At 64.9% G+C, this 57,671-nt stretch carries 45 protein-coding genes and 1 pseudogene; 20 read left to right on the top strand and 26 right to left on the bottom strand.

Annotated features, from left to right (window positions below):
• Window positions 1-64 precede the first annotated feature (64 nt).
• On the top strand, window positions 65-1,117 hold the full coding sequence (locus B5Y19_RS21945) for an IS110 family RNA-guided transposase (protein WP_079590925.1): 1,053 nt from the start codon (window positions 65-67) through the stop codon (window positions 1,115-1,117).
• A gap of 249 nt (window positions 1,118-1,366) precedes the next feature.
• On the opposite strand, the pseudogene B5Y19_RS21950 reads toward B5Y19_RS21945, so the two are convergent.
• The 7 genes and pseudogenes from B5Y19_RS21950 to B5Y19_RS21975 all read right to left on the bottom strand — a co-directional run.
• Window positions 1,367-1,617 (bottom strand): annotated as a pseudogene (locus B5Y19_RS21950) (transposase); the annotation flags it as partial.
• 93 nt (window positions 1,618-1,710) lie between these two features.
• Window positions 1,711-2,793, bottom strand: a complete 1,083-nt coding sequence (locus B5Y19_RS26225) for an acyltransferase (RefSeq protein WP_079592092.1) — start codon at window positions 2,791-2,793, stop codon at window positions 1,711-1,713.
• A 10-nt stretch (window positions 2,794-2,803) separates the two neighbouring features.
• A complete protein-coding gene (locus B5Y19_RS21960; protein ID WP_079592093.1) occupies window positions 2,804-4,774 on the bottom strand; it encodes a hypothetical protein in 1,971 nt (656 codons plus the stop codon).
• A 150-nt stretch (window positions 4,775-4,924) separates the two neighbouring features.
• Window positions 4,925-6,235 (bottom strand): oligosaccharide flippase family protein, encoded by a 1,311-nt coding sequence (locus tag B5Y19_RS21965; RefSeq protein ID WP_079592094.1) that lies wholly within the window; start codon window positions 6,233-6,235, stop codon window positions 4,925-4,927.
• Window positions 6,235-6,885 carry an ElyC/SanA/YdcF family protein gene (locus B5Y19_RS21970; protein WP_176168695.1) on the bottom strand — a complete coding sequence of 217 codons (651 nt, stop codon included), beginning with the start codon at window positions 6,883-6,885 and terminating at the stop codon, window positions 6,235-6,237. The genes B5Y19_RS21965 and B5Y19_RS21970 overlap by 1 nt, the downstream gene beginning before the upstream one ends.
• An 8-nt stretch (window positions 6,886-6,893) precedes the next feature.
• Entirely contained in the window at window positions 6,894-10,247 is a 3,354-nt protein-coding gene (locus B5Y19_RS26230; protein ID WP_176168696.1) for an ArnT family glycosyltransferase, read from the bottom strand.
• 70 nt (window positions 10,248-10,317) lie between these two features.
• Window positions 10,318-11,541: a hypothetical protein gene (locus B5Y19_RS21975; protein WP_139384515.1), complete on the bottom strand. Its 1,224-nt coding sequence runs from the start codon at window positions 11,539-11,541 to the stop codon at window positions 10,318-10,320.
• Window positions 11,542-11,880: 339 nt separating this feature from the next.
• Between B5Y19_RS21975 and B5Y19_RS21980 the strand changes: the two genes are divergently transcribed.
• On the top strand, window positions 11,881-14,010 hold the full coding sequence (locus B5Y19_RS21980) for an ArnT family glycosyltransferase (RefSeq protein WP_139384516.1): 2,130 nt from the start codon (window positions 11,881-11,883) through the stop codon (window positions 14,008-14,010).
• A gap of 9 nt (window positions 14,011-14,019) precedes the next feature.
• Here the strand turns inward: B5Y19_RS21980 and B5Y19_RS21985 are convergent, their stop codons facing one another.
• From B5Y19_RS21985 to B5Y19_RS22015, 7 genes are all read right to left on the bottom strand, one after another.
• Window positions 14,020-14,967 (bottom strand): glycosyltransferase family 2 protein, encoded by a 948-nt coding sequence (locus B5Y19_RS21985; protein ID WP_079592098.1) that lies wholly within the window; start codon window positions 14,965-14,967, stop codon window positions 14,020-14,022.
• Between the two features lie 234 nt (window positions 14,968-15,201).
• Window positions 15,202-16,395, bottom strand: a complete 1,194-nt coding sequence (locus B5Y19_RS21990; protein ID WP_079592099.1) for a glycosyltransferase — start codon at window positions 16,393-16,395, stop codon at window positions 15,202-15,204.
• 141 nt (window positions 16,396-16,536) lie between these two features.
• The gene (locus B5Y19_RS21995; protein WP_079592100.1) at window positions 16,537-17,637 is read right to left on the bottom strand and encodes a glycosyltransferase family 4 protein; all 1,101 of its coding nucleotides are present in this window, start codon (window positions 17,635-17,637) and stop codon (window positions 16,537-16,539) included.
• Window positions 17,634-18,791 (bottom strand): DegT/DnrJ/EryC1/StrS family aminotransferase, encoded by a 1,158-nt coding sequence (locus tag B5Y19_RS22000; protein WP_079592101.1) that lies wholly within the window; start codon window positions 18,789-18,791, stop codon window positions 17,634-17,636. The genes B5Y19_RS21995 and B5Y19_RS22000 overlap by 4 nt, the downstream gene beginning before the upstream one ends.
• The gene (locus tag B5Y19_RS22005; protein ID WP_280174393.1) at window positions 18,791-19,393 is read right to left on the bottom strand and encodes an acyltransferase; all 603 of its coding nucleotides are present in this window, start codon (window positions 19,391-19,393) and stop codon (window positions 18,791-18,793) included. The genes B5Y19_RS22000 and B5Y19_RS22005 overlap by 1 nt, the downstream gene beginning before the upstream one ends.
• 3 nt (window positions 19,394-19,396) lie before the next feature.
• Complete coding sequence (locus B5Y19_RS22010) at window positions 19,397-20,335, bottom strand: Gfo/Idh/MocA family oxidoreductase (protein ID WP_079592102.1); 939 nt, start codon at window positions 20,333-20,335, stop codon at window positions 19,397-19,399.
• Window positions 20,336-20,372: 37 nt separating this feature from the next.
• Window positions 20,373-21,719 carry a nucleotide sugar dehydrogenase gene (locus B5Y19_RS22015; protein WP_079592103.1) on the bottom strand — a complete coding sequence of 449 codons (1,347 nt, stop codon included), beginning with the start codon at window positions 21,717-21,719 and terminating at the stop codon, window positions 20,373-20,375.
• 333 nt (window positions 21,720-22,052) lie between these two features.
• On the opposite strand from B5Y19_RS22015, the gene B5Y19_RS22020 reads away from it, so the two are divergent.
• From B5Y19_RS22020 to B5Y19_RS22035, 4 genes are all read left to right on the top strand, one after another.
• Complete coding sequence (locus B5Y19_RS22020) at window positions 22,053-23,063, top strand: NAD-dependent epimerase/dehydratase family protein (RefSeq protein WP_079592104.1); 1,011 nt, start codon at window positions 22,053-22,055, stop codon at window positions 23,061-23,063.
• Between the two features lie 142 nt (window positions 23,064-23,205).
• On the top strand, window positions 23,206-25,245 hold the full coding sequence (locus tag B5Y19_RS22025) for an NAD(+) synthase (RefSeq protein WP_079592105.1): 2,040 nt from the start codon (window positions 23,206-23,208) through the stop codon (window positions 25,243-25,245).
• Window positions 25,246-25,397: 152 nt separating this feature from the next.
• Window positions 25,398-26,951: a TerC family protein gene (locus B5Y19_RS22030; protein WP_079592106.1), complete on the top strand. Its 1,554-nt coding sequence runs from the start codon at window positions 25,398-25,400 to the stop codon at window positions 26,949-26,951.
• Window positions 26,952-27,108: 157 nt separating this feature from the next.
• Window positions 27,109-27,804, top strand: a complete 696-nt coding sequence (locus tag B5Y19_RS22035) for a L,D-transpeptidase family protein (RefSeq protein ID WP_079592107.1) — start codon at window positions 27,109-27,111, stop codon at window positions 27,802-27,804.
• A 148-nt stretch (window positions 27,805-27,952) separates the two neighbouring features.
• Here B5Y19_RS22035 and B5Y19_RS22040 read toward each other — a convergent pair whose 3' ends face one another.
• The 5 genes from B5Y19_RS22040 to B5Y19_RS22060 all read right to left on the bottom strand — a co-directional run bounded on the left by B5Y19_RS22040 (window position 27,953) and on the right by B5Y19_RS22060 (window position 34,979).
• Window positions 27,953-29,038 (bottom strand): YeiH family protein, encoded by a 1,086-nt coding sequence (locus tag B5Y19_RS22040; RefSeq protein WP_079592139.1) that lies wholly within the window; start codon window positions 29,036-29,038, stop codon window positions 27,953-27,955.
• Window positions 29,039-29,307: 269 nt separating this feature from the next.
• Complete coding sequence (locus B5Y19_RS22045) at window positions 29,308-31,158, bottom strand: ABC transporter ATP-binding protein (protein ID WP_139384517.1); 1,851 nt, start codon at window positions 31,156-31,158, stop codon at window positions 29,308-29,310.
• 17 nt (window positions 31,159-31,175) lie between these two features.
• Window positions 31,176-32,117, bottom strand: a complete 942-nt coding sequence (locus B5Y19_RS22050; protein WP_055730390.1) for an ABC transporter permease — start codon at window positions 32,115-32,117, stop codon at window positions 31,176-31,178.
• Window positions 32,083-33,042 (bottom strand): ABC transporter permease, encoded by a 960-nt coding sequence (locus tag B5Y19_RS22055; protein WP_055730389.1) that lies wholly within the window; start codon window positions 33,040-33,042, stop codon window positions 32,083-32,085. The genes B5Y19_RS22050 and B5Y19_RS22055 overlap by 35 nt, the downstream gene beginning before the upstream one ends.
• A 149-nt stretch (window positions 33,043-33,191) precedes the next feature.
• Window positions 33,192-34,979 (bottom strand): peptide ABC transporter substrate-binding protein, encoded by a 1,788-nt coding sequence (locus B5Y19_RS22060; RefSeq protein ID WP_079592108.1) that lies wholly within the window; start codon window positions 34,977-34,979, stop codon window positions 33,192-33,194.
• Between the two features lie 474 nt (window positions 34,980-35,453).
• Here B5Y19_RS22060 and B5Y19_RS22065 point away from each other — a divergent pair, with 474 nt between their 5' ends.
• From B5Y19_RS22065 to B5Y19_RS22095, 7 genes are all read left to right on the top strand, one after another.
• Window positions 35,454-36,254, top strand: a complete 801-nt coding sequence (locus B5Y19_RS22065) for an SDR family oxidoreductase (protein ID WP_055730387.1) — start codon at window positions 35,454-35,456, stop codon at window positions 36,252-36,254.
• A 61-nt stretch (window positions 36,255-36,315) separates the two neighbouring features.
• Window positions 36,316-37,314: an inositol 2-dehydrogenase gene (iolG, locus tag B5Y19_RS22070; protein ID WP_079592110.1), complete on the top strand. Its 999-nt coding sequence runs from the start codon at window positions 36,316-36,318 to the stop codon at window positions 37,312-37,314.
• The gene (locus B5Y19_RS22075) at window positions 37,314-38,096 is read left to right on the top strand and encodes an inositol monophosphatase family protein (RefSeq protein ID WP_055730385.1); all 783 of its coding nucleotides are present in this window, start codon (window positions 37,314-37,316) and stop codon (window positions 38,094-38,096) included. The genes iolG and B5Y19_RS22075 overlap by 1 nt, the downstream gene beginning before the upstream one ends.
• A gap of 103 nt (window positions 38,097-38,199) precedes the next feature.
• On the top strand, window positions 38,200-39,237 hold the full coding sequence (locus B5Y19_RS22080) for an ABC transporter substrate-binding protein (RefSeq protein ID WP_055730384.1): 1,038 nt from the start codon (window positions 38,200-38,202) through the stop codon (window positions 39,235-39,237).
• 266 nt (window positions 39,238-39,503) lie between these two features.
• Window positions 39,504-41,723 carry an ABC transporter permease gene (locus B5Y19_RS22085; RefSeq protein ID WP_055730383.1) on the top strand — a complete coding sequence of 740 codons (2,220 nt, stop codon included), beginning with the start codon at window positions 39,504-39,506 and terminating at the stop codon, window positions 41,721-41,723.
• Window positions 41,717-42,784 carry an ABC transporter ATP-binding protein gene (locus tag B5Y19_RS22090; RefSeq protein ID WP_210190125.1) on the top strand — a complete coding sequence of 356 codons (1,068 nt, stop codon included), beginning with the start codon at window positions 41,717-41,719 and terminating at the stop codon, window positions 42,782-42,784. The genes B5Y19_RS22085 and B5Y19_RS22090 overlap by 7 nt, the downstream gene beginning before the upstream one ends.
• A gap of 208 nt (window positions 42,785-42,992) precedes the next feature.
• A complete protein-coding gene (locus B5Y19_RS22095; protein WP_055730382.1) occupies window positions 42,993-44,717 on the top strand; it encodes a Na/Pi cotransporter family protein in 1,725 nt (574 codons plus the stop codon).
• 157 nt (window positions 44,718-44,874) lie between these two features.
• On the opposite strand, the gene B5Y19_RS22100 is transcribed toward B5Y19_RS22095, so the two are convergent.
• Window positions 44,875-45,195, bottom strand: coding sequence for a YnfA family protein (locus B5Y19_RS22100; RefSeq protein WP_079592111.1), 321 nt, complete (start codon window positions 45,193-45,195; stop codon window positions 44,875-44,877).
• A 164-nt stretch (window positions 45,196-45,359) separates the two neighbouring features.
• On the opposite strand from B5Y19_RS22100, the gene B5Y19_RS22105 reads away from it, so the two are divergent.
• From B5Y19_RS22105 to B5Y19_RS22125, 5 genes are all read left to right on the top strand, one after another.
• On the top strand, window positions 45,360-46,577 hold the full coding sequence (locus tag B5Y19_RS22105) for a TIGR03862 family flavoprotein (RefSeq protein ID WP_079592112.1): 1,218 nt from the start codon (window positions 45,360-45,362) through the stop codon (window positions 46,575-46,577).
• Between the two features lie 112 nt (window positions 46,578-46,689).
• Window positions 46,690-47,088, top strand: a complete 399-nt coding sequence (locus tag B5Y19_RS22110; protein WP_079592113.1) for a hypothetical protein — start codon at window positions 46,690-46,692, stop codon at window positions 47,086-47,088.
• A gap of 263 nt (window positions 47,089-47,351) precedes the next feature.
• Window positions 47,352-50,054 carry an excinuclease ABC subunit UvrB gene (gene uvrB / locus B5Y19_RS22115; RefSeq protein ID WP_079592114.1) on the top strand — a complete coding sequence of 901 codons (2,703 nt, stop codon included), beginning with the start codon at window positions 47,352-47,354 and terminating at the stop codon, window positions 50,052-50,054.
• Between the two features lie 40 nt (window positions 50,055-50,094).
• On the top strand, window positions 50,095-51,006 hold the full coding sequence (locus tag B5Y19_RS22120; RefSeq protein ID WP_079592115.1) for a DUF2971 domain-containing protein: 912 nt from the start codon (window positions 50,095-50,097) through the stop codon (window positions 51,004-51,006).
• 311 nt (window positions 51,007-51,317) lie between these two features.
• Window positions 51,318-51,740: a DUF2267 domain-containing protein gene (locus B5Y19_RS22125; protein ID WP_055730420.1), complete on the top strand. Its 423-nt coding sequence runs from the start codon at window positions 51,318-51,320 to the stop codon at window positions 51,738-51,740.
• A 208-nt stretch (window positions 51,741-51,948) separates the two neighbouring features.
• Here B5Y19_RS22125 and B5Y19_RS22130 read toward each other — a convergent pair whose 3' ends face one another.
• A complete protein-coding gene (locus tag B5Y19_RS22130) occupies window positions 51,949-52,446 on the bottom strand; it encodes a GNAT family N-acetyltransferase (protein ID WP_055730419.1) in 498 nt (165 codons plus the stop codon).
• Window positions 52,447-52,531: 85 nt separating this feature from the next.
• A complete protein-coding gene (locus B5Y19_RS22135) occupies window positions 52,532-53,338 on the bottom strand; it encodes a class I SAM-dependent methyltransferase (protein WP_055730418.1) in 807 nt (268 codons plus the stop codon).
• A 156-nt stretch (window positions 53,339-53,494) separates the two neighbouring features.
• Between B5Y19_RS22135 and B5Y19_RS22140 the strand changes: the two genes are divergently transcribed.
• Window positions 53,495-53,881 carry a DUF6152 family protein gene (locus B5Y19_RS22140; protein WP_079592116.1) on the top strand — a complete coding sequence of 129 codons (387 nt, stop codon included), beginning with the start codon at window positions 53,495-53,497 and terminating at the stop codon, window positions 53,879-53,881.
• A gap of 22 nt (window positions 53,882-53,903) precedes the next feature.
• Window positions 53,904-54,377: a DUF2214 domain-containing protein gene (locus tag B5Y19_RS22145; protein WP_079592117.1), complete on the top strand. Its 474-nt coding sequence runs from the start codon at window positions 53,904-53,906 to the stop codon at window positions 54,375-54,377.
• 13 nt (window positions 54,378-54,390) lie between these two features.
• Here the strand turns inward: B5Y19_RS22145 and B5Y19_RS22150 are convergent, their stop codons facing one another.
• The 4 genes from B5Y19_RS22150 to B5Y19_RS22165 form a co-directional block, all read right to left on the bottom strand.
• Window positions 54,391-54,840: an NUDIX hydrolase gene (locus B5Y19_RS22150; protein ID WP_055730415.1), complete on the bottom strand. Its 450-nt coding sequence runs from the start codon at window positions 54,838-54,840 to the stop codon at window positions 54,391-54,393.
• 127 nt (window positions 54,841-54,967) lie between these two features.
• Window positions 54,968-56,164, bottom strand: a complete 1,197-nt coding sequence (nhaA, locus tag B5Y19_RS22155) for a Na+/H+ antiporter NhaA (RefSeq protein WP_079592118.1) — start codon at window positions 56,162-56,164, stop codon at window positions 54,968-54,970.
• Window positions 56,165-56,244: 80 nt separating this feature from the next.
• Window positions 56,245-56,631, bottom strand: a complete 387-nt coding sequence (locus tag B5Y19_RS22160; protein WP_411914165.1) for a c-type cytochrome — start codon at window positions 56,629-56,631, stop codon at window positions 56,245-56,247.
• An 89-nt stretch (window positions 56,632-56,720) separates the two neighbouring features.
• Window positions 56,721-57,536: an alpha/beta fold hydrolase gene (locus B5Y19_RS22165; RefSeq protein ID WP_079592119.1), complete on the bottom strand. Its 816-nt coding sequence runs from the start codon at window positions 57,534-57,536 to the stop codon at window positions 56,721-56,723.
• Window positions 57,537-57,671 lie beyond the last annotated feature (135 nt).

Consider the following 57,671-nt stretch of genomic DNA (forward strand, 5'->3'; position numbering starts at 1 on the left):
GCTAATGGGATGGTCCGCTCCGTCTCCCACCGTCATGCTGTGACGATCCAGGAGGAGAAGAGTCATGAGCCAGCATCAGTCTTGTGATGCCGCCGTCTACGGTGTGGATCTCGGCAAGAACATCTTCCACGTCGTCGGCGTGGATCAGAGCGGTCAGCTCCTGCGGCGGATGAAGTTCCGGCGCGAGACCTTGCTGGCGTTCTTCGATCGCGCGGCGCCGGCTCTCGTCGGCATGGAGGCCTGCCCTGGCTCGCAGTGGCTCGCGCGCAAGCTCCAAGGTCTCGGCCATCGCGTGCGCATCATGCCTGCGCAATTCGTGAAGCCATATCTGAAGTCGAACAAGTCGGACACGCTGGATGCCGAAGCGATTGCGGAGGCGGTGACGCGCCCATCCATGCGGTTCGTCGAGGTCAAGGCAATCGAGCAGATCGACGTCCAGTCTTTGCATCGCGTGCGGGACCAGATGGTGATGCAGCGCACGCGCCTGATCACCCAGATGCGTGGCTTCTGTCTCGAATATGGTGTCGCCATCAGGCAAGGCGCCGGTGTTTTCAAGCTGGATCTGCCGCGAGTCGTGGCCGATGAGGAGAATGATCTATCGCCGGCGATACGCCGATTGGTGACAGGCTTGTTCGAAGACCTGGAGCGCCTCGAAGGTCGGATCGCCCAGATCACACGTGAGATCGAAGCGCTGGTTCAGCGCGATGACGTCGCCCGGCGGTTGATGACGGTTCCCGGCATCGGCCCCCTCGGCGCCTCCGCGCTCCTGGCGGCCGTCGGCCGCGGCGTCCAGTTCAGGAGGGCGCGCGACCTCGCAGCCTGGCTCGGACTCGTGCCGCGGGAACACTCAACCGGCGGCAAGCAGACCCTGTTGGGGATCAGCAAGCGCGGCAACGGCTATGTCCGACGCCTGCTGATCCACGGCGCACGATCCTGTCTGATGCATCTGGATCGGACACGCCACGCCCTCGGGGCCTGGCTCGATGCGCTGGAGCAGCGCATGCACATCAACAAGGTGACTGTCGCCTTGGCCAACAAGATCGCTCGCATTGCGTGGGTGATCATCCAGAAGCCGGGGGCGCTCTACGAACGACGCGATCCTGCGTTCATGCCGTAGAAGCGCCCGGGAAGCAGATTGCGAGGCTCGGGAGAATGATGACGAGACAGTCGATCGGCATGCCGTAAGCCCTTCGGTCGAAAGCGGGCTCCGCGCCCGAACCAGCTTAGTGGGAACGGCATGCGCGCATCTCATCATGGCCTGGCTGCAACAGCAGCCCACTCGCGAGAGGCCGGATACATTTACGCAAACTGTCAATCGTCAGCAGCCCTCCAAATCGCCTTGCAATGACGGAGCGGACCATACATTTCGGCGGATGACGTCCTGCAGCATCTCACGGTCCAGCGCGAGGTCGGCGACGAGCTTGCGCAGCTTCGCATTCTCGTCCTCGAGCTGCTTCAGCCGCCGCATCTCGGCCGGCAACAGCCCCTCGTACTTCTTCTGAAATAGGTCGCCTGGCTGATTCCAGTCCGCCGGCAGATCTCCGCCACTGGAACCCCGTCGGCGCCCTGCTTCAGGATGAACGCCTTCTGCGCGTCCGAGAACTTCGAATCCTTCATCGTCTTCCGCTCCTCCCAGCCCAAGGGAAACGACGCGGAAAACTCTAACCCAAAGCGATCCAGTTTTAAGGGCTCAGATCAGTCGGGCCGCTCTCAAGCTTCGAAAAGGCGATGTTCGTACTTCAACAGACGCAGGCCGGATCGGCGTAAGAACTCCTCGACTTCGTCAGATAACTCGTTTGCTGTCCGGGAACGCTCCTTGCTCGCAATATCAAGCCAAGCAGCTCCAGCCGTCTCGATACGTTGGCGCTCGGAGCGGCCTATTGCGGGCAGAGCAATCACAACATCGCCTGCCGTTGCAAGACTCGCCGCCCGTGTGATCTCAATTTCGTCGAGGGCAACACAGATTGCTCCCATCTTTACATTATTCTTGCCCCATCTGCAGCGTATCAAAATTTCATCAGTGCGATGCGCTGTGCCGCCCATAAAAGCAACCCAATCGATGAATTCCTGCAGAAGTTTGTCGAGCCTTGCACGGTTCTGCTCGACATCGACCGGAGCGATATAGCTGCCGTTCTCGCGCAGCACTTTGGCTGGAACGCCGGCAGCAAGCGAGAGTGGCGGAATACTCTTGGTGACGCACGCATCTGAACTCAGTATTGCGCGCGCTCCAATGGTGACGCCCGGCAAGACGGTGACCCGCCACGCCAGCCACGCCTCGTCCTCGATAGTGATCGAACCGAAATTAACGGGAAACCCTTCAAATCCATTCGGCCATAGCCCGTGCGAAAAAAAGAGACAATGACCGCCGATGCCGACGTCGTTGCCGACCACTACAGGCAGTGTCGTGTTGATGAACGACCACTCCATCAGGATGCAATTGCGTCCCAGGGTCAAAGACGACGACGGCGTGGCCAAGCCGCCGACCACAACTTGATTGCCTATTCGCGTCCCCTCGCCTACGCGGAGCTCAAAGGTATCGAGCACGCTCATATTGCCGATGCGAACGCGTGGGCCGATCTTAAGCGTTCTGGCTTTGACAATCACCAGAATGCCGAGCGAAGCCTCAGGACCGATCTCGACGTCGTCGCCAATTACGACTGAGCCCCAGCCCAAGCGTGCGCTTGGATCGATCCGGTATCCACGGCGCCGATAGTACCACTTCTTAAGCGCGGAGGGCATCCAGCCGACCAGGATCAACTCAAGGAAAGGGAGGCCTACGCGCTGTTTGAACATCGATCGCCCTTTATTTTTCTTGCATGTAGAGTTTCGGAATTCGATCGATCGTACGAACAGCTTCGTCGAAATCGATGTTGATCAGATTTGTATACTCGCGAATCGCATCCCAGCGCGGCGCATTGACCGCGTCAAGTCCAGCTATTGCGTCTTCACGTGTGATCATCCCCTCGCGAATCTGGTTCGAGCGGAAGGTGTCGAATTCTGTGAAGCCGGCAACCGACCAATATATGAAGTTGTAGAACGGCGCGGTGCCATCGCCAATGCGCCAAGTCGAGGGAGTATCAGGCGCGATTTCCCAGTCGTATTCACTGATAAGAGTATTATTGATATCTGCTTCGTCCCATTTTAGATAATCGAACATGAATAGATGATCTTGTTCGATGCCGTAGTACGACACGGCTGCCATAGCAGTATCGAGCAGCGATCTGTTAAGATACCGTGGATTAGAGAGGAATCGGTAGCCGTATGTTGAGAAGAGTTGCGCCTTGGCGCTTAGAGAAGTGGTCGTTGGGCTATTGCGCATCTCTGCGTCAACGGGTCTCAATCCAAGGAAGCCCGTCTTGAAATCAGTTTTTTCTAACCGATTGGTGAAAAATGTCGACAATTTGATGCCGGTTCCTCGGATCATATCGCGAGCATACCAGAAGAACTGCTTGTCTCCCGCCATGAAGAGAGGAACCATCCCGAGGTCCGGCTTCTTCAACCATGCGCTGACATTGGCGCGGATGTTGGCTCGCTTTTGCTTGATGTCGGCAGATATCCAGATGTGCTCGATGCCGAGCTGGCCACACATGCGCGCCTGGTTGCGGCGAGCAAGGTCGGTCACCATGCCCCAGTCATAGCTGAAGCAGAGCGGCGTCATGCCATATTTCTGCTTGAGCAGGTGCAGGCCATAACTGGAATCGCGCCCGCCGGAAAAAGCGACGATACAGTCAGGCGAGCCGTCGCGGGAACGGTGCTTCTCCAAATACTCGGCGATCTCGCTTTCCGGACGCTTCGTCCAGGGCTTGTAATTGTGGCAGTAATTGCAGACACCGTCGCCATCGTAGGCGATGAAAGGCATCGTCTCCGGCAGCAGGCATCTGGAGCAGCGGCGCATCGCCTTCATCGCGTCGCGATAGCGCTCCGCCTTGTCCTCGATCTTGCGCTGTATCTGCAACATCGGGCTGACCGAGGGGGCCGCGAGCGGCTCGTCAGCCAACGGGAAGGTCTCGATCTCGTGCGTGTCGAGCCGCAGCACCGCGCCCATGCCGGCGCGCAGCTGGACGACCGTGGCGTCCGCGAAACCCGGAATCGCCTTGTCGCCGTTGCAGAGGCGCTTGGTGATGAGGTGTTCCGAGGCGAAGAAGAAGCCCGAGCCGGTCTTGCTGATCGCATAGTGCAGCGAACCGGTATTGGTTCCAAGCAGCATGACGTTGTGCTGTTTTAGCAGCACCGCGATCGAGGTCTCGCCGAAGATCTTCGCATAGGCATCGCGCAGCGCCTGCGAGAGCGAAGTCCCCGCCGAGATCGAACGCTGCAGCATTGCAGCGATGACCTCGGTGTCGACATCGGCGCGCGGCTCGATACCTTCGGGCTTCAGCTCAGCCCAGATCTCGTCAACATTGACGACGATGCCGTTGTGGATGATCACGATGTCGTCGCGCCGAACCGGCTGGTTGTTGGCGTCGATGCCTTGCAGCCCGTTCGTGACCAGGCGGGCATGGGCGATCGCCGCGATCGTCGAGGTGGCGGCCGTGTCAAAGAAGCCCCGGCGGGCCCGCTCCATGATCAGGCGGTAGTCGTCCGTCTTGAGCATCTGCCCCGCGGACACCGAATCCTTGTGGACGACCAGCATATCCGTGGTCGCCACAGCGATACCGGCGGCTTCCTTGCCCCGGCTTTCCGACAACAGGAAGAGGTCGCGTAGGGCGATCTCCCAGTGTGGGAAGTTCAGCGCGTGCTCGCGCTTGATGGAAATACCGAAAATTCCACACATGCCCGCAGATCTTTGTCGATAGGTAGATCGGCGCGAGTGTTCGGCCGCGAACCTGATTTCAGTGTAGCAGCTATCTGATTGTGGTCAGGATATCAAGAACCTGCCTGGGACATACCAGGCGCTCCCTGCGATGTTTGGCCGGGCTATCCTTCAGATGAACAGGCGCACTCGCAGGGCAAGACGGGAGATGACTACGATCATGATGCCCATCGCGATCGCAGAAAGGCCCATGGCGAATGCGGCACCTTCCATCCCGAAACGCGGGATCAATAAAGCGTTGCCGAGGAAGTTGACCGCGAGGCTCAATGTCATGGCGAGGCTCTGCAGCGCCGGTCGGTTCGCCTGCGACAGGATCAGGCTGTAGCATAGCGGAGCTGCCGCGAACGGCAAGGCGAGCATCAGCCAGAACAGGGGCTGGTGTGCCGCCGCGAAGTCCTGATCGCCGAACAGCAGGCCGGCGACATGAGGATAGAGCAGGTATGCGCCGAGCGCGCCGAATGCCATTACCAGCGTGACGCCAAGGCCCAGTTTCCGGCTGAACTTAAGGATGCCGGCTCGGTCGCTTGCGGCCATGCTGCGGGCGAGTTGCGGAGAGATGTTGTTTCGGACTACAACAACGGCCTGCAGTGCGGCCTCGAAAATGAGGGCTGCGATCGAGTACACGCCCGCGGCGCGGTCGTTGAGCAAGGCGCCGAGCATTAGCACATCGACCCGCGTGTTAAGCTCGCCGACCATGCCGGCGGGCAGGATTCTGATGCCAAAGCGAAGATGGCGCCTGCTTTCGTGAAGAGCCTCGCGCCATTCGCCACGCATGGGTACGATGCGAGCGACATAGCTTGCCAGAGCGCACAGGAGGATGAATTCGCCCACGGCCAAGACGCCCGCGAGCGAGTACCCGGGTGCACCGAGCGCGGTGAGGATGCCGAGGCTGGCAAGGATGAAGACGTAGCGCCCGGCTTGAAGCACGGCGAAGGCGCGCATATGCTGCAGCCCGTTGACGACGCCAAGCAGTAGCTTGTTGAGTGCAAATGGGATTAGGCCGGGCGCTGCGAGCACCCAGGCGGCGGCGAAGTCCGGCACGGCTGGGAAGAGGCGCGCCAAAAGCGGCGTGCCGAGGAATGCGCACAAGGTGACGAGCGATGCGATTGCGAGGCAAGCAAGCAAGCCACCTTGAATGATCCGGCGCAGCTTCACTGCATCGTCGACTCCAGCGGTCGATACAGCCTGCAGGGCAGAGAACTGGAGGCCAAATGCCGCGAGCTGGGACAGGAAGATGTAAATTGCGAAGACGACATTGAAGGTGCCAAGCGCTGCGGGGCTGTACCAGCGGCCGATCGCAATATTGAGGAGAATGCCGGCGAGAGCGAGGAACGCGAGCGAGACGAGGTTCCAAGCGAGGCCGGTGGCGAGATCGGTCCGTCCAGCAGCGCTCTTTGACACGGCTAAGGCTTCCGGTTGCATCAGGAGGCTTCCATTGCATGCGGGGAGGCAGGCCCGGCCATGCGTAGGCGGGTAATCGCTGCGCTGGCGACCTCCTTTGGCAACAGCAGCGAGAGATAGGCCAGGGCTTCGTAATTCAAGCGCTTCAGTCGCGCCAGCGCGCCGAGATCGTCGGGCGTTGCCTGGAAGCGGAGTGGCGCGGTTAGGCCGGCATCCCGGGCCAACAGCGCGAGCCGGAGCAGATGGTAGCGGTCGCTGACGAGGATGATTGCTGCGGGCTGGCCGATCGCCTGCCGAATCGTCACATTAGCAGCGGCGAGGTTCGAGACGGAGTCGTTCGAGCCGCGGTCATGAGCGACCTGTGCTGGCTGAATGCCATTGGCAAGCGCGTCGTCGCGCATGTCGCGGGCGCCGAGATACCCGCGGCCCGGACGCCAGCCCCCCACTGTGACCAGGAAATCCGCCTCTCGCGTCTGCAGCAGTCTGACCCCGGTCATGGTCCGCAGCCGCCGGAACTCGGGACGGTCATCATAGAAGGCGACGGCGACGACCGGCCCTGCTTCAGCGCGCGCCGCCACCTTTGGCTGAGCGGCAAACGCCCAGGAGCTGAACTCAATCCAAGCTAATCCGCCGCCATAACCAAGGAGCGCTATTGTGATGAGGGCGAGCAAGACTCGCCTCATCGCGTCGGAACCCCTGTCTCGGCAAAGGGGATCAGCGGCAATGCTAATCCCGAACGCGCCGCATCCGAGGTCAGCGATGCTTCGATCCGGTGGATGTCGACATAGCCGTATTGCTGTTTGCCGATATCCGCAACCGACTGCTCGATGGCGAGAAAAAGCTGCCGCTCGTTTTGGAAAACAACACGCAGGCTGCGCGGAATACATGGTGGGGTTAGGACCCAGGATATGTTTTCGGTCTTGTCGGCCCAGAGCTGGATTGAGGGCAGGTCGAGTGTCTGGACCTCATCCTTCTGCTTGATCGGGATCACAGTTAGCAAACTGAAGTTGCGGATCGGCTCGAGCCTACACTTAATCAGTAGCGCGGGGGTGATTCTACCATAGCCGAAGAGCGAGGCCTTGAGGTTAATCCGGAGATCGCCGGCCTTGAACAGTTTCTCGACCCTATCGTCGCGGGTGCCCGTATCGACGTCTGAAGGTGGGCGGAAAGGCGGCGGCGACACCAAAGACGCGGCACCGCTGAGGCGCTGAAGTCCTAGGGGCGGAAAGGGCCAGCGCTCATCGACCGCGCCTGATGACGCTTGGGTACGCAACTGCAGGCCGAGGCGAGGGTTCAGCGATGTTGCGCTGAAAACCCACCCCTTATTGACAGCGTCCGTCGAAACGCGATCGGACTCCGCTTGAGGGCCTGCGGAAAAGACGACTGAATGTGCCGTCCAATCGTGGACCCGCAATATATTGCCGTCGCGTAGGCGGAAGACCACACGGACCCCGCGCTTGGTCCGCTGGTCGCTGGTGCCGATGCGCGAGAGTGCGGGCACGAGCCAACCACCAACGCGTTTGGGGGCATCAGTGAGGAGGCCGGACCAGATCGTCTCTCGGATGAGACGTGGCGAACCGATTAGGTCGTCGTTGATCTGCAAATCCCCTAATCTTCTAGCGATCGGGGGATAACTGACATATTCGACGATCATGTCGGCAAGGCCTGAGCCGGACAGCGTCGCCTCCAGCAGAATTCGGCCTTCATCGGTTAGCTCGAAATCGGACGCGTTGATGACGTTCGGGTCATGCTGCGTCCTGATCGGCTTGGAAAGGATCGCATCCCAGCGCCGCAACTGCTTGACCAGCCCGCGAACGCGTGTCAACTCGGCAACACCGCGTTGCGGATCGAGCGTGAGCTTCGTGCGCTCGCCGTCGACGAAGCCGGGGCCCTGGTCCGTCGTCGCATAAAGCTGCGTCCCTTCGCGAACCATCGGAACCGCCTTGGCGATCTCGGTCTGCTCGACTGGCGCGTCCGTCTCGCGCACACGATAGAGGCCCCAGCCATTGCTGCGGGCAATCGGCCGGATCAATCGCGGATCGCGCAAGAGCGCTGCAAAGGCGCTGTTGTTGATCTCGGGGAGGGAATAGCCGGGCGTGTAGATCCACTTAAGGCCCCGCTTCACCAGCGCGTCTCGTAGCGCAAGCGGGTCCTTGATCACGAACATATCGGTCAGTGAGGTGTCGACGTGAAAGCGGAAGCGGGGCGAGCTGTAGAAGCCGAAGCTTGCTTGCCTGAAGGACAGCGCCATGTCGTCGGGCGCCATCTGCTTGCGGGCGATGCCCTCGATGGCCGCTTCGTCGAGCACACTGCCGTCGCGCTTGGCATGCTCGGTTTCCAGAAGGCGCCTCGAGATCATATCCTCGTTACTGAAGTAGACGCGCATGTTCGCGTAGCTCAGGCGGAACACGTCGTAGAGCTGAAACGCGATCAGTATCGCGACGAGCAGGCAGCTGGCGAATACGGGCAGCGTCAGGACGAAGTCCTTCGGGGCCGCCACGTCGCGTTGGCGAGAGCTGGGAGCGAAGCGTCCAAGCCGTGAGGTAAGCGTGTAATACCCTTTGGCGATAGCTTTGTCCGGAACGAGCCGCCCGAGTCCGATCATCACCAAGGCAATGGTCATCGGAATGACCGTGAGCATATAACGGGCGTTTTTGACGGCGAGGTCGGTGCCAGCCAGCACCGACAGGAAAATCACGCTGAGATAGCCCAGTAGCGAGATGAGCAGGGGAATCGCAGCGTCGCTGCTACGCGCCTTGAAGGTCGCTATGGCAATGGCGCGGCGATCGGGCCGGGCGAGATTGCGCAGGAGTATGAGCGCCGCGATTATCGTGCCGGCGCTAGGCAAAAAGCCAAACAGGTCGGTTCGGGTGAACGGCATCATCACGCCGAGTACGAGACGGTCGGCAAAGGTTTCCAGACCGCGTTCGCCGCGAAGGAATTCGGAAACGCCGAGATTGGGAAGATCCCAGACCGGGACGGAGTCCTGGATCGGGCTGCCGAAGATCGCAACATTGCGCAGATAATGGGGGAGTGTCACCACTGCGACCGTGAGCGCGATGATCACGATGCCTTCGACCAACCTTCGGATCGAACCGCGCCAGCAGATCACGAGCATCGGCAATGCGATGGCTATTGCTAGTATTCCAATCGAGTGCGTCATCGCCGCGCCGCTGATCGCATATGCTGCGAGCAGGAACGCGCTGCGGGTGCCGTTTGTTACGGCGTGGATTGTCAAGCAGATCGCAGCGACGAAGGTGGCAATGCGGATTGCGTCGATATGAGCGGTCAGCGCGATCTCGAAATAGACCGGCACCGAGATTGCGAGGAATGGAGTCAGCCAGAGGCGCCAGCTCGGGCGACGATCCGAAGCGAAGACCAATGCAGTAGCCAGTGCGGCGCTGGCGATGGCGAACCAGAACGAGATCAGCTTGGCCGCGCCCGCGATTGCGGAGGTTCCCTGCAGCATGAAGGCCAGGGCGATCAGCGAACCGTAGGTCGGTGGATGGGTCCAAGGGGCGATGAAGCCGCTCGAGGGCAGCGCGGTCTTGAGCGGGTAAATATGGGCGGCACGCTGCTCATACAACAGCCGGCCGAGTTGCATATATTCGAGCGGATCGTTGCCGTGCAGCGGCAGGACGAGCAGCTCGAATGCCAAGCAGAGCGCGGGCATTGCGAACAGCAGCACACCCCATAACGCGATGGAGGCGAATGATCGCTCCTTCCAGCTTTGGTGGAGGCGACGCACGTCGCTCGCTAACAGGCGGAAACGGAGCAGGCCGATCAGCAATGGTGCCGCGGCGAGGATGGCGACGTAGAGCCTCGGGCTGCGCCCTGGAACAAGCCAGAAAAGAAGCGTCAGCAACAGGCCCAGGGTGACCGGTCCGAGAATAGCAGCGCTGGCTATGAAGGCTGGAAGCCAATGGGAATGTGAAAGAGTCGACCTAGCAAGGACCCAGCAGGCGACGGCATACAATAGAAAAAGGATATATAGCTGAGCCACCGCAACAATCTGCACCTCGTAGCCGATCATTGTGGGCTCTCCTCGGGAAGTCGACTTGTATCCCCCCTGAAGGGCCGAATGCCCGCCGGCGAGGTTCGCGTCAAGCTTCGTTATGATCCCGCTTGTCGGGGAGGGCCCTGAACAAGCGTGGCAGAACAAGCCACAGGACTAGGCTGCGCAGCCCCGCTATGGCAGCAAAGGAAAGCAGAGCTGGGACCGGAGCGGTAGCCCAGTGGAATACCGCCAGCCCCGCGATCAGCGCGGTAACATGGATCGAGAAGGCTTGGCCCTCCGCGCCGGCATAAGTCACGAGTTCGGCGTGCGGCCCGCCGAGCACGATAGCCGCGGGTAGGAGGAAAACCACCGGGATATAGGCGATGGTCGCTGCGATGCGGCCTTCGATGATGACCAGACTTAGGCCCCAGGCCCCACCCACTAGAAGGAAGCCAAAAAGCATGACGCTCGCGAAATAAACTAGCACAAGTTGGAGGGGCGAGGTCAACGAGGTCCTGCCGCGCCAGAGGCCCGCTGCCACGGCGAAGGAGGTCGCGGCGGAGCCAAGTAGCGCCATGGGTGCTTCGGCAATACGCAGCGCCAGGGCGATATGGCCGATTGTGGCGTGATCAGCCAGACGGCCAACTGTGATCAGCGGCAACGCGACCAGCGTTTGAGAAGCGAGCGCCGCCGGCAGATTGAACAGGATCAACCTGCGCCAGCGGGAGAGTATGCCTGCTGTCCAGCGCGGGGGTATCAATCGCGCGAGCAAAGCGCGATGGCCGGCCGCAGCGATCGCCGCTGCGAGAAGAGCCCCCATGATCTCGCCTGCGACCAGCATGGCGAGTGGTGGCAAGTCGGTTGTTAGAAGCAGGGCCTGTGACGCGAACTGCGCAACAGCCTGCGACAGTACGAGGTAGCTGAGCCGCATTTGGTTGCCCGAACGCAACAGCCAAGCGTTGATCAGCAGCAACAGGCCCCGCGCCAGGAAGGCGATAAACAGTAACGCCGTGAAGATGTAGCGGGGAGGCTGATCCGCGAGATCAGGAGCAAGAGCAAAGGCTGCCAGAACTGCCACCGTTGATGTCGCCGGCAAAAGCAGCAAGGCACAGCGCGTTACGCGCACCGCCTCCGTCGTTGATGCGGAGGATACTATTGCTCTCTCGAGCCGCAGCACTGCAAAGACCGCGAAAACAAGTCCGATGGCTTGTAGGCGGCCGTAAAAGCCGAAGACGGCTGGCGCTACGATGACCGCCATCCCGAGTGCAAGCAGTGCCGACACGATGCGCGCGCCGAAGGCGAGGGCCATTAGACTGCGGGTTCGGGTCATGCCGCTATAGTGATCCACGGAGGTGGCATGGCCATCGCGAACGGCCGGGCGGGTTATTGCTGGCTTTGGCCGGAAGGTAAAGTGCCTTATTGTGCAATGCTGACTTGATCCTTGCCGCCTCGACCTGCGAGAATAACGACATCCGCCCGGCAGTTTGTCGCGGCTTCGCTTTCGGTCGTCATGCTTCTTGCTTCCAGTCTTGCCGTCCTCGGGACGTTCGGTATGCTTGCCGTCGCCATGGCAGCGCTGCTGTGTAGAAGGGGCGGTTGGGGTCGGGCGGACTCGTCCCTTAGCCTTGCGGTCGGTATTGCCTGCGCACCGGCTCTAACGGGAGCCTCCTTGCTGCCGTTCTTTATGGCTGGGTGGCAGTCGGGGGGGCTGCGCGTCCTACCTTTTTTGCTCGCACTGCTTATGTTCCTGCTCGCCGGCTGCCGCTTGCCGAAAGGCGATCCGGAAGGCGGCGCTCGCGTCTGGACGAGGCCGGCGACGCTGGTTGCGCTGATCTTTGCGTTTGGCCTCATGTTAGTGCTCGTTGCGCTGCCCTTGATCGAGAACGATGCGCTCGAATACGCGGCGGTTGCCCGTTTCCTGGCGAAGGAAGGTAATTTGCAACGCTATCCCATGGTCGTGGCCGACCCGGATAGCGGGCTGTACGCGCCTTCAATCCATCCGCCCCTATTCCATCTGGCGTTGGTCTGGGGCCATGCCTGGTTTGGGGAGAATGTCTACCTGGGGCAGCGTCTGATCGCCCTCTGGTCGGCGGTCGGGGCTACCTACGTCGTTGGTGCGGTCGCGGCGCGCGAGGGCCGGCAAGCCAGTGTCTACGCCATGTTACTGCTAACGGTAACTCCGTTCTGGCTGAGCAGCGTGGCCGGTTACGGCATCGACGCGATGCGTATCGCGTTGTTCACCGCGGCCGTGGCGAGCATCGTCGTCGTGATCGATGCGCCCACGCCACGGCGCGGCGCGAGCGTCGGCCTAGTGAACGGACTTGCCATGTGGACACATGGCATCGGAATTCTGGCGCCGGCCTTCGCTGGCACGGCGCTGCTGGCGCTCATGCCCGTGGCGCGGAAATGGCGCGTTATGGTAGCGTTCGGCCTGACCGCATCGCTCAGTGGCGGTGGCTGGCTACTGCGCAATCTCTGGATGTTTGGCTCAGCGATCGGCGACGACTGGCCTGCTGCAAATTGGCCGGCCTTGGCTTTCGAGCTGGATCTCGCCGTGCGGCGTGGTCTGTTCACCCTGCCGGGCCAGATCATTCAGGGAGCTTTGCGTCCGTGGACCGATGTTGGCCTCTTCGGCCCTGTGTTCTGGATCGCCCTCTTGGCGCCGCTACTTGCGCTGCGACAGCCGCGCGCTGCACTGGCCGTAGCCGTCATCGTGGTTTTCGGCTTCACGACGCTCGCTCTGTTCAGCGTCGCCACAGGCTCGTTGCTCGTCGTGAAAAACCCGCGATACGTACTGACCGTGGCGCCCTTCGCCGCGGTCGCCGCCGGCATCGTCTGTGCGCGGCTCGTGCGCACGGGAGCTGCGCCCCGTCGTGGGGTCCAAGGCTTGCTGGCGTTGGCGCTGCTTTGGGCGGCTGTCAATCTTGGCATCAGATCGTACGGGTTGGCCGACCTTCGCCTAGCCCTTTCAGGCCAGGAGCGCGGCTTCCTGCAGAAACCGCGCTTTACCGGCGGACCGCTGCTGGCGCAATTGCACGCCCTGAATAATGGTCGGGTACTCAGTTTCCGGCCGCCAGAGGTCGCGATTTATAGTGGGCATCCATGGATCGACCATTTCGACCCACGGCTGAAAGCTCTCCACAGCAGCGATGTGACGACCGCTGCGACGTGGCTGGGGCGCCAGGGTGTCCGCTTCGCGCTGCTACCAGACTATAGTCCTGTAACCCACGGCCGTTCGATTTTGGGTTTTCTGCTCGCTGATCCCCGTTGGGCCGAGCCGCTCGCGATGCATCGCGGCGCACGGCTGTTTCGGTTGCGTGATTCGCCCGCAGCGATCGAATGTGCGCCACAGGCTCTCGGCGTTACAGTCGCGACATATGTTCGCCGAGGGCTTGGCGATGTCCTTGCGGGTGTATTGGGCATTCCGCATCTGCGCCGCCTGCTGCCTGGCCACGAACCCCACGCTGTACCGGCGACCGCGTTCGACTGGTCCAGTGCCAACATGGGCGAGCTGGAGGTCGTGCTCAAGCAGCCGTTTGAGGGGCGCTTCGTTGCCACGCTCCAATTGGCGGGATCGGGCGTCTTTGCAGTAGATGCGATTATCGGGGGGGATGATGGCAAGACCTCGGAGATCAGGCTGATTGATTCGCTTGCGGATCCGAACTCCCGTGCTGTTTTGGGCCAATGGCAGACTAGCTTCGGTCGGAAATTGAGCGCCCTGCGCATTAAGCCGCTGGCGCCGGCCAGCGGGAGAATTGAATTGCACGACGTGAGTGTCTGCCGCGTCGCTGAGCGCTGACGACTTTCGTCAGCGTAGGTGCTTATTGGAGTCCATGTCGAACCACATAGCGAAGAAGATCGACTGCATGGCCGTCGAGAACGCGAACAGCATCGCCATGGATGACATCGGCGGGGCGGATCCTTCGACAGCCCAAAGCCCGATTACGCGCAGGAACATGAAGGCGCTGAGGAGAAGCATCAATACGCCAAGTGTGTAGAAGAATATTAGTGGATGAAAGTCGCGGACGATATATTTCTCCCACAATCTGTTAAGAAATCCGCGAACAAGAACGTTCGAAATTGTAAAGATTACTCGGCGGATTTTAATGCCGCTGACTTCGCCGACGCCATAAACTGGGCGAATGGGGACGTCGCGGACACGGAAATTATCGATGTTAAGTTTGATTAATACGTCGTTCGGCTGTCCGTAACGTTTGTACATATTATCCCAGTCGAGTGTCTGAAGCACTGCCTTGTTAGCGACAGTATAACCTGTCTGCGAGTCGGCTACGTGCCAATAACCAGAGGCGATCTTGGTCAACAGCGAGAGGACCGAGTTGCCGAAGAAGCGGCGCTTCGGAATCAGTCGGTAGGAGCCGCGCCAGATCAGTCGGTTCCCTTTGGAGTAGTCGATGCCTTCATCAAAAACTGGATCGAGCAAGTTTGGCAGATCGGCCGGGTCCATCTGCGCGTCGCCAGCCATGACGACCGCCGCATCCAGATCGTTATCGCGGGCCCACTTGTAGCCAGAGGCAATGGCGCCGCCGACGCCCTGGTTTTCCTCGTGCTGGATCAGAACGATCTTCGGATTTGTGGCGGCGAGCTCCTCTACGATAGCAACAGTGCGATCCTTGCTCTTGTCGTCGACGATAACGATCTTGTCCACCAAATCCGGCATTGTCGAAACAACTTTACCAATCTGCGTCTCTTCATTGTGGCACGGCACAACGACACAAACAGTCTTATTTTTGTACATTGGAAGATTACTTTTCTCGAAGGGGCGGGCGGCGTAGGCAAAGGCGCGCTTTGATTGCACAGAAATTGGGGGGGTTCAAGATTAGCGCCGACATTCACGTGTTCTTGCAACAAACTCGAACGAAGCTCGCAAGCGAGAGCCGATGGCGTTATCGACCCCGGACGGGCGACACTTCTGATAGGATCAAACCGGCTTGCTGTAAGGCAACGGGCTACAGCGTCGCATTCGACCCAACTAGTGCAATCGATCCGGCTCCGCGAGCCAATCATAGAGAGCAAGCAGCTTGGTCCGCTCCTGTTCCCAGCAGAGTTGGCGCGCTGCGATGAGCGCATTGGCGCGCATAATCGCCAGTTTATCTGGATCGAGCGCTGCGAGGGCGGCGGCGATAGCCTCTGGTGTCGCATCGGTAGTAACCAGCCCGCACTGGTATTGAGTAACCAGCTTGGCGAGATCGGTATCGGCGGCGACGAGCACTGCCAACCCCGCCATAAGATACTCGTAGATCTTGTTCGGCATAGCGTAGCGACCTTGCCCTGTATCGCGCGGGGCACAGAAGACGCCTACATGAGCGTTCGCAGCGGCCCGAATGACGGCGTCGTACGGTACGCTCGGCTCAAAGACAATGCGGTCACCGGCACCGGAGGCGGCAGCGAGCTGCTGGAGCTGTTGAAGATAGCGCGAAGCACCGCCTCCCCGCAGCGTTAGTTGATATTGGGGGAGGAGCGGCATGACCTTAATCAAGGGTTCGATCCCGCGAGCTCGCTTCATGATTCCGTGGAAGAGCAGGCGTATCGGCATGCCAGGCGGAGCAGGTGTCACGGATTGGTAGGCCGGAGCGTTGCCGATCACGACCGGGCGGGCGGGCAGGCCATAAAGCTGCTTAAGAGTGTGGGCGATGCCATCGCTCACGGTGACCACGGCATCGGCAACCCGAATGTACCGCGCCTCGATCGCGCGCGTGTGCTTCTGGGCTACCAGCCGCCAGAGCTTGTTGTCGGCGTGTTCCTCGCTCGCCATTTCGTGGCTGTCATAGACGATGCGCGTGCCGGCTGCGCGTTTCACGGCATTGGCTGCGACCAAGGCCTGCCAGTCGTTGGCGTGGACGATGTCGGGACGCAGAGAGAGCAGGGCGGCGCGAGCGGCGCGGTGCTGCGGCACCAACATGTGCAGCAGCGGAGCTGAGGCGGGCATCAGGTTGGCCGGGAACTGGGTTGCAGCGACTGTGAGCCTTTGGATGGTGCGCCCCGGCGGGTCGGGAAGACGAATCATCGCGACAGGCAAGGCGGGGGCCTCGCCGAAGCCGATTGCGGTTACGTCATGGCCCAGCGCTGATAGTGTCTCCAGCGTACGAACAACTCGATAGTCGCGCGCAATTGCGGTGTAGGATAGCACCGCAATACGCAGCGCCCGCACGTTATGGTTATTCACAGAGAGGGCGGCTCCAGAGGTTTGACGGTAGTCTTCATATCACTTCTTCCGAATAGAGATTGCTTATCGGCCGGGGTTTAGGCCAGGATGTACAAAATTCGATCGTGCGGATTTCGCGGCAGCGTTTAGTATGGAGGCGATTCAGTCGGCTGGTAGCGTCGCTAGTAGAATACGATCGATCTGGGCACCACGCTGCTGCCAGCTGGCCTCACGATCAACAAAGCCTGCACCGTTACTGCCCAATTCGCTAGCCTTGTCCGTAGCCGCGCTGAGCGTTCGAACTGCTGCGGCAATTGCGCGGGGATTGCCAGGCGGTACGATCGTCCCGGCAGCAGCCTCACGGACGAGATCGGCCTGGAAGGGCAGGTCGCTGGCGATGACAGGGATGCCGCAGGCCATGGCCTCGAAGAGTTTCAGCGGCGCCACGCCGGAGGAGGAGCGGCCGTCCTGGTTCTCGATCACACACAGGGCCGCTAGGGCGCCCCGAAGGATGGCGGGAACGGCGTCATAGGGCTGCCGGCCGAGCCAGACGAGCCGCGGGTCGGAGAGGGCGTTTTCAACCTTGTCGCGCTCGATGCCGTCGCCAACGATGACCAGCCGCAGGTCGGCGGGCCAGTCCGGTTCCTTCAGGGCGGCGAGCATGGTGCCGATGCCGTGCCAGGCGACGAGCCCGCCGACGAAGACGACATAGCGTCCCTCGACGGGGCCGGTCGGTCCCTCCGGCTTGAACAGTGCGGTATTGGCGCCGTTGGAAACAAGGCTGACGCGGCCATGGCCCGCGAAAACCTTGGCCCAGTCGGCGAGCCCGGGCGTGACGGCCAGGAGATGCGCGGCCCGCCGATACTGCGCCCGGTAGAGCCAGGAGAAGAGCGCCGAGAACGGCTTCAGAGCCGGATAAGTGACGCCGATATCGGCCGGCTTTCCGTTGATCTCCTGGACGATCGGCAGCTTGCGCCAATGCGCCGCGAGAGCGAGGGGCAGCGCCATAAAATGCGAGCGGACGAAGATCGCGTCGAACTCGTGCAGCCGGCACAGCAGAGAGAACTGCACCCGGCCATAGTCGAGCAGCCTTTGCAGGAAGGAGCTGCGCGCGCTCGCTCCGCCACGCGTGGTGGCGAAAAGCTCGATCTGCCAGCCGCAATCCCTGAGGCTGGCGATGATCTCGTCGATATGCGTCTGCGAGGCCTGACCAGGCCTCGGCGTCTCGAGAGAGAGATAAGCCAGCCGCAGCGGCCGGTTCATGCCACGGCGGCCGCCGGCTCCGCCAGAGCCTCCAGGACCTGCGCGATGATGTAGTCCTGCGTCTCTTCGTCGAGATAGGGATGCATCGGCAGCGCGACGACCTCCTGTGCCACGCGCTCGGAGATCGGCAGGCCGTTTCCGGCGACGGGGAAGTGCTTGTAGGCGGTCTGCTGGTGCAGCGGCTTGGGATAATAGACGCTCGTCGGCACGCTCTTGGCCTTCAGCGCCGCCTGGAAGGCGTCGCGGCGATCGGCATCGACGCGGATCGTGTACTGGGCCCAAGTCGAGACGCAATCCGGCATGACATGGGGCGTGACGACGAGGTCCTTGAGCGCCGCGGTGTAGCGGCGGGCCACGACCTGGCGCTTCTCGATCTCCTCGGCATAGACCTTGAGCTTCTCGATCAGCACGGCGGCCTGGATGGTATCGAGCCGCGAATTCACGCCGACGCGGATGTTGTCGTATTTGTACGAGCCCTTGCCGTGGAAGCGCAGCGACATCAGCAGTGCCGCGTGCTCGTCGCTGTCGGTGAGGATCGCGCCGCCGTCGCCATAGCAGCCGAGCGGTTTGGCCGGAAAGAAGCTGGTCGTGGCGAAATCGCCGATCGCGCCGGCGACGCGGCCCTTGTAGCGGGCGCCATAGCCCTGCGCCGAGTCGGAGATCAGGACGAGGCCGTTCTGCTTGCAGAAAGCCTCGATCGGCTCGTAGTCGCAGGCCTGGCCGAAGAGATCGACGGTGATCAGGGCACGGGGCGTGAGCTTGTGCTGCTTCGTCGTCTCCAGGGCTGCGGCGAGCCCCTTCGGGTCGATATTGTAGGTCGCCTCGTCGATCTCGGCGAAGACGGGCGTTGCGCCCATCCAGGCGACGACTTCCGCAGTGGCGGCGAAGGTGAAGCTCGGGCAGATCACCGCGTCGCCGGGGCCGATGCCGAGCGCTTCCAGCACGAGGATCAGCGCGTCCGTGCCGTTGGCGACGCCGATCGCATGCTTCGCCCCGCAGAAGGCGGCGAGCTCGGTCTCGAATTGCTGGACCTGCTGGCCGAGGATGTAGTTGCCGTCATGGACGACCTTGAGGATGGCCTCGTCCATGGCCTTGCCGATGTGCTGGCGCTGGGCCTTGAGGTCGATGAACTCGATCGCGGGACGCTCGCTCATCAGGCAATCTCCTCCAAATGCTCCGAACCGGTTTCCCGATAGCGCGTGCCGGTCAGCGGGCAGGTCAGGTCCGGGCCTAGACGCTCGCCCGCCTTGCTCATCCAGCCGATCCGGCGCGCCGGCACGCCGGCCATCAGAGCATAGTCCGGCACGTCCCTGGTCACCACCGCGCCGGCCGCAATGAAGCAATACGCGCCGAGCGTGTGGCCGCAGACGATGGTCGCATTGGCGCCGATACTCGCGCCCTGTTTGACCAGGGTGCGGCGGAACTCGGCCTTGCGGTTCATGAAGGCGCGCGGGTTGTTGACGTTGGTGAAGACGCAGGACGGCCCGCAGAACACGTCGGCCTCGAGCTCGACACCGTCATAGAGCGCGACATTGTTCTGGATCTTGCAGCCGTCGCCGATCGTCACGCGCGGCCCGGCCATCACGTTCTGGCCGAGCACGCAGTCCTTGCCGATCGTGGTCTGGCCGAGCACATGCACGAAATGCCAGACCTTGGTGCCCGCACCGAGCGTCGCGCCCTCGTCGACATAGGCGCTCTCATGGATCAGCGCGCCGGGAAAGCGCGGGTCTTCCCGCATCTGCGACGCACCGGCCATGGTTCAGCCCTTGAGGTATTTGGCGACGAAGGGGTGCGTCTCGCCGGCGCTCACGACTGGCGCGTGCCGGAACTGCGAGACGACCTCGATCGAAAAGCGAACATCCTCGAGCCCATAGCCCTTGCCGGCGAGGATCTCCTCGTAGCTGCGGGTATGCAGGTCGGTGAAGCCGTCCGAGAACTCGACCTCCTCGCCGTCCATCGTGATCGAGCGATAGGTCGTCTTCTGGCCCTTGACGCTGTCGGGCAGGTCATTGGCGTCGACCGAGAGGAACCAGCGCACATCGGCCTTTTCGTAGGAGAGCAGGCCGCCGGCGCGCTTGCCTTCGCGCAGGTTCGCCGTCTGCGACTGCAGCGGGCCGAAGACATAGGCGAGCATGTCGAAGAAATGGACGCCGATATTGGTGGCGACGCCGCCGGACTTGGCATCGTCGCCCTTCCAGGAGGCGTGGTACCAGCGGCCGCGCGAGGTGATGTAGGTCAGGTCGACCGCATGGCGCACGTTCGAGGTGGCGACGCGCTCCTTGAGCGCCTGAATCGCCGGGTGCAGGCGCAGCTGCAGGATCGTGTTGACCTTGCGGCCCGAGTCGCGCTCGATCTCGATTAGCCCGTCGATGTTCCACGGGTTGAGGACGAGCGGCTTCTCGCAGATGACGTCGCTGCCGGCGCGCAGACCGAAGCGGATATGGGCGTCGTGCAGGTAGTTCGGCGAGCAGATGCTGACATAGTCGATGCGATCGCCACGGCGGCGCAGCTTGTCGACATGCCGGTCGAAGCGCTCGAATTCGGTGAAGAAATGCGCCTGCGGGAAGTGGCTGTCGATGATCCCCACGGAATCATTGGGGTCGAAGGCGACCTTGAGGTCTCCGTCGACGGCCTTGATCGCCTTCATGTGGCGAGGCGCGATATAGCCGGCAGCACCGATCAGCGCGAATGACGTCATGATGTGTTCTCTGGCGTTTCCCGGGGAGCGTCCTGGCTCAGGCCTTGACGATGTTCTCGGCCGTCAGTCCGGCCTTGGCGCAGGCATTGCGGGTGTCGACGACGAGGCGCGCGGCAGCGACCAGCGCCTTGTAGTCGACCGCGTCGTGATCGGTCGCGATCAGCACGGCGTCGTAGCCCTTCACTGTCTCCGGCGTCAGCGCGGCGGAGGCGCGGCCGGTCAGGTTCGCGTGCTCGCGGGTCGGCGGGATCACCGGTACATGCGGGTCGTGATAGTCGGCCGTGGCGCCGCGCTCCTCGAGCAGCTCGATCAGGCGCAGCGAGGGGCTCTCGCGCATGTCGTCGATGTTCTTCTTGTAGGCGATGCCCATCACCAGGATCTTCGCCTTGTTGAGCCCGCGGCCCTGCTGGCGGTCGAGCGCCTCGGCGATCCGGTCCACCACCCAATGCGGCATGGCGGTGTTGATCTGGCCGGCGAGCTCGATGAAGCGGGTGGTGACGTCGAACTCGCGCGCCTTCCAGGTCAGGTAGAACGGGTCGATCGGGATGCAGTGTCCGCCGAGGCCAGGGCCCGGATAGAACGGCATGAAGCCGAAGGGCTTGGTCTTGGCGGCATCGATCACCTCCCAGACGTCGATGCCCATCTTGCCGTAGATCACCTTGAGCTCGTTCACGAGCGCGATGTTGACGGCGCGGAAGATGTTCTCGGTGAGCTTGACGGCTTCGGCCGTGGCCGAGGAGGAGACCGGCACGGTCTTGACCACCAGCGCGCTGTAAACGGCGTTCGCCAGCTCGAGCGCCGCGGCGCCGTCGCCGCCGACGACCTTCGGGATGGTCGAGGTGCCGAAGTCGGGATTGCCGGGGTCCTCGCGCTCGGGCGAGAAGGCGAGGTAGAAATCGGAGCCGCTCTTCAGGCCCGTGGCTTCGAAGATCGGGCGCATCACCTCGTCGGTCGTGCCCGGCCAGGTCGTCGATTCGAGCACGACGAGATGGCCCTTGCGCAGGCGCGGCGCGATCGCCCGGGCCGTCGCCTCGACATAGCTGAGGTCCGGTTCGCGATGCTTGGTCAGCGGCGTCGGCACGGCGATGATGATGGCGTCGACGTCGCGCAGCTCATCGAAGTCGGTGGTTGCGCGGAAACGCTGTTCCTTGATGGCGGAAGCGATGGCCTCGGTCGGGATGTGCTTGATGAAGCTTTCGCCGCGATTGATCTGGTCGACGCGCCGGGCGTCGATGTCGAAGCCCACGACCGGGAAGCCGGCCTTGCAGGCCGTCAGTGCCAGCGGGATGCCGACATAGCCGAGGCCGATGATGCCGATCCGGAAACTGCGGTCACGCACACGCTGAACGAGCGCGCTCATCGTCTGGTCGTCGATCTCACTCATGAAACGCCTGTTGGGAATGATGAGACTGGCTCTAAAGAGGTTGCATGGGTCACACAGCTTTAGATGCGACCTGTCAAGGTGATTTGCGGATATGCGCGGCCCAATTTCTGCCTGAATCGCTTGCGGGGAACAGTCGCGCTGGCATTTTTCTGGCAGTAGCGCAGGATGCGGCCCGCGTCCAGATTCCGGTCTGCGCCCGCGTCTCGTTGTTGTCCGGTCGGCGCGCAGCACGGTTGTTTCCCTGCCTGGTCTCTTGCCACCGCCCCCGGCGAGTTGCGATGAGAACAGTCGCGACGTTTTTTCGTGGGTGCTTCGTTGAACCAGAGTCTACCGTTGAACCGTGTCGTCGTGACGGGAGCTGCCGGCTTCATCGGTCTTCACGTTGCCGAGGCGCTGCTGGATCGCGGCGTCGAAGTCATGGGCGTCGATGCGCTCGTTCCCTATTATGATCCAGCGCTGAAGCAGGCGCGCCTCGCCAAGCTCGTCGGCCGCAACGGCTTTTCCTTCGAGCAGATCGACATCGCCGATCACGATGCCTTCGATGCTGCGATCGGCGCGTTCCGTCCGGACGCGATCATCCATCTGGCGGCACAGGCGGGGGTTCGCTACTCGCTCGAGAATCCGCGCGCCTATGCCAGCGCCAATCTCGACGGCTTTCTCTCTGTGCTGGAAGCCAGCCGCCGGCACCAGGTCGGCCACCTCGTCTATGCCTCGTCCAGTTCGGTCTACGGCGCCAATGCGAAGGTGCCGTTCAGCGAGCACGATGGGGCCGACCACCCGATCTCCCTTTATGCGGCGACCAAGCGGGCGAACGAGCTGATGGCGCATTCCTATGCCCATCTCTACGGCATACCGACGACGGGCCTGCGATTCTTCACGGTCTATGGGCCCTGGGGCCGGCCGGATATGGCCTATTTCAAATTCACCAAGGCAATCCTCGCGGGCGAGCCGATCGACGTCTATGCCGAAGCGCAGATGAGCCGCGACTTCACCTATGTGGACGATATCTGCGAGGCGATCGTGCGCCTCGCCGCGCAACCCGCTGCCGCTGACCCTGCCTTCGATCACAAACGTCCCGATCCGGCGACGTCCGCAGCGCCCTGGCGCATCTACAACATCGGCAATCACACCCCGGTGGCGCTCTCGCACTTCATCGACGTGGTCGAAGCGGCCTGCGGCCGCAAGGCGATCAGGCGTCACCTGCCGGCGCAGCCAGGCGATGTGCCGACGACCTATGCCGATGTCGCGGATCTCGCAGCAGCGGTCGAATTCCGGCCGGATACGCCGATCGAGGTCGGGATTCCGCGCTTCGTCGCCTGGTTCCGCGAGTTCTATCGCGTCTGAGCTGCGGAACTGGCCGGGGCCCGGGCCTGCAGGAGCCAGCATGGCATTCTCCCGCCAGCCCCGACGAACCTTGCCCCTGGGGCGCCGCCTGCGCGATAAGCGACGCACCGCCTCTTCGGCGCCCGAGCCCGATGGAGCCTCGATGAGTTTCCGCAACATCCACGCGCATGGCCTCGTCCGGATTGCCTGCGCCGCGCCGCGGCTCAAGGTGGCCGATCCGGCCTTCAACGTGGCGGAGACCGGCGCGATGCTGCGGCGGGCGGCCGAGGGCGGCGCATCGCTTTGCCTGTTCCCGGAGCTTGGCCTCAGCGCCTATGCGATCGACGACCTGCTGCAGCAGAACGCGCTGCTCGATGGCGTGCGTGCCGCGCTGGCGACGCTGGTCGAGGAGAGCCGCAGCCTCGGCTGTGTCGCCGTGGTCGGCGCGCCCCTGCGCGTCGAGGGGCGGCTGTTCAACTGCGCCGTCGCGATCCATCGCGGGCGCATCCTCGCCGCAGTGCCCAAGACATATCTGCCGAATTACCGCGAATTCTACGAGCGCCGCCAGTTTGCCTCGGGCGAGCGGGCAGGGGCCCTCTATGTCGATCTCTGCGGCCAGGAGGTGCCTTTCGGCACCGATATCCTGCTCGCGGCGTCCGATATGCCCGAGCTCGTCGTCCATATGGAGATCTGCGAGGATGTCTGGACGCCGATCCCGCCGAGCTCCTTCGCGGCGCTTGCCGGCGCAACGGTGCTCCTCAATCTCTCGGCTTCGAACGTCACCATCGGCAAGTCGGATTGGCGCCATGCGCTCTGCAAGGCCCATTCCGGGCGCTGCATCGCGGCCTATGCCTATTCCGCTGCCGGCGCCGGCGAATCCACCACCGACCTCGCCTGGGACGGCCAGGCGATGATCTACGAGAACGGCGCGCTGCTGGCCGAGGCCGAGCGCTTCGCCGAAGAGCCGCAGCTGATCTTCGCCGATATCGATCTCGAGCGGCTGGCGATGGACCGCATCCGCCAGAACACCTTCGGCGACAGCGCCGATGCGAACCGCGACCGGCTCGGCTTCCGCCGCGTCGCCTTCGCGCTGGAGCCCGACCGTCAGACGGATATCGGCCTGGCGCGGGCGGTCGAGCGCTTCCCCTTCGTGCCGAGCGACGATGCGCGTCTGAACGAGCTTTGCTTCGAGGCCTACAACATCCAGTCGCACGGCCTGCGCAAGCGGCTGGAGAGCACGCGGCTCGACAAGGTGGTGATCGGCGTCTCCGGCGGCCTCGATTCGACGCAGGCGCTGATCGTCGCTGCCCATACCTTCGACGCCCTCGGGCTGCCGCGCGAGAACATCCTCGCCTATACGCTGCCGGCCTTCGCCACCAGCAAGGGCACCAAGGACAATGCCTGGCGGCTGATGCGGGCGCTCGGCGTCAGCGCCGAGGAGATCGACATGACGCCGGCCTGCCGGCAGATGCTGATCGATATCGGCCATCCCTTCGCGCAGGGGCAGCCGCTCTACGACGTGACCTTCGAGAACGTCCAGGCCGGCGCGCGCACCTCGGTGCTGTTCCGCCTCGCCAACCGGCACAATGCGCTGGTCATGGGCACCGGCGATCTGTCGGAGCTGGCGCTCGGCTGGTGCACCTATGGCGTCGGCGATCACATGTCGCATTACAACGTCAACGGCTCGGTGCCGAAGACGCTGATCCAGCACCTGATCCGTTGGGTGGCGCAGTCCGGCCGCTTCGGACCGGAAGCCGCGGCGGTGATGCTCGACATCCTCGCGACCGAGATCTCGCCCGAGCTGGTGCCCGGCGAGGGCGACAAGCCGGCGCAGAAGACGGAGGATTTCGTCGGCCCCTACGCGCTGCAGGACTTCAACCTGTATTACACCACGCGCTACGGCTTCCGGCCGAGCAAGATCGCCTTCCTCGCCGAGCATGCCTGGCGCGATGCCGCTGCCGGCACCTGGCCGCCCAATATGGAGCCGGACAAGCGCATCGCCTATGACCTGCCGGTGATCAAGCGCTGGCTCGGCGTCTTCATCCGCCGCTTCTTCGAGACCAGCCAGTTCAAGCGCTCGGCCCTGCCGAACGGGCCGAAGGTCTCTTCCGGCGGCTCGCTCTCGCCGCGTGGCGACTGGCGCGCGCCGAGCGATGCTTCCGCCGCGCCCTGGCTCAAGGATTGGGAGCGGATTCCCGACTGAGCGGAGAGGTTTGGCGCGCGGAGACGACTTCCACCCTCCGGCTACGGGGCGCCGCCACGCTGGATTTTATCAGCGGCGCCCGCTATCCGTCGGGCGCTTGCGACCTGCAAGCTTGATGACGAGGAGGCGGGGCCTCAGGCCCGTGATCGCTGATGATCTTCGAATGGATGGCTGATCCCGCGGCTTGGGCGGGGCTGCTCACCCTGATCGTTCTTGAGATCGTCCTCGGCATCGACAATCTCGTCTTCATTGCGATCCTCGCCGACAAGCTTCCGGAGCATCAACGGGAGAAGGCCCGCCTGGCTGGCCTGTCGCTGGCGCTTGTCATGCGCCTTGCGTTGCTGGCCTCGGTCGCCTGGATCGTCACGCTCACGCAGCCGCTCTTCACCGCGCTCGGCACCGAAATTTCATGGCGTGACGTCATTCTGATCGTCGGAGGCGTGTTCCTCATCTTCAAGGGAACGATGGAGCTGCACGAGCGCCTCGAAGGGCGGCATGGCCACGAGCAGAGCGGCGCTGCAAACGCTGTTTTCTGGCACGTCATCGCGCAGATCGTGGTTCTGGACGCGGTCTTCTCTCTCGACAGCGTCATAACGGCGGTGGGGATGGTGCGTGAGCTGTCGATCATGGCGGTGGCCGTGATTGCCGCGGTTGGCGTCATGATGCTGGCGAGCAAGCCTCTCATGGCCTTCGTCTCCCGCCATCCGACCGTCGTCATCCTGTGCCTCGGCTTCCTTCTGATGATCGGGTTCAGCCTGGTTGTTGAAGGGCTCGGTTTCCACATTCCCAAAGGCTATCTCTATGCGGCGATCGGGTTCTCGATCCTGATCGAGGCTGCGAACCAAATCGGCCGCCGCAACGTCGTGCGCCGCGTGTCGACGATGGATCTACGCAGCCGCACGGCCGGGGCCGTGCTCCGCCTGCTGCGCGGCGGCCACCAGGACGGCCGGAGCCCGGAGGAAATGGCCGCCCTGGTCTCGACCGAAGGTGACCAGCCCGCCTTCACGGCGCAGGAGAGCTCGATGATCGAGCGGATCCTGACACTGGCGGACCGCCCTGTCCGGTCCATCATGATTCCGCGTGTTGACGTGGTGCAGCTTCACATCGAGGATTCGATCGACGAAATCTTGCGCACGGTCCGGGACAGCGGCCGGTCGCGGTTTCCGCTGTTTCGCGGCGCCGACGAGATCGTCGGCGTGTTGCATGCCAAGGATCTGCTCGATGTCGGAGGGCTGCCCTTGGAGCTTGCCAAGCTGGCTCGGCAGCCGATCTACGTGATCGAGACCGCCCCCATACCGTCGCTGCTGGAGCAGTTCCAGGCGTCATCGGTCCATATGGCGATCGTCATCGACGAGCACGGTTCCTTCGAAGGCGTGGTCACGCCCACCGACATTCTCGTGGCGATTGCCGGTGATCTGCCTGAGCTGGCGGGCGAGGAAGTGCCTTATGTCAGTGCTGGCACGGATGGAAGCTGGCTTGTCGACGGGCGCACCCCGATTGATGAGCTCAAGCAGGCGTTCCAGAGCGATTTCCCGCAGCAGGCCGACGTGAGCACCGCAGCGGGCCTCGTGTTGACCAATCTCGGCCATCTGCCGGAACGCGGCGAAAGCGTTCGGATCGGAGCCTGGGACGTAGAGGTCGTCGACGTCGCAAACCGCCGGATCGTCGCCCTGCGCTTCAGGGCGCTGGTTGATCAGATTGGCTGAAACGGCCAAAACAGTGACGCATGACGGACTTCGCGCTGCGGAAGCCTTGCGCTTGCCAGCCGGGCCATGTGACGGCAATCTGGTTTCCTTAAGGATGTTCAGCGAGTGTTGGCCGGGCGCCCCCTCGTCGGGCAATAGGACATAGGAACTGCCAATCATGAACATGGACGGTAGCATTGCCGATGCCGGCGCGGATGCGCTTCGGCTTCGGTCAGGGCTGATCAGTCGCCGGTCGTTTCTGGCCGGTTCGGCCGTCGGCGTTGGTGCGCTGGGGCTGGCCGGCTGCGCCGGTGACGGTATGAGCCTTGCCGAGGCGCAGAAGCTCTACGGGCCGATGCCCAATGAGAAATTCCCGATCCCGGCGATCGACGTCAGCAAGGTCGACCCGAAATATTACCGCCGCACGGTCGCCTATGACAGCAAGGAAGCGCCCGGCACGATCATCGTCGATCCGGCGAACTACTATGTCTACCGCATCGAGGGCGACGGAACCGCGACCCGCTACGGCGCGAATGTCGGCCGCGACGGCTTCCGCTGGAAGGGCGACGCCTATGTCGGGCGCAAGTCCGAATGGGCGACCTGGACCCCGCCGAAGGAGATGATCAAGCGCCAGCCCGAGGCAGCCAAATATGCCCGCGGCATGCCTGGCGGCCTCGACAACCCGCTCGGCGCCCGTACGCTGCATCTCTACCAGAACGGCGCCTACACGCTCTACACGATCTATGCGTCCCTCGACGCGGAATCGATCGGTAACGGCATCACCAGCGGCTGCATCGGCCTGCTCACGCCGGACATGATCCACCTGTACGACCAGACGCCGGTCAAGACCAAGGTGGTCGTGCTGGCGGCCTGACCCCCGCCCGCTCTCGATTCGTCTGGATATCCGACGCCCATGAAAAAGCCCGCGGCTCGCGCCGCGGGCTGATCGTTTCGAGCCTCGGACGGGCAGAGGCGGGCGAGGCAGCAAAAGCCTCCGACGGCTTGCGGTCCGGCCGCCGCGCTCAGCTGATGCCCAGCAGGAGGATGAGGCCGAGGCTGACGGCCGTCAGGGCGACCAGGGATAGGGTGACCGCGGCAGTGACCCGCCCGCCAGCTCTGGCAACGACGCGAACATCGACGCCGAGACCCAGGGCCGCCATCGAGATGATGGTGAGGACGGTCGCGGTCTTGGCGATGGGGGCAAGCGCCACCTCCGGGACGAGGCCGTGGCTGCGCAACGCCGCCATGCCCAGGAAGGCGATGATGAACCAGGGGACGAGCTTGTTGACGGCCACGCGTCGCGATGCCGGCATGGCGCCGTGCTTGCCGCCCTCGCCCTGGTCTTCCCGCAACCTGTGTCCCAGGATCGAGAGCGCGAGCACGACGGGCCCCAGCATGAGGACGCGGACGAGCTTGACGAGAGTCCCGATCTGCACACTGGCGGCAGCAACCGGCGCCGTCGCGGCAAGGACCTGCGGCACGGCATAGACGGTGAGCCCCGCGAGCACGCCGTACTGGGTCTCGCTCAGGCTGAGCAGCGGGACGAGAAGCGGCAGCCCGAGCACGACCAGCACGCCCAGCACCGCGGTGAAGGCGATGGAGGCGGCGACGTCCTTGCCGTCGGCGCCGATCACCGGCGCAACGGCGGCGATGGCGGAGTTGCCGCAGATCGAGTTGCCGCAGGCGACCAGGGTAGCCATGCGCTTCGGCAGCCCCAGCGCCCGGCCCAACAGGAAGCTGGAGACCAGCGCCACCGACACCACCGCCGCGATACCGACAAGCAGAGCGGGTCCGGCTGCGATGATCATCGCTACATTCAGGGATGCGCCGAGTAGCACGATGGCGATTTCCAGAACCATCTTCGCCGAGAAGGCGATGCCCGGCCGCCAGAGCTCGGAGGGTGTCCAGACCGTGCGGATGGCGGTGCCGATCAGGATCGCCAACACCAGGGCTTCGAGCCAGGCGCGGCCCGTGGCAACGGCTTCGAGATGTTCCAGCGCGAAGGCCAGTGCGCTGATGCCTGCACAGAGGGCCAAGCCCGGCAGGATGCGCCCCGCTGCCTTCAAGGCGGAGCTGTACGGCGTGGGCAGGGGAGCGGGAGAATGCATATCGACCATAGGAGAACCTTCTTCACCGCTGACCTAGTCGGAGAAGAATTATGCTGTCTATCGCGTTGTTTCGATGGGTATGTTCGATCTGATCGAACGGTGTCCCGGAGAAGCCTTCCACACCGAACGCGTAGGTGGTCGCCTCCGGGCTGCTCCAAGCGCGGCGTGCACGATGACTGCTTCCCCGACCCTTGGGGGGTCTTCAGCGCCACCCAACAGAAAAGCCCGCGGCTCGCGCCGCGGGCTGATCGTTTCCGGCTCCGAAGGGCTCAGGCCGCGACGGCGGTCGGCTCCTTCTTCTCCCATTCCTCGCCCCAGATCATCACGGCGTGGCCAGGGGAGACTTCGCGATACTGGCGCACCGGCGGGACGTAGTCGGCCGGGCGGACCGGGCTCTTGATCTCGTCGTTGGAGACCGGGCGCTTCTGCAGGCGCCGCGCCGGATCGGCGATCGGCACCGCCGCGAGCAGCCGCTTGGTGTAGGGGTGCTGCGGGTTCTGGAAGATCGCCTCGCGCGGGCCGATCTCGACGATCTCGCCGAGATACATCACCGCGACGCGGTGGCTGACACGCTCCACCACCGCCATGTCGTGCGAGATGAAGAGATAGCCCAGACCCATGCGCGCCTGCAGGTCGAGCATCAGGTTGACCACCTGCGCCTTCACCGAGACGTCGAGCGCCGAGACCGCCTCGTCCGCCACGATCAGCCGCGGCTCCACCGCGAGCGCGCGGGCGATGCAGATGCGCTGGCGCTGGCCGCCCGAGAACTCGTGCGGGAAGCGGTTGGCCATGTCGGGCGACAGGCCGACGCGCTTCAGCAGGTCAGCGACCTTGTCGCGCGCTTCCGAGCGGTTGGCGAGGTCGTTGATCAGCAGCGGCTCGGCGATGGCGGCGCCGACATTCATGCGCGGATTGAGCGACGCGAACGGATCCTGGAAGATCATCTGCATGCGCTTGCGCTGCTCGCGCAGGTCATGCTGGCTGAGCTTCAGCACGTCGACGCCATCGAGCAGCACCGAACCCGCCATGGGCTCGATCAGGCGCATCACGGAGCGGCCGGTGGTCGACTTGCCGCAACCGGACTCGCCGACCAGCGCCAGCGTCTCGCCGGCCTTCAGGCTGAAGGAGACGTTCTCGACGGCGTGCACCCGTCCCTTGACCGAGGAGAGCAGGCCCGAGCGGATCTCGAAGCGGGTGGTCAGGCCCGCGACCTCGAGGACCGGGCGCTCCGCCGCCTGGACGGTGTCGGGCACCTCCGCCGGCACGTCGGATTCGCCGGTGGTGCGGTCGACGACAGGGAAGCGCATCGGGCGCCCCTTGCCGATCATCGAGCCGAGCTTCGGCACGGCCGAGAGCAGCGCCTTGGTGTAGGGCTTCTGCGGGCGGGCGAAGATGTCCTCGGTGTTGCCGGTCTCGATCTCGTCGCCGTTGTACATGACGACGGTGCGGTCGGCGATCTCGGCGACGACGCCCATGTCATGGGTGATGAAGAGGACGGACATGCCCTCCTCGTCCTGCAGCGTCTTGATCAACTCGAGGATCTGCGCCTGGATCGTCACGTCGAGCGCGGTGGTCGGCTCGTCGGCGATCAGGAGCTTCGGCTTGCAGGCCAGCGCCATCGCGATCATCACGCGCTGGCGCATGCCGCCCGAGAAGCGGTGCGGATATTCGTGGAAGCGCGATTTCGCCGCCGGGATGCGGACCTTCTCCAGCAGGCGGATCGTCTCGGCCTCGGCCTCGGAGCGCGACAGGCCGCGATGCAGGATCAGCGCCTCGGCGATCTGGAAGCCGATGGTCAGCACCGGGTTCAGCGAGGTCATCGGCTCCTGGAAGATCATCGCGATCTCGTTGCCGCGGATGTGGCGCATATCCGCATCCGGCAGCGTCAGCAGCTCCTTGCCGTTCAGCTTGATCGAGCCTTCGATCTTGCTCGAGCCGGGAGGGGTCAGCCGCATGATCGAGAGCGCGGTCACGCTCTTGCCGGAGCCGGATTCGCCGACGACCGCCAGCGTTTCCTTCGGCTTGATGTCGAAGGAGATGTTGCGAACGACCGATTTCCACTGGCCTTCCACACGGAAGGAGGTCGAGAGGTTCGAAACCGACAGGATCGGTGAAGTCATTTCGGGTCCTTCTCTGGTCAGATCACGCGGCGTGGGTCGAGGGCGTCACGCAGACCGTCGCCGATGAAGTTGATCGACAGCACGGTCAGGAAGATGGCTGCGCCCGGGAACAGGGCCCAGTGCGGGGCGGTGTCGAGTTGGTCCTTGGCGTCGAACAGCAGGCGCCCCCAGGTGGGGATGTCCGGCGGGAAGCCGAGGCCAAGGAAGGACAGGGTCGATTCGGCGATGATCGCCGAAGAGACCTCGATCGTCGAGGCGACGATGACGGGGCCGAGGGCGTTGGGCAGGATGTGGCGCGTCATCTGGCGCAGCTTGGTCGCGCCCTGGGCGCGGGCTGCCTCGACGAATTCCTTCTCGCGCAGCGAGAGGAACTGGGCGCGCACCAGCCGGGCCACCGGCATCCAGCGCAGGCCGCCGATGACGATGACGATCAGCACGAAGACGCCGCCCTCGACGCCGAACACGGCCTTCAGCTGCTCGCGGAACAGATAGATGATCAGCAGCAGCAGCGGCAGCTGCGGCAGCGACAGGAACAGGTCCGTCACCCACATCAGCACGGGGTCGGCATATTTGCGCGACATGCCGGCGAAGGCGCCGATCAGGACGCCGACGATCGTCGCCACCACCATCGCGGCGAGACCGACGGCGAGCGAGATGCGCCCGCCATACATCATCCGCGCCAGGATATCCTGGCCGAGGTCGTCGGTTCCGAACGGGTGCGACCAGGACGGACCCTGGAGCTGCGCCGAGAAGTCGATGTCGTTGATCGCGACCGGCCAGAGCCAGGGGCCGACGACGACGCCGATGATCATCAGGGCGAGCACCACCGTGCTGGCCATGGCCAGGCGGTGGCGTCGGAAGCGGCGCCAGGTCTCGCGCCCGGGCGAGACCGAGACCTGGCTCACAGCAGCGCCTGCAGCCGGCTCAGCTGAAGGAGATGCGAGGGTCGAGCCAGCCATAAAGAATATCCGCGATGAGGTTGAAGAAGACGACCAGGCAGGAGAAGACGAAGGTCACCGCCATGATCACAGGCGTGTCGTTGGCGAGGATCGCGTCGATCAGCAGCGAGCCGATGCCGGGCACGCGGAAGATCTGCTCGGTGACGAGCGCGCCGCCGAACACGGCGGGCATCTGCAGCGCGACCAGCGTCACGACCGGGATCAGCGCGTTGCGCGTGATGTGCCGAAGCGTGACCTTGCGCTCGCTGAGGCCCTTGGCGCGCGCCGTGGTGACGTAGTCGAGCCGGATGACGTCGAGCACGGCCGAGCGGACATAGCGGGTGTAGGAGGCCGCCTGGAACAGGCCGAGCACGGTGATCGGCATGATCGCCTGGCGGAACATCTCCCAGTACCAGCGCCAGCCGGTGGCGGCGATGTCGGAGCGATAGACGAAGGGGAACCAGTCCAGCGACACCGAGAAGATCAGGATGAAGAGCAGGCCGGTGAAGAAGGTCGGCAGCGAGAAGCCGACGAAGGCCAGCGTGTTGGCGATCTGGTCGAAGACCGAATAGGGCCGGGTCGCCGCGTAGATGCCGACGGGCAGCGCGACGCACAGTGCCAGGATCTGCGACGAGCCGACGACGAAGAGCGTGGTCGGCAGGCGCTGCAGGATCAGGTCGTCGACATTGATGCGGCTGGCGAAGGAGAAGCCCCAGTCGCCCTGGGCCATCGCGCTGAGCCAGCGCAGATAGCGCACCATGATCGGGTCGTTGAGGCCGAAGCTGGCGCGCAGCGCCTCGCGCACCTCGGGTGGGACGTTGGGATTCGTCGCCATTTCCGAAAAGGGGTCGCCCGGCGCCATCGCCAGGACCGTGAACAGAATCACGCTGATGCCGAGCAGGCTCGGGATGGCGATAAGCAGCCGCCGTATCAGATATGTCGCCATGAAGAACTTCTCTATGTGCGCGGCGGAGCCGCGAACGGAAAACCGGTTGCAGCCGGCCGCCCCTTGCGGCCTGCTGGCTGAAAGAGGGGAGCCGGTGCGATTGTCAACCCCTCACGGCGCGCGATGCGCCGCGAGGGGCGTATCTTGGCTTAGCTGCGATACCAGGCCGCGATGTTCCAGCTGTCGACGTCCCAGCCGCTGTGGTCATGCGAGAGGTTGGTCGTCGATGCCGCCACGCGGGTGCGCGACAGGATCGGCAGGATGACGTTGGCCTCGCAGAAGATTTCGTTGACCTTGATCAGCAGCGCGGCGCGCTTGGCCGGGTCGAGCTCCTTCTGGGCGGCCTTGTAGGCCTCGTCGGCAGCCGGATCGGAGTAGCGCGAGACGTTGCGGCCCAGCCACTTGTTCTCCTTGTTGGCGATCTCCCAGGAGACGAACTGGTTGAGGAAACGCTCCGGATCAGGCTGCGGCTGCGTCGTCGTGTACATCTCCATGTCGACATACAGCTTGGTGTAGGTGTCGGGGTTGGCGACGTCCGACGAGAAGAACACCGAGGCCGTGACCGACTTCAGCTCGAGATCGATGCCGGCGCGCTGGCAGGCCTGCTTGACGATGGCCTGGACCTTCTGGCGCGGGGCGTTGATCGAGGTCTGAAAGACGTATTTGAGCTTCTTGCCGTCCTTCTCGCGGACGCCGCCCCAGCCCTTCTTCCAGCCGGCCTCCTCGAGGATCTTGTTGGCCTTGTCGATGTTGAACTCGTATTTGAGCTTCGGCGACTTGAACTGCTTGGGCTCGTTGACGAAGCTCGCGGTCGCGGTGCCGCCGCGGCCATAGATGAACTTCTGGATCGAGTCGCGGTCGATCAGCAGGTTGATCGCCTGGCGCACCGCCGGGTCCGACAGGGTCGGGTGCTTGGTCTTGACGCTGGAGCGCTCGCCATCGACCTCGGTCCAGGGATCGGTCGTGTTCAGGATGATGAACTCGATGTCGCCAGACGGAACCGCGCTGATCCGGCCGCGACCACCGGTCTCCATGCGCTTGAGGACCTCGTCCTCGACCTGCAGGTTCCAGGCGTAGTCGTATTCGCCGGTCTGCAGCACCGCACGGGCCGCCGAGACCGCGTCACCGCCGCCCTTCACCTCGAGCGTGTCGAAATGCGGCCGGTTCGCGACGTGGTAGTTCTCGTTGCGGGTGCCGGTCAGGATGTCGCCCGGCTTGAACTCCGCGAACTTGTAGGGGCCGGTGCCGACCGGCTTGAGGTTCGCCGGGGCCTCGCGCGACTTGGCGCCCTTGTACTCGCCGAAATGGTGCTTCGGGATGATCATGCCGGCGACGCCGACGAAGGGGTCGGCCCAGAACGGCGTCGGCTCCGCGAAGACCACCTTGACGGTGAAGTCGTCGACCTTCTCGACCTTGATGTCCTTGTAGGCGCCGGTGGTGTAGGCGGCGGTCGCCGGATCGGCTGCATATTCCCAGGTGAAGACGACGTCATCGGCCGTGAGCGGCTTGCCGTCATGCCACTTCACGCCCTGCTTCAGCTTCCAGACCACGACCGTGCCGTCTTCCGACAGGCCGCCATTGGCCTTGCTCGGGACTTCGGCGGCGAGCTGCGGAATGAGGTTGCCTTCCTTGTCCCAGCCGGCGAGCGGCTCGTAGAAGATGCGCGAGGCGATCTGGTCCTTGGTGCCCGAGGCGAAATGCGGGTTCAGCAGGGTCGGGGCCTGCCAGAGCAGCATCTTGAGCGGGCCACCGCCGCCGGCCTTGGTCGGCTTGTAGTCGAGCGTGGCATTCGCCATCGCGACGTCGTTCCAGGCGAGGATCTGGCTCGCCAGCGGCGCGGCGATGCCGACAGCCGCCATTCTCTTGATGAAGGAGCGACGCGACAGCGTGCCTTCCTTCACATCCGCGACGAGTCCGCGGATTTCCTGCTCATTCATTGATAGCCTCCACCTTCAAACAAAATACATCCCCGGCACCTTCGCGCCGTGTTCTCGTTGATGGCCGCAGCAAGGCATGTGCCAACGAAGGCGTCAACTGTGCAGCGCAGGGCAAATCCGCGCTCGCAGCGGAGCCACGCCCGAAAACTCGGAGGCATTTGAACGAATTTGCCTCGATTTGCCTGCGTTTTGCAACTTTATTCCGCTCGTCCGGCGAAGACGACAGTTTTCTTTCCGTTAAGAACGTCGCGGCCGCCGCCGCTGCCCCGGGGCGCCGGGTTTGGCCTCGCGCGCGAGCGCCCGCGCGATCTTCAACTCAATCTTCGCCGAACGGGCGGAGGCCATTGCGCGCTCGCGATGACTCCCGCCGCGTCGCCCGCGGGAGCGCTTGACTCGTTCGTGCCAAGAATGGAATGTTTGTTCCACGAAGCGGGAAGCCTGAACCATTCCTGCCGTTTCCGGGAGGCAGGACCCTTGCCGCAAGCCAGTCCCTTCGGCCGTGATCTCGACGGCAAGGTCGCCCTCGTCACTGGCGCGAGCCAGGGGTTGGGCGAGGCGATCGCCCGCGAATTCGCCGATCGCGGCCTGCGCTCGCTGCTGCTGACCGGGCGCAACCCGGCGCGCGGCGAGGCCGTGGCGGAAAGCCTGCGTGCCGCCGGCTGCGACGCCCGGTTCCACCGCGCCGATCTCGCCGACATGAAGTCGGTGCAACAGATCGTCCCGGCGGCGGAGCTCGCCTTCGGACGGCTCGACATTCTGGTCAATGCCGCCGGAGATACCGACCGCGGCAGCATCTTCGACACCACGCCCGAGCTCTACGAGCGCATCATGGCGGTGAATCTGCGCGCGCCCTTCTTCCTGATCCAGGATACGGCCGAGCTGATGCGCCGGCAGGGCATCGAGGGCACAATCGTCAACATCCAGTCGATGTCCGCGCATGGCGGCCAGCCCTTCCTCTCGGCCTACAGCGTCTCGAAGGGCGCGCTTGCCGTGCTGACGAAGAACGCTGCCTATGGGCTGCTCAAACACCGGATCCGCGTCAACGGCCTCAATATCGGCTGGATGGCGACGCCGGGCGAGGACGCGATCATGAAGCTGCGCCACGACGCTAAGGACGACTGGCTGGAGGAGGCGGCTGCCGGCCAGCCCTTCGGCCGGCTGATCGATCCGCGCGAGGTCGCCAAGGCCGTCGCCTATCTGGCCTCGGCCGAATCCGGGCTGATGACCGGCGCCAATATCGATTTCGACCAGAATATTCTCGGCGCGCACGACTAGCGCGCCGGCCATAATCGCAGCAGGACGGCTGCCGGACCAGATCATAGGACAGAAGACGACCATGAAGATCGGATTGCTGGGCGCCGGCCGCATCGGGCGCATCCACGGGCTGAACGTCGCCGCGCGCGGCGATGCCGAGCTGGTCGCCGTCACCGACGCTGTGCCGGAGGCTGCCGCCTCGCTCGCCGCCGCTGCCGGCGCCAAGGCCGCGAGCGCCGAGGCGATCCTCGCCGATCCGGCGATCGATGCCGTGCTGATCTGCACCCCGACCGACACCCATGCCGATCTGATCGAGCAGGCGGTCTCGGCCGGCAAGGCCGTGTTCTGCGAGAAGCCGGTCGATCTGGACGCCGCCCGCATCCGCCGCTGCCTCGCGACGGTCGAGAAGTCCGGCAAGCCATTGATGATCGGCTTCAACCGCCGCTTCGATCCGAATTTCGCCGCGCTGGAGAAGCGGCTGCGCGCGGGCGAGGCCGGCGCGATCGAGCTCGTCACCGTGATCTCGCGCGATCCCGCGCCGCCGCCGGTCGATTACGTCAGGCGCTCCGGCGGGCTCTTCCGCGACATGATGATCCATGATTTCGATATGGCGCGCTTCCTCCTGGCCGAGGATCCGGTCGAGGTCTTCGCGCTCGGCTCCGCCCTCGTCGACAAGGCGATCGGCGAGGCCGGCGACGTCGACACCGCCGCCGTGATCATGAAGACGGCTTCGGGCCGGATCGCCCAGATCTCGAATTCGCGCCGCGCGACCTATGGCTACGACCAGCGCATCGAAGTCCACGGCTCGAAGGGTATGCTGCGCGCCGGCAACATCCATGAGACCACCGTCGAGATCGCGACCGGACAGGGCTTCCGGGCCGATCCGGTGCAGAATTTCTTCCTGGAGCGCTACGCCGCCGCCTATCGCGCCGAGCTCGACGCCTTCATCGCCGCCTGCCAGGGCAAGGCGGCCGCCTCGCCGACCGGCCTCGACGGGCTGAAGGCGCAGATCCTGGCCGATGCCGCGACCGAATCCGCGCAGACCGGCAAGCCCGTCCGCGTCGATCTGGGGGGCAAGTGATGACTCCGGCGGAGCGCGATCTGCGCTATTACGCGGCTCTCGGCCTCGCGGCCGAGGCGAGCCATCTGGCGCTCGGCTATTTCAACAAGCGCGAGTCCCTCGGCATCACCATGAAGGGCGCGCAGGACTGGCTGACCGTCGCCGATGGCAAGGTCGAGGATTTCCTGCGCCGCCGGCTTTCGGAACTCTTCCCGAACGACACTGTCATCGGCGAGGAGGGTGGCGGCGAGGCTTCGGACGCCGTCTGGATCCTCGATCCGATCGACGGCACCGCCAATTTCGCCCATGGCGACCGCAACTGGTGCATCTCCATCGGCTTCCTCGCGAACCGCAAGCCGGAAATCGGCGTCGTTGCGGCGCCGGCCCTGGGCGAGTTTTATGCGGCGCGGCGTGGCGCTGGCGCGACCCTGAACGGAGATCCGATCAAGGTCTCCGGTGCGGCCGATATCGCCCGCGCCTCGGTCGAATTGGGATGGTCGACCCGCATTCCCGCGCAGAACTACCTGAAGGTGATCGAACGCGGCTACACGGCGGGCGCCGCGATGAAGCGCGGCGGCTCGGGCACGCTCGGCCTCTGCCATGTCGCCAATGGCTCGAGCGATGCCTATGCCGAGCTGCACATCAATGCCTGGGATGTCGCTGCCGGCCTCGTCATCGCCGGCGAGGCGGGGGCCCATCTCAACGACTTCTTCGCCGGCGAGGGCATCGCCAAGGGCAACCCCGTCCTGTGCTGCACGCCGGAATTGGCTCCTGTGCTGAGGGAGATCACAGGAATCGCTTAGCCGGCGCCGTATTTCATTGATCTTTCGCGAGCATTCGTCTCAGTTTCACGGCAGTCACAAGAACCGGACATAGAAGCCGGGTTCTTCGATCAGGGAGGTTATCATGCAGTCGAAATCCTGGCTCAAGGCCGGTCTATTTGCCGCCCTCGCCACAGCGGCCTTTGCCGCGACCCCGGCGCGCGCCCAGGGCTCGCTCGTCATGTATTGCGGCGTCCAGGAGGAATGGTGCCGTGCCATGTCGACGGCCTTCGAGAAGGAGACCGGCATCAAGGTCGCGATGACCCGCAAATCGGCGGGCGAGATCTATGCCCAGCTCAAGGCCGAGTCCTCGAACCCGCGCGGCGACATCTGGTGGGGCGGCACCGGCGATCCGCATCTGCAGGCGGCGGAGGAGGGGCTCACCCTCGAATATGAATCGCCGAAGAACAAGGAGCTGCATGGCTGGGCGCTCGACCAGTGGAAGGCCGCCAAGCAGCGCTCCGTCGGCATCTATGCCGGCGCGCTCGGCTTCGGCTTCAACACCGAGCAGATCAAGGCGAAGGGCATCCCCGAGCCGAAATGCTGGGCCGACCTGCTCAATCCCAAGCTGAAGGACGATGTCCAGGTCGCCGACCCCAACTCGTCGGGCACCGCCTACAACCTGCTCGCCACGGTCGTGCAGCTGATGGGCGAGGAGAAGGGTTTCGACTATCTGAAGCAGCTCCACAAGAACGTCAGCCAGTACACCAAGTCGGGCGCCGCGCCCGCCAAGGCTGCCAGCCTCGGCGAGACCGCCGTCGGCATCGTCTTCATCCATGACGCGGTGGTCTTCGCGGTGCAGGGCGACCCGATCAAGCCGGTCGCGCCCTGCGAGGGCACGGGCTACGAGATCGGCTCGATGTCGATCGTCAAGGGCGCGCGCAATCTCGACAACGCCAAGAAGTTCTATGATTGGGCCCTGACCCCGGCCGCGCAGGCGCTCGCCGCTCCCGCGAAGTCCTATCAGGTGCCATCGAACAAGGCGGCGCCGGTGCCGGCGCAGTCGCCCAAGATGGATCAGATGAAGCTGATCAACTACGACTTCGTGAAATACGGCTCCTCGGCCGAGCGCACCCGCCTGCTCGCCAAGTGGGACAAGGAAGTCAAGGCGCTGCCGAAGTAAGGCGACGTCGCTCCGGCGTGTTTCCGGATAGCCTCGGAAACACGCCGTCACCCCGGGCTTGGACCGGGACCCATGCCTGAACCTTGTCCGGATGCGCTCCGGCATGGGTCCCGGATCTCCACGGAGTTGACCTTGGCTCGATCGAAGATCGAACCCGAGGGCAGCGCCCGGGATGACGTTGGAAGTTCGGGCGCAGGACAAGGACTTGGCTGTGAAAACCGGAGCAACCGGTTCAGGCCAACGGGAAAGGTGAGGGCAGGGCAAGAATGGCACCGGCGACGCGTTTCGTGCTGCTGATCGGCTGGCTCGGCTATGCGCTGATGCCCTGGTATCTCGTCGAGGGCATGGGCCTGACGAGGTGGGGCTGGCTTGCCGAATATCCGTTCGGCAAGGCGGGCAGCGCGCTGGCGCTCGCGCTCTCCGGCCAGACGCCCTGGCTCCTGCCGGTCGGGATCGCGCTCGCGGCGGTGACGTTGTTCTGGGGCAGCCAGGATCGCCAGCGCACGGCGGCCGTGCTGATCTGGGCCGGCGCGCTCGGCATGCTGCTGTTCTTCGCCCAGGCCTTTGCCATCGTGCTGAAGGATCAGGGCATCGCCTGGCTCGCCGCCCTGCTTGGCGGCGCCGGCGCAGCGCAGCGCGGCATCGGCGGCGGCGCCTTCGTCACGCTGCTCTCGCTGCTCTTCCTGCTTTGCCACGGCCTGGCCTATCGCGGCATCTGCCGCGGCGACCTCTTCACGACATCGACGATCGGCCTGATCATCCTGCTGATCGGCATCTTCATCTTCTTCCCGGTGGCGATCATCCTGAAGAGCGCGCTGGTCGACCAGAACGGCGCCTTCGCGCTTTCGGCCTTCGTCGAGCGCTTCCTCGATTCCTCGATCTGGGGGCTGGGCTGCGTCACCAGCAACACCAATTGCGGCGTTGCGTGGAACACGCTGATCCTCGCCGTGCTCTGCGGCGTCATCACCACTCTGCTGGGGTTGGCCTGCGCGCTGCTGATCCTGCGCACCGGCATGCCGGGCAAGCGCATCATGCGCGCGCTCACCGTCCTGCCGATCATCACCCCGCCCTTCGTGATCGGCCTCGCGCTGATCCTGCTGTTCGGCCGGGCGGGCGCCGTCTCGACGCTGCTCTACGAGTGGTTCGACGTTCCACGCTCGCGCTGGCTCTACGGCCTGCCCGGCGTGCTGCTGGCGCAGGTGCTCGCCTTCGCGCCGATCGCCTTCCTCGTCCTGATCGGCGTCGTGCAGGGCATCTCGCCGAGCCTCGAGGAAGCCTCGCAGACGCTCGGCGCCAAGCGCTGGCAGACCTTCCGCACCGTGACCTGGCCGCTGCTCAAGCCCGGCATCGCCAATTCCTTCCTGCTCGGCTTCGTCGAGAGCATGGCCGATTTCGGCAATCCGCTGGTGCTTGGCGGCAATTTCGAGGTGCTCTCGACCAAGATCTTCTTCGCGGTCGTCGGCGCTTCCTACAATCAGGGGCAGGCGGCGGTGCTCGCCATCGTGCTGCTCGCCTTCACGCTCGGCGCCTTCTGGGTGCAGCAGCGCTGGCTCGGCGACAAATCCTACACGACGGTCACCGGCAAGGGCGACTCCGGCCTGCCGACGCCGCTGCCGCGCCGGATATCCTGGCTCTCCGTCGCGGTGATCGTGCCCTGGGTGGCGCTGACCGTGGTGATTTACATCGTCATCCTGGTCGGCGGCTTCGTCCGCAACATGGGGCGCGACTACACGCCGACGCTGCAGCACTACCTCACCGGCTTCGCCATAGACTTCAGCGACGGCATCTATTTCCAGGGCTCGGCCTGGTCGTCCTTCTTCACCACCGTGAAGGTCGCCGCGATCTCGGCGCCGCTGACGGCGCTGATCGGCCTGCTCACCGCCTATCTGCTGACGCGCCAGCGCTTCCGCGGCCGCTCGACGCTGGAATTTGCGACGATGCTCTCCTTCGCCATCCCCGGCACGGTGCTCGGCGTCGCCTATATCCTCGCCTTCAACGTTCCGCCGGTGGAAATCACCGGCACGGGTCTGATCCTCGTCATCGCCTTCGTCTTCCGCAACATGCCGGTCGGCGTCCGCTCCGGCATCGCCGGGCTGTCGCAGATCGACAAGAGCCTGGACGAGGCCTCGACCACGCTGCGCGCCCGCAGCTTCACCACGCTCTGGCGCGTCGTGCTGCCGCTCCTGAAGCCGGCGCTGGTCTCGGCCCTGGTCTACTCCTTCGTTCGCTCGATGACGGCGGTCAGCGCGGTGATCTTCCTGGTTTCGGCCGAGTACAACCTCTCCACCGCCTATATCGTCGGGCGCGTCGAGGCGGGCGAGTTCGGCCTCGCCATCGCCTATTCCTCGGTGCTGATCGTCTTCATGGCGCTCGGCATCGCCCTCATCCAGCTCGGCGTCGGCGAGCGCAAGCTCGGCCGCCGCAAGCTCATCCCGCTGTCGAGTTCGGCCGCCGAGCCGCTCAAGCCAGGAGTCGCCGCATCGTGAAGGCCGGTCCCGCTTCCGTCGAGTTCCGCAACGTCTCGATGCGCTACGGCGCGGTGACGGCGGTCGACGATGTCAGCTTCACCATCGAGGCCGGCAAGCTTGTGACGCTGCTCGGCCCCTCCGGCTGCGGCAAGACCACGACTCTGCGCATGATCGCCGGCCTCGAGATCGCCAGCGAGGGCCAGATCCTGATCGGCGGCAAGGACGTGACCAAGCTCTCGGCCGCGGACCGCGACGTCTCCATGGTCTTCCAGTCCTATGCGCTGTTCCCGCATATGAGCGTGCTCGAGAACGCCGCCTATGGCCCGACCGTGAAGGGGCTCGGCAAGGAGCAGGCGAAGCAGATGGCGCTGGAGAAGCTGGCGCTCGTCGGCCTCAAGGGCTTCGAGAGCCGCTACCCTTCCGAACTCTCCGGCGGCCAGCAGCAGCGCGTCGCCGTGGCGCGCGCCCTCGTGCTCGAGCCGCAGGTGCTGCTCTTCGACGAGCCGCTTTCCAATCTCGACGCCAAGCTGCGCCGCCGCGTCCGAGAGGAGATCCGCGAACTGCAGCAGGACCTCAACCTCACCGTCGCCTACGTCACCCACGATCAGGAGGAGGCGCTCGCCGTCTCCGACCGCATTATCGTGATGTCGAATGCCAGGATCGCCCAGGAGGGCGCGCCGCGCGACCTCTACGAGCAGCCGGCGAACGCCTTCGTCGCCGACTTCATCGGTGACGCCAACCTGATCGACGTGACGGTGAAGGCGGTTGCGGACGGGCGCGCCGATGTCGGCATCGGCTCGGCCACGGTCTCGCTGCCGGCGCGCGGACTCGGTACCGGCCCCGCCAAGGTCGCGATCCGGCCGGAGGCGCTGCTGCTCGGCGCTGCGGGGCAGGCCGGGGCGCTGCCCGGCACGATCCGCAAATGCGCCTATCTCGGCAACCATCTCGACATCATGGTCGAGACCGAGGTCGGCGAGCTCTTCGTCGTGCAGTACGGCGTCCGCGATCTGTTGGAACAGGGCGCGCCGGTCGCGGTTTCCTTCGCAAAGTCCGGCGTGACGCTGATCCCGCCGCTCTGAGCCCTCCTGACGTGTCGATCGCGGGCTGCTTCCCCTGGCCCGTGATCGCGTTGGGCGGTGGCTGTTGCTGAAAAACCGGTGGCGCCAAAAATACGAAAGCTGCCGCATTATCAGCACTTTCGGTGCTTATTTCTGTTGAGTTGGCTAATCAAAAATTGATAGATTTCGCCGACGATCGTCACCTGAATCGGGGAAAGACCGCACGAAAATGGCCACGGAGAGCGCAACCAACATCCTGATCCACCTCGCTGGCGGCGTCGCGCTGCTGATCTGGGCGGTCAGATTGGTGCGAACCGGTGCCATGCGCGCGTTCGGTTCCCAGCTCCGGCATGCCCTGCAGAGCTTCACGCGCAACCGTTTTGCGGCCTTCGGCAGCGGCATCGTCGTGACCATGGTGCTGCAGAGCTCGACCGCGACGACCCTGCTGGTCTCCTCCTTCGCCGGCCAGGCCCTGATCGGCTCTGCGATGGCGCTCGCCGTGCTGCTCGGCGCCAATCTCGGCACGGCACTTGCGGCTTTCGTGATCTCGATGGATCTCGGCTGGCTCTGGGGGCTCTGCATCGCCATCGGCGTCGCGATGTACCTGTCGAGCGAGGCGATGGAGCGCCCGCGCAATATCGGCCGCGTCCTCGTCGGCATCGGCCTGATCCTGCTTTCGCTGATCAACCTGAACACCGCGGCGGCGCCGCTCGCGCAGTCGCCGACTTTCCGGGTCGTCCTCGGCGCTATCGGCAGCGAGCCGCTGCTCGCCGTTCTCGTCGCTGTCGCCGCGACCTGGATGGTGCATTCCAGCATCGCGATCATCCTGCTGGTCGCGACGTTCGCCTCTTCCGGGCTGTTCCCGCCGGCGACCGCGCTGACGCTCGTCATCGGTGCCAATCTCGGCAATGCGTTGATCCCGGTGCTCGACCAGCTCGGTGCGCCCGCCGCCCAGCGCCGCGCCGCCGTCGGCAACCTGCTGACCCGGGTGCTGCTGGCGCTCGCCGTCATCCCCTTCGTCGGGCCGCTTTCGGCCTGGCTCGTCAGCCTGCCGTCGGTGGATTCGCGCCTGGCCATCGAGTTCCATGTCGCGCTCAACTTCGTCGGCGCCCTGATCTTCCTGCCCTTCGTCGGGCCGATCTCCGCCCTGGTCGAGCGCTTCATGCCGGGCAAGGAAGAGACGGCCGAGGCCGTGAGCCCGCGCTATCTCGACCCGAACGCCCTCGACAGCCCGACCGAGGCGCTCGCCGGTGCGATGCGCGAGGCGCTGCGGCTCGGCGACCGCGTCGAAGGCATGCTGCGCGACACCATGACCCTGCTGGAGAAGGACGAGCTGAAGCTCTCTCGCGCCATCGCCCAGGCTGATGACGGGGTCGACAGCATCCACGAGTCGATCAAGCTCTATCTGGTCAAGGTCTCGCGCAACGAGCTGACCGACGAGGAGAGCCGACGGCTGTTCGAGATCATCACCCTGATCACCAATCTCGAGCATATCGGCGACATCATCGACAAGAACCTGCGCGAGCTCGCCGAGAAGAAGATCCGCAAGCGCTTTACCTTCTCGCCCGAGGGACTGGCCGAAATCCGCGACTTCCACCAGCGTGTCGCCTCGGCGCTGTCGCTGGCGCTCAACGTCTTCGCCACGCGCGACATCGTGCTTGCCCGCCAGCTCTTCGCCGACAAGGCGGCGATGCGCGAGGCCGAGCGCCATGCCGCCGACAGCCATTTCCAGCGCCTGCGCTCCGGCCGGCCGGAATCGATCGAGACCAGTGCGATCCATCTCGACATCATCCGCGATCTGAAGCGCATCCACGGCCATATCGTCTCGATCGCCTATCCGATCCTGGAGAGCGCCAACGAACTGCGCGAGAGCCGTCTGCGCGAGACGAAGGCGGCAGCCGAGCAGCGCGAGATGCCGTCCGTGCTCATCCCCGCCCCGCATTCGGGTGGTTAGGGCATCCCCAGCGCCTGCGCCCGTCATGATCGGGCTTGTCCCGACCATCCACTCCTTCACTGGTCGAAAGCCGTGTTCAGGACGTGGATGCTCGTCACAAGGGCGGGCATGACGGTGGCGGAACGATGAGGAGCTTTGCGCGCCGGACGCGCCTCCGTCAGCGCGGCGCCGCCAGGATGATCGCCGCGCCGGCGAGGCAGATGGCGCCGCCGGTTAGGTCCCAGCGATCCGGCCTCACGCCTTCGACCGCCCAGAGCCAGCCGAGCGAGGCGGCGATATAGACCCCACCATAGGCGGCGAAGGCGCGCCCGGCCGCGGCGTTCTCGACCAGGGTCAACAGCCAGGCGAAGAGCCCGAGCGACACCAGCCCCGGCACGAGCCACCAGATCGGTTTGCCGAGCCTGAGCCAGCCCCAGAAGGCGAAGCAGCCGGCGATTTCGAAGAGGGCGGCGCCGATATAGGCGGCGATGGTGGGCATGATGTCGTCCGGGCAGGCGCGAACAAGGTTTCCTCGCGGGAGAGCTCAGTCTAAGCCGTCGTTGCGAGCGAAGCGAAGCAATCCAGGAGCGGCAGGGCTTCAAATCTAGATTGCTTCGCTTCGCTCGTCGTGACGACTGATGCGCAGGCGAGCAAGTCCGGGACATGTCAGCAAAGAACATCGCCATCATCGGCGCAGGCCCCGCCGGGCTGATCGCCGCCGAACGCCTGGCCGGGGCAGGGCACCATGTCACCATTCATGAGCGCATGGCCTCGCCGGCCCGCAAATTCCTGCTCGCCGGGCGCGGCGGCCTGAATCTCACCCATTCCGAGCCTTTCGATGCCTTTCTCGGGCGCTATCGCGAGGCGCGGGACTGGCTGGAGCCGGCGCTGCGCGCCTTCCCGCCTCAGGCGCTGCGCGACTGGGCCGACGGGCTCGGCGCCGAGACCTTCATCGGTTCGAGCGGCCGGGTCTTTCCGCGCGCGATGAAGGCCTCGCCACTGCTGCGGGCCTGGCTCGGGCGGCTCGACGGGCTCGGCGTGCGGCTCGCCGTCGGCCGGCTCTGGATCGGCTGGGATGCGGGTGATGCGCTGAGCTTTCGCCGCGCGAACGGCGCAGCCGAGGCCATCCGCCCTGATGCGACGCTTTTGGCGCTGGGCGGCGCGAGCTGGCCGCGCCTCGGCTCCGATGGTGGCTGGGTGCCGCTGCTGGAAAGCCGCGGTGTCGCGGTCTCGCCGCTGCGGCCGGCCAATGGCGGCTTCACCGTCGCCTGGTCGCCGCTGATGGAGGAGCGCTTCGCAGGCCAACCGCTGAAACGCATCGTTGTCCGCTTCGGCGGCGAGGAAGCCGCCGGCGAGGCGATGATCGACGCCGAGGGAATCGAGGGCGGAGCGATCTACGCGCTCTCGGCGCCGATCCGCGAGGCGCTGTGGCGCGACAGTACGGCCGAAATCGCGATCGACCTGCGGCCTGACCTGGCCGCGAGCGAGCTCTCCGCCCGCCTCGCCAGGCGCCGCAAGGGCGAGACGCTGAGCAACCACTTGCGCAAGGCCGCGGGCCTCGCGCCGGTCGCCGTCGCGCTGCTGCGGGAGGCGGCCGGGCCAGCGCTGACGAACGAGCCGGCGGCGCTCGCCGCGCTGATCAAGGCTGTCCCGCTGCGCCTCGCCGCGCCGATGCCGATCGCGCGGGCGATCTCGACTGCCGGCGGCATCCTCCGGGACGAGTTCGACGACGGTTTCATGCTGAAGCGGCTGCCGGGCGTCTTCGCGGCCGGGGAGATGCTCGACTGGGAGGCCCCGACCGGCGGCTATCTGCTGCAGGCGAGCTTTGCGACCGGCGTCGCCGCGGCCGCTGGCATCATGGGCTGGCTGGCCGAAAGGTAGAGCGCTTCCGCGCCGCCTCCCGAGCAGAGCGCATCGCGCTCCGCCCTGCCGACCCTCCATGGACGACCTGCTTTGATGTCGGCTTGAACCCGATCGCATAGCCTCGCAACCAATGATCACCAGCGCGATGCTGAGATCATTAAAGGACACGGTGCTCATGCTGACGAAATTGCGGATCATTGGTTGTGTTGTCGCGACGCTCGCCCTTTCCGGCGCTGCACTGGCCCAGCAGGCCGGCGGTGGCGGTGGCGGTGGAGGAGGCGGCCAGGGTGGTGACGCCGGTGGCAGCGACAATTCGATCATCGAACTGCGCCTTCAGGATCACGAACGGGCTCAGGCGAAGCGGATGCGCGCTGCCAACAACGGCTGCACCCCTGGCGCTGCCTGCAAGGAGCGGCCTCGCCCGGCCCAGCCCATTATCGAGAACGCCGACGACTGCGGCGGCGAATTCCGGACGGTCCGTGACCGCAGCGGCCACGTCATTCGGCGGGTCTGCCACTTCAACGGTTGAGGGCGGTGCGCATTTGACATCATGCCCGGCCGCGCGAGCAGCCGGGCATGTGGTACCGGAAGCGCTGGTCCGGGGGCAGAATGCCTCGACCCTCGGCCGCATCTGGCGCGAATCCACGAACCGGCATGGCCTGCCTCCACGTTCAGGCCGATCGGCACGGCCCAGGATCGCGTCGCGACTTCCTGTCAACTCCTGTCACCATTCGGCCTGTTCGGCCGCCGCACCCCCTCGCATCCGGCGCGGTTCGGGCCCATATTGCCGCCATGCCGAAAAGCCCCGACACCGCCGCGACGAAGACCAAGGCTGTCAAGAAGCCGTCTTCGGTCCGCACGCCGAACTCCAAGGCCTCGAAGCCCGAGCTGAAGCCGCTTGAGGGCTATCTCGCCGATCTGCTGAACCCGGCGATCAACCGCGGCACGGCGGTGCCCGGCGGCGCCTCCGGCTTCAGCGACAAGCCGCAGGCCGGCTACGAGGCCAAGCCGAGCTATGCGCTGGAACGTCCCGGCGGCGAGGAGAGGCCGAAGCGCAAGCTCTCCAAGAAGGCGGACTCGGCCTTCATCGGCGCCGAGGGCGCGGCGGCCGCGACGGCGAGCTCGCTGCAGCATCTGCTGGAGACCGGCAGCCCCTTCATCCAGCCCGGCAAGCCCTGGACGCCGCATCGGCCCGAGCGCCCCGAGAAATCGGAAGGCGGCATTCGTTTTCAGATGAAGAGCGACTTCTCTCCATCAGGGGACCAGCCCACCGCGATCGCCGACCTCGTCGACGGCATCCGCCGGCAGGAGCGCGACCAGGTGCTGCTCGGCGTCACCGGCTCGGGCAAGACCTTCACCATGGCCAAGGTGATCGAGGAGACGCAGCGTCCGGCGCTGATCCTCGCCCCCAACAAGACGCTGGCGGCGCAGCTCTATGGCGAGTTCAAGAGCTTCTTCCCGGACAACGCAGTCGAGTACTTCGTCTCCTATTACGACTATTACCAGCCGGAGGCCTATGTCCCGCGCTCGGACACCTATATCGAGAAGGAATCCTCGATCAACGAGCAGATCGACCGCATGCGCCACTCGGCGACGCGCTCCCTGCTCGAACGCGACGACGTGATCATCGTCGCCTCGGTCTCCTGCATCTACGGTATCGGCTCGGTCGAGACCTATACGGCGATGACCTTCTCGGTGAAGCTCGGCGAGCGCATCGAGCAGCGCCAGCTCATCGCCGATCTCGTCGCGCTCCAGTACAAGCGTACCCAGCATGATTTCGCCCGCGGCACCTTCCGCGTCCGCGGCGACGTCATCGAGCTCTATCCGGCGCACTATGAGGACCGCGCCTGGCGCATCGGCCTCTTCGGCGACGAGGTCGAGAGCATCGTCGAGTTCGATCCGCTCACCGGCCAGAAGACGGCCGAGCTCGAATTCATCAAGGTCTACGGCAATTCGCACTACACCACGCCGCGCCCGACGCTGACCCAGGCGGTGAAGTCGATCAAGGAGGAGCTCAAGGCCCGCCTCGACGAGCTCAACCGCATGGGCCGCTTCCTGGAGGCACAAAGGCTCGACCAGCGCTGCACCTTCGACATCGAGATGATCGAGGCCACCGGCTCCTGCAACGGCATCGAGAACTATTCGCGCTACCTCACCGGCCGCAAGCCCGGCGAGCCGCCGCCGACCCTGTTCGAATACCTGCCCGACAACGCCCTCGTCTTCACCGACGAGAGCCATGTCACCGTGCCGCAGATCGGCGGCATGTACCGGGGCGACTTCCGCCGCAAGGCGACGCTGGCCGAATACGGCTTCCGCCTGCCTTCCTGCATGGACAACCGGCCGCTGCGCTTCGAGGAATGGGACGCGATGCGGCCCCAGTCGGTGCATGTCTCGGCCACGCCCGGCGGCTGGGAGATGGACCAGACCGGCGGCGTCTTCACCGAGCAGGTCATCCGCCCGACCGGCCTGATCGACCCGCCGGTCGAGATCCGCCCCGCCAAGCATCAGGTCGCGGACCTGCTCGACGAGGTCAAGGAGGTCACCGAGCGCGGCTACCGCACGCTGGTCACCGTGCTGACCAAGCGCATGGCCGAGGACCTGACCGAATACCTGCACGAGAACGGCGTGCGCGTGCGCTACATGCACTCGGATATCGACACGATCGAGCGCATCGAGATCCTGCGCGACCTCAGGCTCGGCGCCTTTGACGTGCTGGTCGGCATCAACCTGCTGCGCGAGGGCCTCGACATCCCCGAATGCGGCTTCGTCGCCATTCTCGACGCCGACAAGGAGGGTTTTCTGCGCTCCGAGACCTCGCTGATCCAGACCATCGGCCGCGCCGCCCGCAACGTCGACGGCAAGGTCATCCTCTATGCCGACCACGTCACCGGCTCGATGGAGCGGGCAATGGCCGAAACCAACCGCCGCCGCGAGAAGCAAGTCGCCTATAACGAGGCGAACGGCATCACGCCGCAGACGGTGAAGAAGAATATCGGCGACATCCTCGGCTCGGTCTATGAGCGCGACCATGTCACGGTCGACAAGGAGCTGGTGGCGCCGGCCTCGGGCCACAACCTCAAGGCCGCCATCGCCGATCTCGAGAAGCGCATGCGCGAGGCTGCGGCCGATCTCGAATTCGAGACGGCGGCCCGCCTGCGCGACGAGATCAAGCGCCTGCAGGCGACGGAGCTGGCGATCGCGGACGACCCGCTCGCCCGGCAGGGCGATGTCGAGGCCTCCGCCGGCAAGTACAAGGGCGAGCGCTCTTACGGCTCCAGCGCCAACCTGCCGCCGACCCGCGCCCGGAAGCCCACAGACGAGGACATGGGCCCGCATAACTGGGGCGGCGGCGAGGCCAAGCCGAAGGCCGGCGAGAAGCCGAACCCGCTGCTGACCGGCTCCTCACGGGTGCGGAAGCCGACACTGGACGAGATGGGCCCGGTGCCGGAGTCGCGCCCGAAGGGGGCGGGGGAGAGGCGGCGGCGACGCTCCTAGTAAGTTGTTTTGGAAGGGTCATTTTCGTTCGAGGGATACGATGCTCCCAAGCGAATTCCCTGTTGTGTACAAATATACGAGCCACGGATCTGCTGATTTAATCATTAGAAATTGTTCGCTTCGTTTCGGCCGGCCAACCGAAATGAACGATCCTTTTGATGCCTATATCGATGATCTGTTTGACAGTTCATTGAGGGAACGGCATCGAGAGGCTGCTATTGCGATAGTTGACATGGTCGAAAAGGACCCTGCTGCGCTCTCGCGTTATTTGGGGTTGCCATTCGAGGAAGTGGCGGCCGTATCGTCGATGATGAGGACGGGTACCGAAGATCAGCGGAACGCGCTTCTTGCTCTGGTTACCTCAACAGCCGTCGAAGATTTGTACCCACGACTGAAGGCAGAGCGCGATGCGCTGGAAATCCGACGTACGGCGCTGATTGCGCAGTTTCGCGATAGCGGGATTTTTTGCGCGACACGTCGCAAAGACAACCTTCTAATGTGGGCGCACTACGCAGAGCAGCATCGAGGCGTTGTTTTTGGCTTTAAGCCGGATCCCGCGGTGGACTCGTTTTTGTGTTTGCTAGAACCAGTCGCCTATAGCGCCTCTCGACCAAGCTTTTACGACCCGATCGACCCGCTTAAAGGCGCTCGTCCTAAGCCCGAGGATATGCGAGCTTTCAATCGGTATTTGACCGCAACAAAAAGCCCCGAATGGGCTTACGAAGAAGAACTCCGTCTCGTTGTGCCGTCGTTCATTCCAGAAGGGCAGCCAGCAAATTTCTTGCTGTTTCACCCCCACGAATTGGTGGAGCTATACCTCGGCCATCGGTTTGCTCCAGATCGGCGGAATGCAATAGTCGCTGCAGCTAAGTCGTTGAATATTCAAGTGGCGATCTTTCAGGCAAAGATCGCCAGGGGCGCATATGGGCTAACCTTTGAGCCAATCGCTTAGATTGCGCCTCATCGCCGTGAACGTCGGTTCCGGCGCGCTGATCGTCAAGCCGCAACGGCGCCGCAGAGCCTTCTGCTGCAACCGCACACCCTCATCCGGCGCTCCGCGCCACCTTCTCCCATCCGGGAGAAGGACAGCGCCGCGGTTCGTGCGCCTTGCGTCATGCTCGGCCTTGTGCCGAGCATCCACGTCTTGCGGCGCTGCTGACGGGGGACTTGTCGGAATTGACTCGCGCCGCCATGGCCAAGACGTGGATGGTCGGGACAAGCCCGACCATGACGGCGTCGGCGCCATCGCCTATCCTCCGCCCCATGACCGTCCCCTCCGCCTTCGTCCATGCCTCGCGCGATCTCGAACGCTTCCTGCTCGATGCGCGCGATGAGCTCGGCCATGCCACCACGCATCAGACCTGGCAGTCGGTGTTGGCCGTGTTCGTCACCTTCCGGGCGCGGCTGACGCCGGCTGAGGGGCTCGCCTTCGCCGACGCGCTGCCGCCGCTGCTCGCGGCGATGGTCCTGCAGGACTGGGACCTCGGCCAGCCGACAAAGCCCTTCGCCGACCGCGCGACGCTGGCGCGGGAGGCGATGGCGTTTCGCGGCGACCACAGCATCCTGCCCGAAAGCGGCATCGCCGATGTCGCGCGGGCGCTGCGCCGGCATGTCGAACCGCAGGCTTTCGAGCGCGCGCTGGCCAAGCTGCCGCCGGGCGCGCGGGAATTCTGGGCGGTGGAGTAGGGCACGGGAAATCCTTCTCCCCTCGGGGGAGAAGGTGGCAGCGCGTAGCGCTGACGGATGAGGGCGGCGCGACATTGCCGTGAAAGGCCCCATCTCGCCAGCGTGCGTCCGCGCCGGGCGCCCTCATCCGTCCCTGCCGGGGCACCTTCTCCCCCGAGGGGAGAAGGGAGGAGGCGTTGCGGTTCGGCAGCCCTATCGGTTCCGAACCTCAGGCCCCACCGAAAGCCGCGTGATAGCGCACCGTGCCGGCCGGCAGCGCTGCGCCGAAAGCGAGGCGCATGAAGTATTCCGGCGGCACGCCCTCCAGCACCAGCGCCGGGTCGTTGGCGAAGCCGAAGCGGCCGTAATAGGCGGGGTCTCCGAGCAGGACGCAGCCTCCGGCGCCATTCTCGCGCAGGCGCCACAGGCCCTCGCGGATCAGCTCCGAGCCGGTGCCGCCGCGCTGCCGGCCCGGCCGCACCGAGACCGGCCCGAGCCCGAACCAGCCGCGCTCCGCCCCGTCGATCGCCACCGGCGAGAAGGCGACATGGCCGACGATCTCGCCCTCTTCGACGGCGACGAGCGAGAGCGTCAGCGCCCCGGCCGCGCGCAAGCCATCGACGATCGCTGCTTCGGTGCCGCTGCTATGCGGCGCGCTCGCGAAGGCTTCGGTGGTCAGGGCGCGGATGGCGTCGGTATCTTCAGGCTGTTCCGGTCTGATGAGCATGCTGTCTCCTGTGGCGGACAGGCATGCCGGACTTTTCGCGGGAAGTCGAATGAGCGGCGGGGCTGCCGCCGTCCGGGAAGCCGCCTCAGGGGGAGATGCCCTGCAGCGCCCAGGCCCGCGCCTCCAGCGCGATCGTGCCGTCGGGCGCGGTCGGCAGGCTCTCCAGCAGGCGCTGCCGCAGCCGCTCGCGCGCGGCCGGAGGCAGGCTGGCGCAATAGCCCGGCGCCGGGCCCGCGCCGAGTGTGAAGGGCTGCCAGAAATCGTCGAAGTCGCGGAACAGGGTCGGCACGGTGATCGGCTCGCAGGCGAGGTCGATCAGCCCGGCGGCGGCGGCGAGCCCGGTCAGCCCCTCCGCCGTGCAGAACGGAAAGCGCCGGTCCTCGCCGAGCTCGGCCGCCTGCGGGTCGAGCGACGCCGCGGCCCGCCAGAAGGCGCGCATGAACTGGATTCCGCCGCCCGGATAGTCCCAGACATAAAAGGCGACGAGGCCGCCCGGCCGCAGCGCGCGCCGCATCTCCGCCAGCGCCCGTGCCCGGTCCGGCACGAAATTGAGCATCAGCGCCGAGCCGACGGCGTCGCAGCTCGCCGTCTCGACCGGCAGCGCCTCGGCATGGCCCAGCCGGAAGGTGACGCGCGGGTCGCCGATGCGCGCGGCCGCCAGCTCCAGGAAGTTCTCGGAGGGGTCTATGGCGACGATGCTGACCGGCACGGCCTCGCCCAGCAGCGCCTCGGTCAGCGCGCCGGTGCCGCAGCCGACATCGAGCCATTCGAAGCCAGGCAGGGGGTTCAGCCAGTCGACGAAGCGCGGCGCGAGCTCCCGGCTCCAGCGCCCCATATAGCGGTCGTAGCTCTCGCCGGCCTGCCATGCGTCATGGCGCGTCGGGTCGGCCATCGTCGGGCCCTTCGTGATGGGGGTGTCTTACCTTACGTCAATTCGATGCGGCGCGCCAGAGCCAACGCAGATGTGATGGCCCGGCGGTGGCCGGATCATGGCAGGCTGCCTACCGGAACGGCGCCCACCGGGCGCTGCTCGACAGGGAGAGCCTGCATGACGACGCTGAACCGCCGCCGCCTGCCGCTGGCGCTCGCCGCTCTCGGGGTCGCGCTCGCCGGCCCGGCGCTGGCCCATCACGGCTGGTCCTGGGCCGAGGATGCCCAGACGACCCTGCAGGGCACCATCCGCCAGATTTCGATGGCGCCGCCGCATCCGATGCTGATGGTCGAGTCGGAGGGCAAGCTCTGGCAGGTCGATCTCGGCAATCCCAACCAGACCGAGCGTTCCGGCTTCCGCGGCGACACGGCCAAGCCGGGCGAGGCCGTCACCGTGCTCGGCAATCGCCATCGCGACCGGAGCAAGCTCCAGATCAAGGCGGTGCGCCTGACGATCGCCGGCAAGAACTACGACATGTATCCGGAGCGCATCCGCACGAATTAGCACCGGCCGGTGCGAGGCGGCGATGGCGGAACTGCTCGAAGCGCTGGGGCATTGGCCGGGCGCGCTGTGGCTGCAGCGCTCCGGCACGGCCTATCTGTTCGTCAACGCCGCCCATATCCTCGGCATCGGCCTGCTCCTCGGGGCCATCCTGCCGTTGGATCTGAGGCTCGCGAGGCTCATCCGCAGCGCCCCGCTCGCCATGCTCGCGCCCTTTCTCATCCGCGTCGCCGCCTGCGGCCTGGCGCTGGCAGTTCTGACCGGGGCCTGGCTCTTCACGGTGAAGCCGGTCGAATATGCCGGCAACCCGGCCTTCCTCTGGAAGCTCGGGCTGCTCGCCCTGGCGTTCGCCAATATCGCGCTCCAGCATCGCGGTGCGGCAATGGAGCGGGCGGTCGCGACCGAGCGGCTGCCCCGGCGGGTCAGGGGGCACGCGCTCGCCTCGGCCGGCCTCTGGCTCGCAGTCCTCGTCGCTGGCCGCTGGATCGGTTTCGTCTGAGGATGGGCCGGGCTCAGGCGGCCAGAACGAGCTGCGTCTCCAGTTCGCGGATCGCGGTGCCGAGTTCGGGCTCGTCGACGAGATCGGCGGCGTCGGCGAGCTTGAACCAGTGCAGGTCGCGCTCGTGCTGCTCCGCCCAGTTCTCGAGCTGCTGCTCGACCTCGAGCAGATAGAGCTTCACCTCGCAGAGGGTGAAATGATCCCTCATCCGCTTCCAGTAGGTGTAGCGCCCGGCCGGCGTGTCGCTGATGCGGCCGACGACGCCCGCCTCCTCAAAGGCTTCGCGGGCGGCGGCGTCGTGGTCCTTCAGCCCCTTCATCGGCCAGCCCTTGGGCACGATCCAGCGCCGCGTCGTGCGCGAGGTGACGAGCAGGATCTCGGGCGAGCCGTCGGCGGCGCGGCGGATCGGCATGGCGGCGATCTGCGACCGCTTCTCCCCCGCTTTCCGCTTCACCTTCTTCATCGACGCCGTACGCCCCTTCCTGGCTGCACATTCGTCCGGCTCCGAATCACAGATGTACGCCGGAACGAATAAATATTGCATCGCTTCGGCAAATTGGAAGGGGCGTTCTGTCGCTCGCTGGGGGATTTCAGCCCTGCGGCCGGTGCATGTCTTCGCGCGGGGCGAGGCGCAGCAGCACCCAGCCGCAGAAGCCCGACAGCAGCGATCCGGCGAGGACGCCGATCTTGGTCTGGCTCTGCAGTGCCTCCGAATAGGGGAAGGCGAGCAGCCCGATGAACAGGCTCATGGTGAAGCCGATGCCGCAGAGCAGGGCGATGCCGTAGAACTGGGCCCAGGAGGCGTTCGCCGGCAGATCGGCGAGGCCGGCCCGGATCGCCAGCCAGCCGAAGCCGAAGACGCCGATCTGCTTGCCGAGGAACAGCCCCAACATGATGCCGAGCGGCAGCGCCTGGCCGAGCGCCGCGAGCCCGAGGCCGGCGAAGGAGACGCCGGCATTGGCGAAGCCGAAGATCGGGATGATCAGGAAGGCGACATAGGGCTGCAGCGCATGTTCGAGCCGGTGCAGCGGCGATCCGGCGTGGTCAGGCCGGGCCGGCGACGGCTTCAGCGGGATGGTCAGCGCCAGGGCGACGCCGGCGAGCGTGGCGTGCACGCCGGATTTCAGGGTGAAGTACCAGAGCGCCGCGCCGAGCAGGAGATAGGGCGAAAGCCGCATCACGCCGGCGCGGTTGAGTGCAGCCAGCAGGACGAGCGTCGCAGCGGCCAGACCGAGATAGAGCCCCGACAGCTCGGCCGTGTAGAACACCGCGATGATAATGACCGCGCCGAGATCGTCGAGGATGGCGAGCGCGGTGAGGAACACCTTGAGCGAGGCCGGCACGCGCGGCCCCAGCAGCGAGAGCACGCCGAGCGCGAAGGCGATGTCGGTCGCGGTCGGGATGGCCCAGCCGCGCAGGCTGTCGGGCGAGCCGAGATTGAGCGAGACATAGATCAGCGCCGGCGCGATCATGCCGCCGAGCGCGGCGAAGCCGGGCAGCACCCGGCGACCCCAGCTCGAGAGCTGGCCGTCCAGCATCTCGCGCTTGATCTCGAGCCCGACGAGCAGGAAGAACACCGCCATCAGCGCGTCGTTGATCCAATGCAGGACCGACAGCCCCAGCACATAGCTCTTCAGGGTGCCGAAATAGAGCGGCGCCGCCGGCGAGTTGGCGATGACGAGGGCGAGCGCCGCGACCACCATCAGCACGATGCCGCCGGCCGCTTCGCTCTTCAGGAAGTCCCGCAACGCGGAAAGGGGTTTTGTCCGGGTCGCGGGCGCGGCCATCAAGTTCTCCTCTGTCGATCGGGCAGAGGAGATACGACAAGCCGCGCCGATGGCCAAATCCGGCGGAGTTCAGCCGGCAATCAGAGCTTCTTGCCGTCCTTGTCGAACTGCTTGAAGAAGGCGATCAGGTCCTTGATCTCCTTCTCGTTCTTGATGCCGGCGAAGATCATCTTGGTGCCGGGGATCTTGGCCCTGGGATCCTTGATGTAGTCGGTGAAGGTCGCTTCGTCCCAGGTCAGGCCCGAATTCTTGTTGGCTGCGGAGTAGCTGTAGCCTTCGACCGCGCCGGAATGCCGGCCGATCAGCCCGTTGAGCTCGGGGCCGACCATGTTGCGCGCGCTTTCGCCAACCTGGTGGCAGGCCCGGCATTTGTTGAAGGAGCGTTCGCCGGCTGCTGCGTCTTGCGCGGCGGCGGGCTGGGCGAGGAAGGGCAGGACGAGGAGAAGGCTGGAGAGAATGGCTCGCATGGTCATGGCTTTCGACTTGGAGGCATTCTGAACTTAATCCGAAGGCGCGTCGCGATGGCATGGGCCATTTCGACGCGCGGCTCCGCTTCTCAGAGCTCGCCGATCCATTCCGCGACGGTCGCGGTGAAGGCGTCCGGCCGCGATACCGGGAAGAGATGCCCGCCGGTCTCCATGATGGCGCGGCGGCAGCCGGGCAGCGCGGCGGCGAGCGCTTCCTGGTGGTAGACCGGGACGACCATGTCGTCGCGCGTGCCGAGGACGAGGATCGGCATCAGCAGGGATTCGATGTCGGCCGTGCCGTCGAAGGCGAGCAGGGCGTCGATGCGCTCGCGCGCCACCGTCTTGGCCTGCTCCGTCACCGGCGCCGCTTCCAGCGCTGCATCGTAGATATGCCAGTTGGCCTCGATCCAGCGCGGTTGATAGCCGCTCAGCACCGAAATCGCGGCATAGGCGTAAGGGTCGGCCGCCAGGATGGCGCGTCGCGCGCCGAAGACGGCGTTCAGATAGCGGCCGGGCGCCAGCCAGCTTGCGCTGAGTATCAGGCCGTCGAGCCGGCCGGGGGCCAGCTTGGCGAGGGCCTGCGCGATGCAGCCGCCGGTGGAATGGCCGAGCACCACCGCCCGGTCGATGCCGGCCGCATCCAGCACGGCGAGGCAGTCCCGCGCCAGCAGCTCGATGTCGCAAGGCAGTTCGCCGCGACTGCTGGCGCCGATGCCGCGCTGGTCGAAGCGGATGACCTGGAACGAGCGCGAGAGTGTCGCGGCGATGTCGGTCCAGAAGGCGGCGGAGCCGCTCAGGCCGCTGACCAGCAGCAGCGGCTGGCCATGCCCTTCCTTGAAGCCGTGCAGCGTCGCACCGTCCGGCGTCTCGGTCCTGAAGTCGATGATGTCCGTGGTTGCGGTCATGCGCCACCTCGCGGACGGAAACGTCGAATGTTGCGCCACCCGCGCATGGTCCCGAACATAGCCCCGTCCTCCCTGTAACGTTGGGTCACCCGCCCGCCGGTCGTGCGGTCTTGATCTGGCCGATGAGACCGGTTC

Source organism: Allobosea thiooxidans (assembly GCF_900168195.1).
Classification (GTDB): domain Bacteria; phylum Pseudomonadota; class Alphaproteobacteria; order Rhizobiales; family Beijerinckiaceae; genus Allobosea; species Allobosea thiooxidans.

What these genes read in the sequence shown, in the direction of transcription:
- B5Y19_RS21985 (WP_079592098.1), bottom strand. Translation starts at nt 14,967, where the DNA reads ATGTACAAAAATAAGACTGTTTGTGTCGTTGTGCCGTGCCACAATGAA.
- B5Y19_RS22030 (WP_079592106.1), top strand. Translation starts at nt 25,398, where the DNA reads ATGATCTTCGAATGGATGGCTGATCCCGCGGCTTGGGCGGGGCTGCTC.
- B5Y19_RS22025 (WP_079592105.1), top strand. Translation starts at nt 23,206, where the DNA reads ATGAGTTTCCGCAACATCCACGCGCATGGCCTCGTCCGGATTGCCTGC.
- B5Y19_RS21965 (WP_079592094.1), bottom strand. Translation starts at nt 6,235, where the DNA reads ATGCAACCGGAAGCCTTAGCCGTGTCAAAGAGCGCTGCTGGACGGACC.
- B5Y19_RS22140 (WP_079592116.1), top strand. Translation starts at nt 53,495, where the DNA reads ATGACGACGCTGAACCGCCGCCGCCTGCCGCTGGCGCTCGCCGCTCTC.
- B5Y19_RS22110 (WP_079592113.1), top strand. Translation starts at nt 46,690, where the DNA reads ATGATCACCAGCGCGATGCTGAGATCATTAAAGGACACGGTGCTCATG.
- B5Y19_RS22130 (WP_055730419.1), bottom strand. Translation starts at nt 52,446, where the DNA reads ATGCTCATCAGACCGGAACAGCCTGAAGATACCGACGCCATCCGCGCC.
- B5Y19_RS21945 (WP_079590925.1), top strand. Translation starts at nt 65, where the DNA reads ATGAGCCAGCATCAGTCTTGTGATGCCGCCGTCTACGGTGTGGATCTC.
- B5Y19_RS22125 (WP_055730420.1), top strand. Translation starts at nt 51,318, where the DNA reads ATGACCGTCCCCTCCGCCTTCGTCCATGCCTCGCGCGATCTCGAACGC.
- B5Y19_RS22080 (WP_055730384.1), top strand. Translation starts at nt 38,200, where the DNA reads ATGCAGTCGAAATCCTGGCTCAAGGCCGGTCTATTTGCCGCCCTCGCC.
- B5Y19_RS21975 (WP_139384515.1), bottom strand. Translation starts at nt 11,541, where the DNA reads ATGACCCGAACCCGCAGTCTAATGGCCCTCGCCTTCGGCGCGCGCATC.
- B5Y19_RS22050 (WP_055730390.1), bottom strand. Translation starts at nt 32,117, where the DNA reads ATGGCTGGCTCGACCCTCGCATCTCCTTCAGCTGAGCCGGCTGCAGGC.
- nhaA (WP_079592118.1), bottom strand. Translation starts at nt 56,164, where the DNA reads ATGGCCGCGCCCGCGACCCGGACAAAACCCCTTTCCGCGTTGCGGGAC.
- uvrB (WP_079592114.1), top strand. Translation starts at nt 47,352, where the DNA reads ATGCCGAAAAGCCCCGACACCGCCGCGACGAAGACCAAGGCTGTCAAG.
- B5Y19_RS22045 (WP_139384517.1), bottom strand. Translation starts at nt 31,158, where the DNA reads ATGACTTCACCGATCCTGTCGGTTTCGAACCTCTCGACCTCCTTCCGT.
- B5Y19_RS22075 (WP_055730385.1), top strand. Translation starts at nt 37,314, where the DNA reads ATGACTCCGGCGGAGCGCGATCTGCGCTATTACGCGGCTCTCGGCCTC.
- B5Y19_RS22145 (WP_079592117.1), top strand. Translation starts at nt 53,904, where the DNA reads ATGGCGGAACTGCTCGAAGCGCTGGGGCATTGGCCGGGCGCGCTGTGG.
- B5Y19_RS22165 (WP_079592119.1), bottom strand. Translation starts at nt 57,536, where the DNA reads ATGACCGCAACCACGGACATCATCGACTTCAGGACCGAGACGCCGGAC.
- B5Y19_RS22015 (WP_079592103.1), bottom strand. Translation starts at nt 21,719, where the DNA reads ATGAGTGAGATCGACGACCAGACGATGAGCGCGCTCGTTCAGCGTGTG.
- B5Y19_RS22000 (WP_079592101.1), bottom strand. Translation starts at nt 18,791, where the DNA reads ATGAGCGAGCGTCCCGCGATCGAGTTCATCGACCTCAAGGCCCAGCGC.
- B5Y19_RS22060 (WP_079592108.1), bottom strand. Translation starts at nt 34,979, where the DNA reads ATGAATGAGCAGGAAATCCGCGGACTCGTCGCGGATGTGAAGGAAGGC.
- B5Y19_RS21995 (WP_079592100.1), bottom strand. Translation starts at nt 17,637, where the DNA reads ATGAACCGGCCGCTGCGGCTGGCTTATCTCTCTCTCGAGACGCCGAGG.
- B5Y19_RS22055 (WP_055730389.1), bottom strand. Translation starts at nt 33,042, where the DNA reads ATGGCGACATATCTGATACGGCGGCTGCTTATCGCCATCCCGAGCCTG.
- B5Y19_RS22085 (WP_055730383.1), top strand. Translation starts at nt 39,504, where the DNA reads ATGGCACCGGCGACGCGTTTCGTGCTGCTGATCGGCTGGCTCGGCTAT.
- B5Y19_RS22105 (WP_079592112.1), top strand. Translation starts at nt 45,360, where the DNA reads ATGTCAGCAAAGAACATCGCCATCATCGGCGCAGGCCCCGCCGGGCTG.
- B5Y19_RS22010 (WP_079592102.1), bottom strand. Translation starts at nt 20,335, where the DNA reads ATGACGTCATTCGCGCTGATCGGTGCTGCCGGCTATATCGCGCCTCGC.
- B5Y19_RS22005 (WP_280174393.1), bottom strand. Translation starts at nt 19,393, where the DNA reads ATGGCCGGTGCGTCGCAGATGCGGGAAGACCCGCGCTTTCCCGGCGCG.
- iolG (WP_079592110.1), top strand. Translation starts at nt 36,316, where the DNA reads ATGAAGATCGGATTGCTGGGCGCCGGCCGCATCGGGCGCATCCACGGG.
- B5Y19_RS22120 (WP_079592115.1), top strand. Translation starts at nt 50,095, where the DNA reads ATGCTCCCAAGCGAATTCCCTGTTGTGTACAAATATACGAGCCACGGA.
- B5Y19_RS22150 (WP_055730415.1), bottom strand. Translation starts at nt 54,840, where the DNA reads ATGAAGAAGGTGAAGCGGAAAGCGGGGGAGAAGCGGTCGCAGATCGCC.
- B5Y19_RS22135 (WP_055730418.1), bottom strand. Translation starts at nt 53,338, where the DNA reads ATGGCCGACCCGACGCGCCATGACGCATGGCAGGCCGGCGAGAGCTAC.
- B5Y19_RS22095 (WP_055730382.1), top strand. Translation starts at nt 42,993, where the DNA reads ATGGCCACGGAGAGCGCAACCAACATCCTGATCCACCTCGCTGGCGGC.
- B5Y19_RS22035 (WP_079592107.1), top strand. Translation starts at nt 27,109, where the DNA reads ATGAACATGGACGGTAGCATTGCCGATGCCGGCGCGGATGCGCTTCGG.
- B5Y19_RS22100 (WP_079592111.1), bottom strand. Translation starts at nt 45,195, where the DNA reads ATGCCCACCATCGCCGCCTATATCGGCGCCGCCCTCTTCGAAATCGCC.
- B5Y19_RS21960 (WP_079592093.1), bottom strand. Translation starts at nt 4,774, where the DNA reads ATGTGTGGAATTTTCGGTATTTCCATCAAGCGCGAGCACGCGCTGAAC.
- B5Y19_RS22040 (WP_079592139.1), bottom strand. Translation starts at nt 29,038, where the DNA reads ATGCATTCTCCCGCTCCCCTGCCCACGCCGTACAGCTCCGCCTTGAAG.
- B5Y19_RS26230 (WP_176168696.1), bottom strand. Translation starts at nt 10,247, where the DNA reads ATGATCGGCTACGAGGTGCAGATTGTTGCGGTGGCTCAGCTATATATC.
- B5Y19_RS26225 (WP_079592092.1), bottom strand. Translation starts at nt 2,793, where the DNA reads ATGTTCAAACAGCGCGTAGGCCTCCCTTTCCTTGAGTTGATCCTGGTC.
- B5Y19_RS22160 (WP_411914165.1), bottom strand. Translation starts at nt 56,631, where the DNA reads ATGCGAGCCATTCTCTCCAGCCTTCTCCTCGTCCTGCCCTTCCTCGCC.